The 40612-nt window shown below is 39.6% G+C and carries 39 protein-coding genes, 4 tRNA genes and 2 rRNA genes; 1 reads left to right on the top strand and 44 read right to left on the bottom strand.

All coding sequences use genetic code 11. The features are described from left to right. Nucleotides 1-51 precede the first annotated feature (51 nt). From NXS11_RS10390 to NXS11_RS10180, 43 genes are all read right to left on the bottom strand, one after another. A tRNA-Gly gene (locus NXS11_RS10390) sits at nucleotides 52-126 on the bottom strand. Between the two features lie 15 nt (nucleotides 127-141). Next, nucleotides 142-217: transfer RNA gene (locus tag NXS11_RS10385), tRNA-Lys, on the bottom strand. A gap of 6 nt (nucleotides 218-223) precedes the next feature. Further along, nucleotides 224-299: transfer RNA gene (locus NXS11_RS10380), tRNA-Thr, on the bottom strand. Nucleotides 300-302: 3 nt separating this feature from the next. Further along, nucleotides 303-378: transfer RNA gene (locus NXS11_RS10375), tRNA-Val, on the bottom strand. A gap of 11 nt (nucleotides 379-389) precedes the next feature. Further along, a 5S ribosomal RNA gene (rrf, locus tag NXS11_RS10370) occupies nucleotides 390-504 on the bottom strand. Between the two features lie 285 nt (nucleotides 505-789). Further along, a complete protein-coding gene (gene lysS / locus NXS11_RS10365) occupies nucleotides 790-2277 on the bottom strand; it encodes a lysine--tRNA ligase (RefSeq protein ID WP_259200958.1) in 1488 nt (495 codons plus the stop codon). Between the two features lie 20 nt (nucleotides 2278-2297). Then, the gene (gene dusB, locus NXS11_RS10360; protein WP_259200957.1) at nucleotides 2298-3290 is read right to left on the bottom strand and encodes a tRNA dihydrouridine synthase DusB; all 993 of its coding nucleotides are present in this window, start codon (nucleotides 3288-3290) and stop codon (nucleotides 2298-2300) included. Between the two features lie 47 nt (nucleotides 3291-3337). Next, nucleotides 3338-3817: a 2-amino-4-hydroxy-6-hydroxymethyldihydropteridine diphosphokinase gene (folK, locus tag NXS11_RS10355; RefSeq protein ID WP_259200955.1), complete on the bottom strand. Its 480-nt coding sequence runs from the start codon at nucleotides 3815-3817 to the stop codon at nucleotides 3338-3340. A 1-nt stretch (nucleotide 3818) separates the two neighbouring features. Next, nucleotides 3819-4181 carry a dihydroneopterin aldolase gene (gene folB / locus NXS11_RS10350; protein ID WP_259200953.1) on the bottom strand — a complete coding sequence of 121 codons (363 nt, stop codon included), beginning with the start codon at nucleotides 4179-4181 and terminating at the stop codon, nucleotides 3819-3821. Further along, nucleotides 4171-4962, bottom strand: coding sequence for a dihydropteroate synthase (folP, locus tag NXS11_RS10345; RefSeq protein WP_259200952.1), 792 nt, complete (start codon nucleotides 4960-4962; stop codon nucleotides 4171-4173). Before folP ends, folB begins: the two co-directional genes overlap by 11 nt. 177 nt (nucleotides 4963-5139) lie before the next feature. Beyond that, nucleotides 5140-6069 carry a cysteine synthase A gene (cysK, locus tag NXS11_RS10340; protein WP_103358581.1) on the bottom strand — a complete coding sequence of 310 codons (930 nt, stop codon included), beginning with the start codon at nucleotides 6067-6069 and terminating at the stop codon, nucleotides 5140-5142. A 134-nt stretch (nucleotides 6070-6203) separates the two neighbouring features. Beyond that, nucleotides 6204-7085 carry an Hsp33 family molecular chaperone HslO gene (gene hslO / locus NXS11_RS10335; protein ID WP_259200949.1) on the bottom strand — a complete coding sequence of 294 codons (882 nt, stop codon included), beginning with the start codon at nucleotides 7083-7085 and terminating at the stop codon, nucleotides 6204-6206. Between the two features lie 291 nt (nucleotides 7086-7376). Then, nucleotides 7377-9446, bottom strand: coding sequence for an ATP-dependent zinc metalloprotease FtsH (gene ftsH / locus NXS11_RS10330; protein WP_259200948.1), 2070 nt, complete (start codon nucleotides 9444-9446; stop codon nucleotides 7377-7379). Between the two features lie 324 nt (nucleotides 9447-9770). Further along, entirely contained in the window at nucleotides 9771-10313 is a 543-nt protein-coding gene (gene hpt, locus NXS11_RS10325; RefSeq protein WP_259200947.1) for a hypoxanthine phosphoribosyltransferase, read from the bottom strand. Next, on the bottom strand, nucleotides 10303-11592 hold the full coding sequence (gene tilS / locus NXS11_RS10320) for a tRNA lysidine(34) synthetase TilS (protein ID WP_259200946.1): 1290 nt from the start codon (nucleotides 11590-11592) through the stop codon (nucleotides 10303-10305). The genes hpt and tilS overlap by 11 nt, the downstream gene beginning before the upstream one ends. Nucleotides 11593-11777: 185 nt before the next feature. Next, complete coding sequence (locus tag NXS11_RS10315) at nucleotides 11778-12155, bottom strand: S1 domain-containing RNA-binding protein (RefSeq protein WP_044361565.1); 378 nt, start codon at nucleotides 12153-12155, stop codon at nucleotides 11778-11780. Between the two features lie 276 nt (nucleotides 12156-12431). Further along, entirely contained in the window at nucleotides 12432-12809 is a 378-nt protein-coding gene (locus NXS11_RS10310; RefSeq protein WP_259200944.1) for an FtsB family cell division protein, read from the bottom strand. A 30-nt stretch (nucleotides 12810-12839) separates the two neighbouring features. After that, nucleotides 12840-13094 carry an RNA-binding S4 domain-containing protein gene (locus NXS11_RS10305; protein ID WP_259200943.1) on the bottom strand — a complete coding sequence of 85 codons (255 nt, stop codon included), beginning with the start codon at nucleotides 13092-13094 and terminating at the stop codon, nucleotides 12840-12842. Further along, nucleotides 13084-14268 (bottom strand): MazG nucleotide pyrophosphohydrolase domain-containing protein, encoded by a 1185-nt coding sequence (locus NXS11_RS10300; protein ID WP_259200942.1) that lies wholly within the window; start codon nucleotides 14266-14268, stop codon nucleotides 13084-13086. Before NXS11_RS10300 ends, NXS11_RS10305 begins: the two co-directional genes overlap by 11 nt. Further along, nucleotides 14265-15800 carry a polysaccharide biosynthesis protein gene (locus NXS11_RS10295; protein ID WP_259200941.1) on the bottom strand — a complete coding sequence of 512 codons (1536 nt, stop codon included), beginning with the start codon at nucleotides 15798-15800 and terminating at the stop codon, nucleotides 14265-14267. The genes NXS11_RS10300 and NXS11_RS10295 overlap by 4 nt, the downstream gene beginning before the upstream one ends. Further along, nucleotides 15778-19302, bottom strand: a complete 3525-nt coding sequence (gene mfd / locus NXS11_RS10290; protein WP_259200940.1) for a transcription-repair coupling factor — start codon at nucleotides 19300-19302, stop codon at nucleotides 15778-15780. Before mfd ends, NXS11_RS10295 begins: the two co-directional genes overlap by 23 nt. Further along, complete coding sequence (gene pth, locus NXS11_RS10285) at nucleotides 19299-19871, bottom strand: aminoacyl-tRNA hydrolase (protein ID WP_259200939.1); 573 nt, start codon at nucleotides 19869-19871, stop codon at nucleotides 19299-19301. The genes mfd and pth overlap by 4 nt, the downstream gene beginning before the upstream one ends. Before the next feature lie 556 nt (nucleotides 19872-20427). Beyond that, nucleotides 20428-21075, bottom strand: coding sequence for a 50S ribosomal protein L25/general stress protein Ctc (locus NXS11_RS10280; protein ID WP_259200938.1), 648 nt, complete (start codon nucleotides 21073-21075; stop codon nucleotides 20428-20430). Between the two features lie 139 nt (nucleotides 21076-21214). Beyond that, nucleotides 21215-22180 carry a ribose-phosphate diphosphokinase gene (locus tag NXS11_RS10275; RefSeq protein WP_259200936.1) on the bottom strand — a complete coding sequence of 322 codons (966 nt, stop codon included), beginning with the start codon at nucleotides 22178-22180 and terminating at the stop codon, nucleotides 21215-21217. Nucleotides 22181-22249: 69 nt separating this feature from the next. Beyond that, a complete protein-coding gene (glmU, locus tag NXS11_RS10270) occupies nucleotides 22250-23608 on the bottom strand; it encodes a bifunctional UDP-N-acetylglucosamine diphosphorylase/glucosamine-1-phosphate N-acetyltransferase GlmU (protein WP_259200934.1) in 1359 nt (452 codons plus the stop codon). Between the two features lie 295 nt (nucleotides 23609-23903). Continuing rightward, on the bottom strand, nucleotides 23904-24191 hold the full coding sequence (gene spoVG, locus NXS11_RS10265; RefSeq protein ID WP_259200932.1) for a septation regulator SpoVG: 288 nt from the start codon (nucleotides 24189-24191) through the stop codon (nucleotides 23904-23906). 70 nt (nucleotides 24192-24261) lie between these two features. Continuing rightward, nucleotides 24262-24636, bottom strand: a complete 375-nt coding sequence (locus NXS11_RS10260; protein ID WP_259200931.1) for a RidA family protein — start codon at nucleotides 24634-24636, stop codon at nucleotides 24262-24264. A gap of 18 nt (nucleotides 24637-24654) precedes the next feature. Beyond that, a complete protein-coding gene (gene purR, locus NXS11_RS10255; protein WP_259200930.1) occupies nucleotides 24655-25476 on the bottom strand; it encodes a pur operon repressor in 822 nt (273 codons plus the stop codon). Nucleotides 25477-25503: 27 nt separating this feature from the next. Then, nucleotides 25504-26352: a 4-(cytidine 5'-diphospho)-2-C-methyl-D-erythritol kinase gene (gene ispE, locus NXS11_RS10250; protein ID WP_259200929.1), complete on the bottom strand. Its 849-nt coding sequence runs from the start codon at nucleotides 26350-26352 to the stop codon at nucleotides 25504-25506. 656 nt (nucleotides 26353-27008) lie between these two features. After that, nucleotides 27009-27275 (bottom strand): Veg family protein, encoded by a 267-nt coding sequence (locus NXS11_RS10245; RefSeq protein WP_259200928.1) that lies wholly within the window; start codon nucleotides 27273-27275, stop codon nucleotides 27009-27011. Between the two features lie 100 nt (nucleotides 27276-27375). Then, nucleotides 27376-28266 (bottom strand): 16S rRNA (adenine(1518)-N(6)/adenine(1519)-N(6))-dimethyltransferase RsmA, encoded by an 891-nt coding sequence (rsmA, locus tag NXS11_RS10240; RefSeq protein WP_259200925.1) that lies wholly within the window; start codon nucleotides 28264-28266, stop codon nucleotides 27376-27378. 6 nt (nucleotides 28267-28272) lie between these two features. After that, nucleotides 28273-28812 (bottom strand): ribonuclease M5, encoded by a 540-nt coding sequence (gene rnmV, locus NXS11_RS10235; RefSeq protein ID WP_259200962.1) that lies wholly within the window; start codon nucleotides 28810-28812, stop codon nucleotides 28273-28275. Nucleotides 28813-28825: 13 nt separating this feature from the next. After that, nucleotides 28826-29593, bottom strand: coding sequence for a TatD family hydrolase (locus NXS11_RS10230; RefSeq protein WP_259200923.1), 768 nt, complete (start codon nucleotides 29591-29593; stop codon nucleotides 28826-28828). 78 nt (nucleotides 29594-29671) lie between these two features. Further along, nucleotides 29672-31633 carry a methionine--tRNA ligase gene (gene metG / locus NXS11_RS10225; protein WP_259200919.1) on the bottom strand — a complete coding sequence of 654 codons (1962 nt, stop codon included), beginning with the start codon at nucleotides 31631-31633 and terminating at the stop codon, nucleotides 29672-29674. A 76-nt stretch (nucleotides 31634-31709) separates the two neighbouring features. Continuing rightward, nucleotides 31710-32546 (bottom strand): 16S rRNA (cytidine(1402)-2'-O)-methyltransferase, encoded by an 837-nt coding sequence (gene rsmI, locus NXS11_RS10220; protein WP_259200918.1) that lies wholly within the window; start codon nucleotides 32544-32546, stop codon nucleotides 31710-31712. 1 nt (nucleotide 32547) lies between these two features. Further along, nucleotides 32548-32796, bottom strand: a complete 249-nt coding sequence (locus NXS11_RS10215) for a GIY-YIG nuclease family protein (protein WP_259200916.1) — start codon at nucleotides 32794-32796, stop codon at nucleotides 32548-32550. After that, nucleotides 32789-33514 carry a tRNA1(Val) (adenine(37)-N6)-methyltransferase gene (locus NXS11_RS10210; protein WP_259200915.1) on the bottom strand — a complete coding sequence of 242 codons (726 nt, stop codon included), beginning with the start codon at nucleotides 33512-33514 and terminating at the stop codon, nucleotides 32789-32791. Before NXS11_RS10210 ends, NXS11_RS10215 begins: the two co-directional genes overlap by 8 nt. A 13-nt stretch (nucleotides 33515-33527) precedes the next feature. Continuing rightward, on the bottom strand, nucleotides 33528-33890 hold the full coding sequence (gene yabA, locus NXS11_RS10205; protein ID WP_259200914.1) for a DNA replication initiation control protein YabA: 363 nt from the start codon (nucleotides 33888-33890) through the stop codon (nucleotides 33528-33530). A gap of 13 nt (nucleotides 33891-33903) precedes the next feature. Beyond that, nucleotides 33904-34707 (bottom strand): PSP1 domain-containing protein, encoded by an 804-nt coding sequence (locus tag NXS11_RS10200; RefSeq protein ID WP_259200960.1) that lies wholly within the window; start codon nucleotides 34705-34707, stop codon nucleotides 33904-33906. Between the two features lie 5 nt (nucleotides 34708-34712). After that, nucleotides 34713-35642: a DNA polymerase III delta subunit-related protein gene (locus NXS11_RS10195; RefSeq protein ID WP_259200913.1), complete on the bottom strand. Its 930-nt coding sequence runs from the start codon at nucleotides 35640-35642 to the stop codon at nucleotides 34713-34715. An 89-nt stretch (nucleotides 35643-35731) separates the two neighbouring features. Further along, complete coding sequence (darA, locus tag NXS11_RS10190) at nucleotides 35732-36061, bottom strand: cyclic di-AMP receptor DarA (protein WP_103358552.1); 330 nt, start codon at nucleotides 36059-36061, stop codon at nucleotides 35732-35734. A 69-nt stretch (nucleotides 36062-36130) separates the two neighbouring features. Then, a complete protein-coding gene (gene tmk, locus NXS11_RS10185; RefSeq protein ID WP_259200912.1) occupies nucleotides 36131-36754 on the bottom strand; it encodes a dTMP kinase in 624 nt (207 codons plus the stop codon). A gap of 1 nt (nucleotide 36755) precedes the next feature. Then, nucleotides 36756-38096: an Orn/Lys/Arg family decarboxylase gene (locus NXS11_RS10180; RefSeq protein WP_259200910.1), complete on the bottom strand. Its 1341-nt coding sequence runs from the start codon at nucleotides 38094-38096 to the stop codon at nucleotides 36756-36758. A gap of 306 nt (nucleotides 38097-38402) precedes the next feature. Between NXS11_RS10180 and abc-f the strand changes: the two genes are divergently transcribed. Next, a complete protein-coding gene (gene abc-f, locus NXS11_RS10175; protein ID WP_259200909.1) occupies nucleotides 38403-40016 on the top strand; it encodes a ribosomal protection-like ABC-F family protein in 1614 nt (537 codons plus the stop codon). 476 nt (nucleotides 40017-40492) lie between these two features. Here the strand turns inward: abc-f and rrf (NXS11_RS10170) are convergent. Next, nucleotides 40493-40607: ribosomal RNA gene (gene rrf / locus NXS11_RS10170) — 5S ribosomal RNA — on the bottom strand. Between the last annotated feature and the right edge of the window lie 5 nt (nucleotides 40608-40612).

Genomic DNA, 40612 nt, shown 5'->3' with positions numbered 1-40612 from the left:
CAGGATTTTAAGTCCTGTGCGTCTGCCAGTTCCGCCACCCCGGCAAAATAATGGAGCAGAAGACGGGATTCGAACCCGCGACCCCAACCTTGGCAAGGTTGTATTCTACCGCTGAACTACTTCTGCTCAATAAAATTTATATGGTGAGCCATAGAGGATTTGAACCTCTGACCCTCTGATTAAAAGTCAGATGCTCTACCAACTGAGCTAATGGCTCAATGAATGGTGCCGGCCAGAGGACTTGAACCCCCAACCTACTGATTACAAGTCAGTTGCTCTACCAATTGAGCTAGGCCGGCAAATGGTGGAGAATGACGGGTTCGAACCGCCGACCCTCTGCTTGTAAGGCAGATGCTCTCCCAGCTGAGCTAATTCTCCATTATATAACAGACTGGCAACGTCCTACTCTTGCGGAACGTAAGTCCGACTACCATCGGCGCTAAAGAGCTTAACTTCTGTGTTCGACATGGGAACAGGTGTGACCTCTTCGCTATCATCACCAGACAATTATTTCTGCAGTGCATTTGCGACTACTTTATTTATAATACTAGGTTTGCAATTGGATTTCAACAGTTAATTTTACACTTTGTTGATGTTTTTGTAAACATCCTCTTGTTTTCCTTCGCTTATTTTAGCGACTTTTATATACTAAAACAATTCATTAATATTTGTCAACACTTTCGATAAAGTTTTATCCTTTTTTTAATTATTGTTAACAGCAAAAAAAGAGGCAGTGAACGAATGCTATTACACACTTGTTCACTGCGCCCTCATATTCAATAATCATATTTATTTTTGGCGCATATATGGGAAAAGTAACACGTCACGAATAGATGCAGCATCTGTTAATAGCATAACAAGACGATCGATACCAATACCGAGTCCACCTGTTGGCGGCATACCATATTCTAATGCTTCGATAAAGTCTTCGTCCATTTCGTGCGCTTCGTCATTACCTTGCTCTTTTTCAACGAGTTGTGCTTCAAAACGTTCACGCTGATCAATTGGATCATTTAACTCTGTGAATGCATTGGCATGTTCACGACCTACGATAAATAATTCAAAGCGATCTGTGAAACGTGGGTCTTCTGGATTTTTCTTCGCTAATGGTGAAATTTCAATTGGATGACCATAAATAAATGTCGGTTGAATTAATGTTTCTTCAACTTTTTGCTCAAAGAATTCATTTAAAATATGACCATATTTCATGTGTTTATCAACTTCAATGCCGTGTTCTTTCGCTACTTGGTGTGCTTCTTCATCAGTTGTAATATCAAAGAAGTTTACACCTGTTGCTTCTTTAACAGCATCCACCATATGCAAGCGACGCCATTGTGGCTCTAAGTTAATTGTTTCGCCACCATATTGAATAGATGTCGTACCTAATACTTTACGCGCGATATGTGCGACAAGTTCTTCTGTCAATGACATGATATCTTTGTAGTCTGCATAAGCCTCATATAATTCGATCATTGTGAATTCTGGGTTATGACGTGTTGAGACACCTTCGTTACGGAATACACGACCGATTTCATATACTTTTTCAAGACCACCAACAATTAAACGTTTCAAATGTAATTCAATCGCAATACGCATATAAAGTGTGGCATCGAGCGCATTATGATGTGTGATGAATGGGCGTGCAGCTGCACCACCAGCGATTTGATGCATCATTGGTGTCTCAACTTCTAAGAATCCTTTTTCATTCAAGTAATTGCGCATTTCTTGAAGAATACGGCTACGATTGATAAATGTTTGTGTTGATGTTTCGTTCGTAATTAAATCTAAATAACGTTGACGGTAGCGTTGTTCAATATCTTGAAGACCATGGTGTTTATCTGGTAATGGACGCAATGCCTTAGACAAAAGTTTGAATGATTTCGCTTTGACTGATAGTTCGCCTGTATTTGTTTTGAACATAACACCTTCAATACCAACAATATCTCCTAAGTCAGCCGACTTCCAGATGTCGAATGCTTCGTCACCTACTTGATCTTTTCGTACATAGATTTGTAATTGTCCTGTTAAATCTTTAATGTGTGCAAAACCTGCTTTACCTTTACCACGTTTTGTCATAATACGACCCGCAATAACTGTACGACTCTCATCTTCTTTATCTGCAAGTTCTTCTTTTGAGTACTGATCCCAATCTGCTTTCAAACGCTCTGCTGTCCCTGTGCGTTCAAATTTCTCACCGAATGGATCAATTCCTAAGTCGCGTAATTCTTGTAATTTTTGGCGACGCACCTGCATCTGATCATTCATTTCTTCTGTCATTCTTACCTCTCCTTTTACTCCTAAGCTTCTACTTTTTGTTTGGCAGTCATTTCATCGCGAAAATTCGTCAGTATCTCGGTCATTTCCGCTTCTGTTTCTGCTTGGTTCGACGCTTTACGTGCTTTTCCATTACCTCGCACGCCTTTAAGGTACCATGATGCATGTTTACGCATTTCCATGACACCTACTTTTTCACCTTTTAATTCTACTAAACGACGTAAATGTAATAAAGCAATATCAACTTTTTCATCAATTTGTGGTTCTTCTATTAACTCGCCTGTTTCAAGATAATGTACAGTTCTATAAATCATCCACGGATTACCGAGTGCTTCACGACCAATCATAACTGCGTCTACACCCGTTTCATCCAACATCTTCTGCGCAAGTTCAGGGCTTGTCACATCGCCGTTACCGATAACTGGAATAGACACCGCCTCTTTCACTTGACGAATAATATCCCAATCCGCTTCACCTTCATACATTTGAACACGTGTGCGACCATGAATTGAAATCGCTGCTGCGCCTGCACGTTCTGCTGCCTTAGCATTTTCTACTGCAAAGATATGATCCTCATCCCAGCCGATACGCATTTTACATGTCACCGGTTTACTGACGCGCTCTGTTACAGCTGAAACCATCTCATAAATTTTATTCGGGTCTAACAGCCAACGTGCACCTGCTTCACACTTGATGATTTTCGACACTGGGCAACCCATATTAATATCGATAATATCTGCTGTAGTATGCTTATCAACATATTCTGCCGCCTCAACTAACGTCTCTTTTTCACCACCAAAGATTTGAAGTGATAGTGGACGTTCATTTTCATCTATATATAACATTTTCATCGTTTTTGGGTTATTAAATAAAATTGCTTTGTCGCTTACCATTTCTGCACAAACGAGGCCAGCCCCAAATTCTTTAACTGTAAGTCGAAATGCAGAGTTACAGACGCCTGCCATTGGTGCAAGTACGACTCTGTTCTCAATCTCAACATCTCCAATTTTCCACATAACAGTTATTCCTCCAATCTTTCCATTCTCTCTTGTTGGTGCGCTGTTTATGATTTATATCTTACAACTGTCGCATCCGGCGTCACAAGCGTATGAATCGCTCGACCCGATCGCGGTTCAATCACATCTGACGCAATGTCATTAAGTGGAATCATCACAAATGCGCGTTCTGTCATACGTGGGTGCGGCACCATTAAAGTTTGTGTTTCAATAATACAGTCTGCGTACAATAAAATATCAATGTCAATTGTACGAGGACCCCAGCGTACATCACGAACACGATGTAAGTTCGCTTCTATGGCGAGACCAACTTCTAACAGCTCATGTGGTGTCAGTGATGTTTGAATATGCACACATACATTGAGAAAATCTGGTTGTTCGACATAACCCACTGGCTTTGTTTCATACATTGGCGAGACAGCAATCACTTCAATTTGTGCATGATTCGCTAACTGTGCAAGCGCTGCTTTTAACTGTGCTTCACGATCACCAATGTTCCCACCTAAGCCTAGATATGCGTCTACCATTTTACTTCACCCTTACTATCTCAATACCAACACCGTCATAATATCCGGGTATCGGTGGATTTTTCTTAGTGATTCTAACTTTCGTTTCCATTACACGATTATAGTGTGAATTTATACGCATTGCAATACGTTCAGCAAGATGTTCCAACAAATTCACGGGTTCCCCTTCCATAATTGCTTTGACATCTTCATACACTTCGCCATAGTGTACAGTATCTTCTACTCGATCAGAATGCCCCGCTTCTTTAAGGTCTACTTTCAATTCAATATCGACAGTAAAAATTTGACCAATCTCATTTTCTGCTGATAGTGCACCATGATAAGCATAAAATTGCAGTCCTTGTAAAAATATTTTATCGCTCATTTTCATAACCTCTCAGACTATCCATCGCTTTCGCCAAACGTGCATTCATCAAAACATTATGTACACGCACACCATGTACACCTTTCATAATGCCATATGCCGTTGTAGCTGCAGTTGCTTCATCACGTTCATCTACTTGATTATCGCCACCAAGTATTTCTTTGATAAATCGTTTACGACTTGTCGCTAGCAATACTTTAAAACCTGTTGCGACGAGCGCATCCAACTGCGCCATCACTTCTCGCTCTTCTTCACGTGTTTTCGCAAAACCAATGCCCGGATCCAACCAAATATGTTCTTTTGGAATTCCTGCCAATTCAGCTTTGTTCGCTTGTTTTAATAATGTCACAAGCATTTCATCCATCACAGGTTCATCACGCTGTCCATCACCATTATGCATAAGTATGATTTCAGCATTGTGCGCCGCTACGACTTTAAATATTTGCGGGTCATAAAGTCCTGCCCATTGATCATTAATCATCGTTGCCCCTGCTTGCAATGCTGCCTCTGCTACTTCACTACGATACGTATCGATAGACAATGTTGCTGAAACTCCTCGTAATGCTTCGACAACTGGTATGACGCGTTCAAGTTCTTCCTCTACCGAAATCTCTTCAAAGCCAGGACGTGTAGAAATACCCCCTACATCAATAATATGTGCGCCATCACGAATCATTCGTTCGGCATGTGCAACCGCCTTGTCGACATCATTGTACTGACCGCCATCCGAAAATGAATCGGGCGTGACATTTAAAATCCCCATGATTTGTATCTCTTGCATTTGAACGCTTCCTTTCTAAGTTATGTAAGAAACTTTATTTTATGATTCAATGGACTTATTATAACAAAATTTAGCGTAGACAACTGAAATGTGCGCTTGGATATATCCATTCTTCAAAAGACACAGAAAAAATCCCGCTAATGACAACTATTGCATTAACGGGATGAAAAAGACTATTTAGTCAAAGTTGTACAACGGTGTTGATAGGTAACGTTCACCATTACTTGGCAATACCGTAACAACAGTTTTACCTTTGCCGAGTTCTTTTGCTTTTTGAATTGCCGCATAGATAGCAGCACCCGAAGAAATACCACCTAAGATACCTTCTTCTTTTGCAACACGGCGTGATGTTTCCATCGCTACTTCGTTACCAACTTTGATGACTTCTTCATAAATATCTGTGTTTAATGTACCTGGAACAAAACCAGCCCCTAAACCTTGAAGTTTATGTGGACCTGGTTCACCACCACTTAATACTGGTGAATCTTCTGGTTCAATCGCCACAATTTGAATATCTGGATATTTCTCTTTTAGGACTTTACCTACACCAGATAATGTACCACCCGTTCCAACACCGGCTAAGAATGCGTCGATTGTTTTACCTTCAAACTGTTCAACAAGTTCTGGACCTGTTGTCAATTCGTGAACACGTGGATTGGCAAGGTTCTCGAATTGTTGCGGTTCAAAATAACCATGTTCTTCTTTCAATTCTTTCGCCTTTTTAATCGCACCTTTCATCGCTTCAGACCCAGGTGTTAACACAAGCTCTGCACCGTATGCTTTTAATAAGTTGCGACGCTCTTGACTCATTGTTTCAGGCATTGTGAATACAGCTTTGTATCCTTTGGCAGCACATACAAATGCAAGACCGATACCTGTATTACCACTTGTTGGTTCTACAATCGTATCACCCGGTTTGATTTTACCTTCTTTTTCAGCTTGTTCAATCATTGCCAATGCGATACGGTCTTTCACTGAACCACCTGGATTTTGATATTCTAATTTTACATAGATATCTGCTGCATCTTCACCTGCTTGATGACGTAACTTCACAACAGGTGTTTGACCAATAATTTCAGTTATGTTTTCTACGGGTTTTCTTACCATAATCGATAACCTCACTTTATTATAATCTCACTCAAATGCTTAGTTGTTATATCGGATATCACTAGTGTAACATTGTTCAGACAATTTCAAAAGTAAAAATATCCATAGTTACCAAAAATGATCGTCTCCACTGATTACTTCATTGTTACAAGTAACTCTTGTAGCGCTTCCTCTGAGAAATGATACTTTGTACGACAAAAATGACATTCAGCTTCTGCTCCATGATCTTCGCGAATCATGCTTTCTACCTCAGCTTCACCCAATCCTTTGATTGCTGTTAAAAATTTGTCATGCCCACAGTTACATTCGAATGCAACTGGCACTGTTTCTAAAAATTCTACATGATCTGCACCTAAAATTTCTTTTAACATCTCTTCTGGTGTATATCCTTGGTCAATTAACTTTGATACAGGTGTCATATTATTGATTGCTTCTTCTAACTTTGCAATGGTTTCTTCTTTTGCGCCAGGCATTACTTGAATAATAAAACCACCTGCTGCTTTAATTGTATTATCAGGATTCACAAGCACCCCTACACCTACTGATGACGGCACTTGTTCACTATTCGCAAAGTAGTATGTGAAGTCTTCACCTAATTCACCAGATACAATAGGGCTATTTCCTGTATAATAATCACGCATACCTAAGTCTTTGACCACATTGATTGCTCCGTTCGTTCCGACTGCACGACGAACATCTAATTTCCCTTGATCATTTAGTGGAAAGTGTGTTTGCGGATTTGTTACATAACCACGTACTTTCCCTTTAGCGTTTGCATCTGCCACAATTTTACCAATCGGACCATCACCATTAACTGTCACAGTTAATTTTTGTTCACCTTTTAACATTGCCCCCATCATAACCGTTGCTGTCATTGTACGACCAAGTGCTGCTGAAGTTGTAGGCCATGTATAATGATTTGTTTGTGCTTCTTGTATTGTGTCTGTTGTTCTTGCACTATACGCACGAACTTCTCCACCGTACGCCAGTGCTTTTACGATATAATCTTGCGTCATCTTCTTTATTCTCTCCTTTTAAATATGATGATTGAAGGCTATGAGCCCATAGCTCCCTTTAACATCACTTGACCTAATTTCAAATGATATAGTCCGTGATATCGAACCTTTCATCATCATATTGCTCTATGTTGCATTATCATACTTGCGTGAACAAATAAGTACAACTAAAATGCCTTGCACAATATTGTCTAGTAGATCTAACTTGCTACACATCTACTGATAAACAAAAGACTTCCCCAATAGATGGTGGTATGCCATCTATGAGAAAGCCTCTGTCAATCATCAGTCTTATTGACGTGGTGGTGTTTGATTGTCACCTGGTTGATCTATTTCTGGCGCTTGATCATACGCTGTTGTATCTTCTGCTTCGTCCTCTGTCGATGCTTCATTGCGATCGGACGAACTTGTAGTACGATCTGTCATCTCTTGCTGCTCACGACGAATCTCTTCATAAGATTTACCATATTTTCCGTCGCCGAATTCATCTTCAGAACGGTCGACTACTTTTGCATCATCATAATTCACTTCTGGTAAATGACCTTCATGGAACAATGATTGAATTTGTTCTGCTACCAATGTTTCTTCAGTAAGCAGCGTTTCAGCAATAAGGCGTAGTTGAGATTCATGCTCTAATAGAATTTGTTTACAACGCTCATATTGCTCTTTAATAATACGTTGTACTTCTTTATCAATCTCAAAGGCAATCTGACCTGAGTATTCAGGCTCTCCTGACATATCTTTACCTAAAAAGACTTGTCCGCCACCATGTGAAAATTGTAATGGCCCGAGCTTTTTACTCATACCATATTGCGTAACCATCTCACGCGCAATTTGTGTCGCACGCTCAAAGTCGTTAGAAGCACCTGTAGAAACTTCACCGAAAATCACATCTTCTGCAACACGCCCACCTAATAGTCCACAAATCTTATCCAGTAATTCTGGCTCAGTCATTAAGAAACGATCTTGTTTAGGTAGCATCATTGCATAACCACCCGCTTGACCACGAGGAACAATTGTTACTTTATGCACCACTTCTGCTTCATCTAAGACCATACCAATAACTGTATGACCTGCTTCATGGTGTGCAACGATATTGCGTTCTTTCTCAGAGATGACACGTGATTTTTTCGCAGGACCAGCAATAACACGATCTGTCGCTTCCTCAATATCACGCATGTCGATTTTTTGCTTACCACTACGCGCTGCAATTAATGAGGCTTCATTCAATAAGTTTTCCAAGTCTGCGCCTGAAAAACCTGGTGTTCGTTGCGCAATTGCTTTAAGGTCTACCGTCTCATCTAACGGTTTGTTCTTGGCATGCACATGTAATACCGCTTCACGCCCCTTAACATCCGGACGACCCACTTGAATTTGACGGTCAAAACGACCTGGACGTAAAAGTGCTGGATCCAAAATATCGGGACGGTTCGTCGCTGCAATCATAATGATGTTTTCGTTCTCACCGAAACCATCCATTTCTACTAATAATTGGTTCAATGTTTGTTCACGCTCATCGTGACCGCCACCAACACCGGCACCACGTTGACGTCCAACTGCATCAATCTCATCGATAAAAATAATACATGGGGCGTTTTTCTTCGCATTCTCAAATAAATCACGTACACGACTCGCACCAACACCGACAAACATCTCTACAAAGTCTGAACCACTAATCGAGAAGAATGGTACGCCAGCTTCACCTGCAACAGCACGCGCTAACAATGTCTTACCAGTACCTGGAGGACCTACTAAGAGCACACCTTTAGGAATACGAGAGCCCATTTGTTTAAACTTCTTGTTGTCTTTCAAGAAGTCAACAATCTCTACTAACTCTTGTTTTTCTTCATCTGCACCGGCAACATCTGAGAAGCGGACGCGACCTTTTTGACTGTCGTACATCTTCGCCTTAGACTTACCGAAGTTCATCATACGACCGCCACCGCCACCACCTTGTGCTTGGCTCAAGAAGAAAATGAAAAGTAATGCAATCACTAAGACAGGAATTAATGTTGAGATAATGCTCACGAACACACTCTGTCCTTCTTCTTCTTTCACTGTAAATTCTAATCCGCTTTGTTTTTGAGCTGTATCAGTAATTTTATCTAGCTCTTTATCATTATTAAATAATACCGTTGACGCGTAATCATCGTTATTTTTTAACTTACCGCTCACCTTATACACATTATTGTCTGGTTGAATCTCTAATGACTTAAGGTCACCTTTCTCCAACTTTTGCATAAATTGATTATAAGTAAGTTCTTTTGGGATATTACCATTGCCGTTAATCCATGAAAATAACCCAAAGATGACGACGCCAATCAGCGCTACAAATAGCACGTTACGAAAAGCTTTCTGCATGCGACGTTTCCTCCTACTCCAAATATAAAACTAACAAAAATTTTACCATAATATAAATACATCTTGCTAGTAATTGTACTTACTACCCATTATGTGCAGCAAAATGTAAGTCCTCTTAGTTTTCGACTGTCAAACAACAATCTGAGAACAAAATTGACAACTCATTTTTCTAAAAGGTTGTGATAGCCCCTAAAATTTCACCAAAACATAGCGTTCCTATCAAAAACACGATGTTTTGAACACTGCCAGTGGGGGCGAAAACCTCAAGAAAGTATAGTTCCTTCTTAAAATTTCTCGCTTTAGATGTTGTTTTATATGAATGTCCTAGCTCTGTGTGTATACTTCTGGTTTCAATGTGCCAATATAAGGCAAGTTGCGATATTCTTCCTTGTAATCAAGCCCATAACCTACAACGAACTCATCTGGGATAACTTTACCAACATATTTCGCTTCAATATCTGCTTTACGGCGATTTGGTTTATCGAGTAAAGTCACGATTTCCAATGAATTAACACGACGTGATTGTAGTAACTCCGTGATTGATTTCAATGTTGTTCCAGTTTCAAGAATATCTTCAATAATTAAGACATCTTTGTTCTCGATAGATGTGCTTAAGTCTTTCAAAATCTGTACTTCTCCTGTTGATTCCGTGCCACCATGATAACTAGACACATCCATAAAGTCTATTGCCAATGGCGTATCAATACGCTTAATCAAGTCAGTCATAAACAAAATTGACCCTTTTAAAATACCTACACAAAATAGATTTTTATCCTTGTAATCTTCTGTAAGTATGCGACCAAGACGTGCACAAATCTCCTGAATTTCTTCTTCCGTTAATAAGATTTCTTTCAAATCATTTCTCATTTATGTCATCTCCCAAATATTGAATGTGAATCAATTGTTTATATGTAGTCTGTTGGTAACATGTACCGACCGCTAAAATGTCACCTTTCTCCGTAACAACAATCGGCACTTGTTCTCTTTGTAGTTGTGGTACTTTATGATCTATCATCAAGCGCGTCACTTTTTTATGTTGACCATTGTACAGCGTGATACGATCACCTGCTTGACGTGAACGAATATGAACTGACGTATGCAAATCAAACAGCGCATCCTCAAGTATAATGCGATATGATCCAAATTGATAGCAGCCTGCCATCTCAATTGTTTGTGGTATCAGCGGCATATCTTCATGCGCTGGCACTATGATTAATTTATCATACACAATATCAACATGCCATTCGTTTGTGTGCATTAACGTGCATTGCGCTACATCACTAGATAGTTTCATAAACCAATCTTGGTATGTTCGTTCACTCACAGATACAACTGCTTCAAAATTTCCCAACACTTCATCTAAGACGCACATTTTAACATGTGACAATAAAGCATTGAAGTCCTTTCTTGAAATATACCAATGTTGCGCTTGAAATTGTCTAACATGCTGTTCAAGAAACTGTTGTGCTTGCTGCCCTACTAATATCAATGCTTCATTGTGAAAATCCATCAACTTCTGTAAATGACCTGCTTGCAAATGAGGATTGCGCGTAATCTCAGGCAAAATACGATTGCGAATATCATTACGCACATAATTATTACTTGCATTGCTCTCATCTTCAAAAAAAGGAACATTGTGATGTTGTTGATAGGCTTTGATATGGGCTTTAGTCACAGCAAGGAACGGGCGCACGAGCCGATAAGCCCCTCGTTGTTCTTGTGGTAAAATCCCCAGAGAACTACGATCAATGCGCCCTGTGAATACTCTATAAAAAATCGTTTCTAATTGATCATCGTGATGATGGGCTGTCAGCAAATAGTCTGCCTTCAAATAACGCATCATCTCGTCAAACCACGCATAGCGTAATGCACGCGATTCATGTTGAATACTGCGTCCAGCACTTACTGTTTCTGTCAAATCCAAGTGATGTATAAATAACGGAATATCACGTTGCTTACAATAAGCTTCAAGAAACTGCGCCTCATTATCCGAGGCATCACGTAAACCATGGTGGACATGTAGACAAGTCAGCTGGCGATATGTATGCGCATACTGATCAATAAGCTGATGTAGCAGCACCATACTATCAATCCCCGTTGACACAGCAAGTACGAGATGATCAGACGTCCCCCAAAATTGTTTCATGGCTTAAGCCCCCTTGAATATATTAGCACTGGCATACGAGATGATGAGAGAAGTGTTTTGATACCGAGCAGACCACTCAATATGCGCCAATCTATCACTTACAAGTCATTCTTTTAACTTAACACACAAGTGAAAAAGAGGTTGAGATTCAAAGTTCCCTTCGTTTCTCAACCCCTAGATTGTACTTATCGACGTGAACCTCGGCCACCACGTCTTGACTCTGCTTGACGTTTCACAGAATTAAGTTTATCTTCACTATCTTTTAAGAAGTTAGATAGTTTTTTTTCAAAGTCTTCTGGCTTCTGTGCTGGTTTTTGTCGACGTGGACGCTCTTTTGCTTTTTTAATAGATAAGCTAATCTTACCATCGTCTGCAATAGAGAGTACTTTTACTTCTACTTCGTCACCCATAGATAAGTGATCTTCTACATTCTCCACGTAGTTATCAGCCACTTCACTGATATGCACAAGCCCGCTTTTTCCTTCTGGTAACTCCACGAACGCACCAAATTTTTTGATACCAGTGACTTTACCTTTGACCTTACTTCCTACTTCGATTGCCATTGTTTTAATGAATCCTCCCGAGTTCGATATTTAACTCTATTATACGGTTGTTTGACTATTTTCACAACGACAAAAAACCATTTAATCATTTTCTTTATCGCAAAACATGTGAAGTAGACTTAATGAGGACACTAATGCCTTTAGCAACATGATTCACTATCAACAAGTTTGAGCGATTGATAGAAATATCTAAAGTGAAAGGAATGGTGTAGAAGACAGTAGCTAATTGGCGTGAAAACCTGCTTTTTCAAGCATTTCTACTCTCATACATGATGCTTACTGATTTTGATTTTGTTGTTCTTTAGGTAACTTAAATATCACTTCACCATCATTACTTAAATAGTACTCATCTCGTGCAATCTTCTCGATATATTCTTCATCATTCAAATTGTTAAGGCGTTCTTTTAGTTCAATCTCTTCATCTTGAATTTTTTGATATTTTGCTTCTTGGGCTTGTCGTTCTTGTGAAGCTTGTTGATTGCTATGAATCTGCATACCAACCATTATTAATAATACGATAACGATAGCAAGTAAACCGCCACCAAAAACAGTCATTCGCTTTTTAACGACCTTTTTAAGTTTCGCATGGCGTTGACGTTTGGCATTTGCTTCTGATGTGTACTGATTGCCGATACCTTGCACTTTCTTACTCATATCGCATCACCTCTCTTTAATCCCACATGGCTATATGCGTGCTTCATTAACCAGCTCATACATTCCTTTAGCATTCTCTTTTGTCGCATGTTCATTCAATGCCGTTACTTTGACTGTCACAACTTTTTGACCAAATCGAATGACTAGCTCATCATCTACTTTGACTGTTGTGCCTGCTTTTGCGATTTGACCGTTCACTGACACACGCCCTTGATCACTCAGTTCTTTTGCGAGTGTGCGACGTTTAATCAGACGTGACACTTTTAAATATTTATCAAGTCTCATGGTTACCTCCTTGAACTAAGTATTTTTCTAAAGTTTCTTCCGTAAAGTCCTTATTTTTGACTTCATCATACAGTTTTAAGAAATGACGTGCAAATACTTTCTCGAATTTGACACGTGATTTTTTGCCTTCTGCCGTCTTTTGTGTTTGCCAAATTTTCATGACATCTTCAACATCAGCAGCATGCGTTCCTTCAAATACATGCGGATGGCGACGAATCATTTTGTCCGACAAACTTGTAACAATTTCGCGTATATCCATATAGCCATCTTTTTGACCGATTGCCGCATGCAACAACACTTGTAGTAAAATATCACCCAACTCTTCTATCATATGCCAATCGTCTTCATTATCTATAGCTTCAAATAATTCAAAGGTTTCTTCTAATAAGTAGCGTTTCAACGTTTGGTGCGTCTGTACTTTATCCCATGGACAACCTGTCTCATCATCAACTAGTTGTGCAATAACCTGATTGGCAAAGTCAAAGTCACCATACAATGCATGTTCATCTATAACTGCTGGCACAAAAACACTCGTTAAGTTCGTAAAACGGTCTTCATGGTCCAATTCATACAATGGTACGGTTGTTAGTGTTGCGCCTGATTGATGTGCACCATCGACAATCGTCACTTCAAAGTCATCTGGATAACGTTCCATCAACTGAAGCTTCAATTCTCCCGCCACCATGTCACTATACACTTGCGTAATAATCGTTGCGGTACGTAGATTAAGCGCTGTAACATCCAAAGCCGTCGCATCCAACATCGTAAAACCATCATTCGGATCTACATTCACTGCCGCAAAAATATCATCAATAAAACTGCGCCCACCTTTTAGTTCAACCGTCACACCATAATCAGCTGCTTGCGTCAACAAGTGTTGTGTAGTTGTTTCCGCTACCCGTGGGTGTCCTGGCACTGCATACACGATGTCTTCTTGTTGTGCATGTTCTAATAACTGTGCCGTAATCGCTTCATACACAGACTCGAATGTCTCATATTGTTCATAGATATTGTCAAAAGAGATAATCTCAATATTTTGTAATTCATGAATAACTGGGTGCTCAGCTGTTCTAACGTAAAGTCGCTGATGTTGGGTAATCAAACGATAAATCCCCATTGGCAATTCGTCTAAACCGTAGTTACCTAAACCTATAATTGTTAATCGATGCGTCATCTTTTGTCCCCTCTTTTCAAATGATACATTTTATCACCAAACGGTAAATGTCTCCATTCTTCTTCGTCTAAAATATTCAACTGCACAAGAAGCCAACCAATTGTCACAACACCTACAATGGCAGCGATAAGTAACTCTATCAAACTACCGAATCGAGACATCGTAGGAATTCCCCATTGACAGAGCTGTACTGCCAGAGTCATCACCAACAGGGCACATATGAGTTTGCTATAAAATTGTTTAAAATGCTTAAGCGTATAGCATCGTTTAATACCATAATGCAAAATAAACACCGCAATCATAAGCGATATCACTGTTGACAGGCTGGCTCCTAACATTTCGATATGTGGAATCAATATAATATTAAAAAGCAGTTTGCTGATAAGGCCGATAAGTACCGCACTCAAAATCAAGTGAAATTGCCCATGTATTTCTAACATTGCAATATACATCATCATCAACGACACACAAATAACTGTTAACATATATACGGTAAGTGTTGCAGTCAGTCCATTACTTTCAAAAAAAACACGATTCAAATTCGGCAATAAATTCATCAAACCAATACTGCTCGCACTGCTAATCACAACCGTAATCTTCAGTGAGGCATTCGCATAACTATTCATCTCATTGAACGCACCTCGTCGTTTCGTATCCGTAAGCAGAGGTACAAGAACAAAACAAAAGGTCGTTGTCACAATCAAGCCCATTTGAATAAAAGATGCGCCACGGTCGTAAATCCCTTTTTGCATAATAGCGTCTTTGAATGCATACCCAGCACCTGAGCGCAACATATTAACAATCGTAAAGCTGTCCACGACTTGCCATAAAATAACTAATAAGTGGCTAACCGCAAAAATAATCACTGACACCCCAAATTGGCGCCATGGAATGGATGGAGATGATGCCGCAGCTACATCTTTAAATTGACTGCGCATCCACAAATATAGCGTTGAAATAATAAATCCTGCTGTTGATGCTAAAATTGCTCCAGTCCCTGCAGTATATATCGATATATCTTGATATAGATAACAAAGAATCACTACAGCAATCAAACTGACGCGTATCAATTGTTCAATCACTTGAGAATACGCTGGATAAATCATCTGATGCTTCGCTTGAAAATAACCTCGTAACAATCCTAAGATACCCACAACTAAAAAACTAGCACTCGCTGCATGTAACATCGGCGTGAGATTAGGATCTCCCATCCATCGCGCGACCTGAGCAGCACTCAAAAACAAGATCCCTCCACAAGCGATGCCTATCATTTCTAACGCAAAACATAAACGGCGAAACATCAAACGGCTTGGCTGTTGACCATCCAATATTTGTGTTAAAGCACTTGGAATCGCATTGCTCGATAATACAACGCCCAACGCAACAATAGGATAGATTTGTTGATAAGCATATAATCCTGCGTCTCCTAATATATTTTGATATGGGACACGATAGAGTGCGCTAAGTATTTTGACAACAATCAGTGCGATAGTCAATACGACGACACCATTAAATGCCGCTTCCTTCTTCATCTTCCAACCTCAAACTTTCTGCCAATATCTTAGCTAAGAACTTTAATGACTCAAACCATTGTGCATCTTTTGTAAGCGTCACTTTCATACATCTATCTTTAACGCCTAAAACCATACTACGTCCTAGTGGCTCTGATTGACGGAATAACTCTTCACCATTGATACGGTTCGTTCCTGCTTCAGTCAATAATATCTCAATCGCTTTACCTGTATCTTTGACATGTTGTACACCTACTTGCAATAAGTATACTTTAATTTCAACAGAATCTAGCAAATTCGCTACTTCTTTCGGATACTCATTAAAACGATCTAATAATTCATCTTTAATATCCATCAATTGATCATGTGTTTCCGTTGCGCGTAATTTTTTATAGATTTCAATTTTAGCTTGTTCATCTTGAATATATGATGCAGGTAAATAAGCATCTAGACGTATATCCATTTCTAATTCTAGTGCAGGTGTCTCTACTTTCAAACCACGTTTTTCGCTGACTGCTTCCTCTAACATTTGCGCATAAAGGTCATAACCAACAGAATCAATAAAGCCATGCTGTTGCTTACCTAGCAAGTTTCCAGCACCACGAATATTTAAATCTCGCATCGCAATCTTAAAACCACTTCCTAGCTCTGTGAATTCTTTAATCGCTTGCAGACGTTCTTCTGCCGTTTCGGACAATACTTTATTCTGTGGGTGCATAAAATACGCGTAACCAATACGACTCGAGCGCCCTACACGTCCACGCAATTGATACAACTGACTCAAACCAAAACGATCTGCTTCTTCAATAATCAACGTGTTGGCATTAGGAACATCCACACCCGTTTCGATAATCGTTGTCGTTAGTAAAATATCATATGCACCATTAATAAAGTTAAGCATTGTATCTTCTAATTCGCGTTCTGGCAATCGACCGTGTGCAACACCGATCTCAGCTTCTGGCATCAACATGCGCAGTTGTTCACGCTTTTCATAAATCGATTGTACCTTATTGTATAAATAAAACACTTGCCCGCCTCTAGCCAACTCACGTTCTAAAGCTTCTTTAATAAAGTTTGCATTTTGTTCAATGACATATGTTTGAACAGGAAAACGATTCTCTGGTGGTGTCTCAATTACTGACAAGTCACGTACTCCTAACATACTCATATGCAAAGTCCTCGGAATAGGAGTCGCAGTTAGTGTCAGCACGTCTACATTTGCTTTGAGAGATTTAATCCGCTCTTTGTGACGCACCCCAAAGCGCTGTTCTTCGTCGACAATAAGCAATCCTAAGTTTTTGTATTCAATCGTCTTACTTAATAGTTTGTGCGTGCCGACAACAATATCAACATATCCAGATTTCAAGCCATCTTTAGTCTCTCGAATTTTCTTAGGCGTTCTGAAACGACTCATCAAATGTATCTCTACAGGGAAGTCACGCATGCGTTCAATTAGCGTCTCATAATGCTGCTGTGCCAAAATCGTCGTCGGTACAAGAAATGCAACTTGCTTACCTGACATAACAGCTTTGAATGCTGCTCGAACTGCTACTTCTGTTTTGCCATAGCCAACATCACCACAGAGTAAGCGATCCATTGGCCGTGCACTTTCCATATCAGCTTTGATTTCTCGAACAGACTTGTCTTGGTCTTCTGTCAATTCGTATGGAAAATCCATCTCGAATGCATGTTGCTCTTCAGTATCAGGTGCAAACTGATAACCAACCGATTGCTCGCGTTCTTTGTATAACGTAATTAATTCGTCAGCTATATCTTCAACATTTTTTTGGACTTTCGCTTTAACTTTCTTCCAATCACTGCCACCTAATTTGTATAGTTTAGGCGTTTTATCCTCTGAGCTGACATATTTTTGAACTTGATCCATCTGATCGACAGGCACATACAACAAATCTGTCCCTTGGTATTGAAGTTTCATATAATCTCGGTGGACATCCCCTACTTTTAACGTTTCAACACCTTTATAACGCCCTACACCATGATGTACATGCACCACATAGTCACCTGCGTTTAATTCTTGATACGACTTAATCTTTTCAGCATTCGTCATTGTTTTATGACGTTTTTTCACTGCTTTTTTACGCTTTGACTTGAACAATTCTCGTTCTGTGATAACAACGAGCGACATGTATGGCAATTCAAACCCTTCTGTCAGGCTTCCTTCGACAATCGCTGCATGTCCCGGTAACATCGCCTCGACATTTGGCTCTAATAATGTCGGTATATGCATTTCGCTCAACATGGCTTGAATTCTCTCTTTTTTCGTTGGTGTTTCCGCTATCATCACAATGCGATAACCCTGACGCATAAAGCGCTGTAACTCAGATGTCATAATATCGTACTGCCCATAATATTGTTGGACAGGCTTACAAGAAAACTTAAAAATCTCATCCAATTTTACAGTCATAGATGTTGTGAACAATGTGAAATAAGTAATATTACGTTGACGAATTAACAGATCAAACGCATCGTTCTCCATAAAACGTTGCCCAATAAATCCTTTGCCGCTTTCTACCAGATTTTGTAAAAATTCGGTCGTCTCACTCATTAAAGTATCTTCGGTTTCTTTTACCCTTTGATACTCATCTACGAGCACAATGGCATTATCTTTAAAGTAATCAATAATCGTCTCGGATTGCTCATACATAAACGCAATCAAACGTCTCAATACTTGTGGATCGAAACGTTCATCATCTGTAATATGAAAGGCATCATACGTATCTTTAAGGTCTTGACGTACCGCTTTATCAATTTTGGGACGCGTCTCTTTGTAAGCTGCCGTTAACCGTTCAATAGTCTGTTTTCTAACCGTTTCCGTCATTATAAAATCATGCGCTGTTGTAATCTCCAGCGATGTAATATTCTTTAAGGAACGTTGTGACTCTATGTCGAACAAACGCATCGAATCAATTTCTGTATCAAATAATTCAATACGTACAGGTTCACCTAACAATGGATAGATATCAATAATACCACCACGTACAGAAAAATCCCCAATATTCGTAGCAACCGCTTCTCGACGATACCCCATATTAATAAGCTGAGTTAAAAACTCATCAAGCACAATGTCATCGCCAACATTCAACACCATTTGATGCGACTGCCATAGCGCTTTCGGTGTCAATAGTTTCTTCAAAGCATTCAATGGGACGACAAATAAGCCTCGACGCTCATGAGCAAGAGCTGTCAAGGTGCGTACACGTTCACTCATAAATTCTGGACTCTGTGTAGAGAACTCTTCCGTCATTATATCTTGTACTGGATATTTGTACACCTCATCATCTGAAACAAACTGCAACAAATCCGCTTCTAGCTTGTCCGCCTGATATAAATTGTTCGTTATCAACAATACTTGGCGATGACTAGACTGATACATTTCTGCAATCATAGCTGCCTTTGCAGAAGCCGTCAGACCTGTCACTAATAAGTTATGATTACCTACTTGTTCCGCAAGTGATTGGAATCTCGTGTCTCTCTGTATGATTTCGTTAATGATAGGTTTCACTGAATTTCACCATTATAGTGTGTCATAACATTCTCAAATGTCTCATTGTTCACAAATGCTTCAACTGCTGCCGCAACATGTTCGATAACTGGTTGCATCGTTCTCATCTCTGCATCTGAAAACTTCTGCAACACATAATCTGGAACAGACATGCCGTTGGTTGGTCTATCAATACCAATACGAATACGCTTGAAATCACTTGTGCCCAGTTTGCTGATAATCGACTTCATGCCATTGTGACCGCCTGCGCTTCCTTTTTGTCTCAGTCGCACATGCCCTTGTGGTAAGTCCATATCATCATAAAGAACTAACAAATCTTCAACAGCAATATTGTAGTAATCCATCAGTGGCACCACTGATTCGCCTGACAAATTCATCAATGTTAAAGGTTCAATTAGCATTACCTTTTCACCATTCATGCGTTCAATGGTGTATGCACCACGAAACTTCTGTTTATCTAGTTCTATCTGGTGCTGATTTAGTAAATAATCGATGACTTCAAATCCAATATTGTGTCTTGTACGCTCATAGCGTTTACCAATGTTTCCTAAACCCACAATACATTTCATCTTTGTTCCTCCGTTATTTTTATTACACAATTTATTAATTATATTAACACTTCTAAAGATTAAGCGTGAAACAAGATGCGAACCTCTCGACAGAACTATGGATAGGCTTAACAATATCGTTTGGCTCTGCTCAATGCTTAACCGCTTTTGTCACATCTCCATCACTTTCAGACGCTTAATCCAAAATTTCATCTATATTCGTTGACACATTACATCCTAATATTTATCCTATGTCACCAAGACATCACCATGCTTTACGTGTCTCACACTTTATTATACATAGATGCCTTTTATATCGTAACACAATCTCTCTCGTTCCGCTCTTATGAAAATCACTCATTTTTATCTCTCTTGAAATATCTAGTTCTACATTTTTTGTGATGGAATCGCATAATGAACCACTCCGCTTTTTTCTTTCAAGAATACAAAAAGCCCACAGAAGCGCACTATTTCAACTTAGCTGGAACTATAATAGGTACCCTTCCTCCCACAGAATCTGAACAGCAAAAAAAGCACTACCCATTGAGAAAATGGATAATGCTTTCGGAAGTGAAGATTATTCTTCTTCAGCTTCTTCTTTTTCTTCACCAACAACTTCAGGCTCTTCAGGTGTTTCGTCGCCTTCCATTGCTTCAACTTCTTCTTCAGTTGGCTCTTCAGTAGGTGCAACCACTGATACAACTGCTTCTTCGGCTTCGTTTTCGATAGTGAAGTCACCTGATACTTTAATGTCTTGTACGCTTAAAGTATCACCAATGTTTAATTCACTGATATCTACTTCGATGCTTTCAGGGATGTTGTCTGGTGTAGCAGTAACGCTTAAGTCGAACAATGGTTGTTCAACTACGCCGCCTTCGTTAGCACCTGGTGCTTCACCGATTAAATGAACTGGTACGTCAACTGTACGTTCTTCTGTCATGTTGATTGCTAAGAAGTCGATGTGTGTGATTTGGTTTTTAAGAGGATCAAATTGGTAATCAGATACCATAACTTTGATTTCTTTTGAACCTACACCTAAAACGATAACACCGTTACGTCCTACTTCACGAATCACTTTGATGAATTCTACTTCATCAACTTTAACTGATACGTTTTTAGTACCGTAACCGTATACTACTGCAGGAACTTTACCTGCTTCACGGATTTTACGTAAATCACCGCGAGTTTGTTTACCTTGACGAATAATAGACTTTAATGAAGTCATATTCATTTTCCACCTTTCTAACGCACGTCACTCGTGCCGCATTTGCCCATCAGCAAGTTCGCTGCTTGCAAATGTGTATTTGTCCGTTATGACACGAACAGAAATATTTTACACAAATTCTATAGATAAGTCAACACACTTAGTCAAATAACACACTCACTGATTCACGTTCATACACACGAACAATCGCTTGTGCAAGTAATTCCGCAACAGAAAGTTCTTTAATGTTACTTGGTTTTTGCTCATCTTTCAATAGAATTGAGTTTGTAACGATTAATTCTTTAATTGCTGAGTTTTCAATACGCTCTTTTGCCGGACCTGACAATACTGGATGTGTACAACATGCATATACTTCTGTTGCACCTTTATCTTTTAACGCTTGTGCAGCTAATGTAATCGTACCTGCTGTGTCGATGATGTCATCAATAATAATCGCTGTACGTCCTTCAATTTGACCCACAATATTCATAACTTCTGCCACATTCGGTTTTGGACGACGCTTATCAATGATAGCAATTGGTGTTTTCAAAATATCAGCTAGCTTACGTGCACGTGTTACACCACCATGGTCTGGAGATACGACAACACATTTCTCTGGATCAATATCTTTATTGTTTAAGAAATAATCCGCCAAAATCGGTACACCCATCAAGTGATCAATCGGAATATCAAAGAAACCTTGAATTTGTGGTGCATGTAAATCTAATGCAATCATGCGATCCGCACCAGCTGTTTCAAATAAGTCTGCCACAAGCTTCGCAGTAATCGGTTCACGACTGCGTGCTTTACGGTCTTGACGTGCGTAGCCGTAGTAAGGAACGACAATTGAAATATTTGCTGCAGATGCGCGCTTACACGCATCAATCATGATTAATAATTCCATCAAGTGAACGTTCACTGGATTTGAAGTAGGTTGAATAATAAAAACGTCACACCCACGAATACTTTCTTCAATGTTGATTTGGATTTCACCATCACTAAAGCGTTTGACCGTACATTTACCAAGTTCTACCCCCACATGGTCTGCAACTTCTTGTGCGAGTGGCTCATTACCTTTCAATGAGAAAATCTTCAGAGACGAATTTTTATATTCGGTGTTTAACATTATAAATCCTCCAATAATTGTTTTGATCACTAATATGTTATAAAACCTTATTACCCGTTATGCTTCATTTTATTCTTTGTCAAAATAGCCTTCTTTTGTTACCTGTCTTGCACGTCCCAGCGCTAAGCTTTTGTTCGGAACATCATCTGTAATCGTTGAACCAGCTGCTACAAGCGTGCCGTCACCAATTGAAATCGGTGCCACTAGATTGGCATTACAACCAACAAAAACATCTTTACCGATGATTGTTTTAAACTTGTTAACCCCATCATAGTTCACTGTAATTGCACCACAACCAATATTCGTACGCGCACCAACTTCTGCATCGCCAATATAGCTTAAATGCGATACTTTTGCACCATCATCTATGCGTGCCTTTTTGACTTCAACAAAGTTACCAATTTTTGTTTCTTTGCCAAGATCTGCACCTGGTCGTAACTGTGCAAATGGTCCAATATTTGAGTGCGCTCCTACAATCGCTTCATTAATCACAGACTGCTTGATTGTTGCACCATCATGAATCTGACTCTCATGTATTTCTGAATATTGACCAATCCGCACATCGCTGCCAATCACTGTGTTACCTGTAATCTTCACACCCGGTTCAATAATTGTATCCATACCAATTGTAACATCCGGACCGATGTATGTAGTATTTGGATCAATGATTGTAACACCTTCTCGCATATGATGTTCGTTCATACGTACACGATATGCTTGTTCCGCACGACTTAACGCCACACGATCATTCACGCCCATAATTTCATCAAAATCATCTGTATGATACACACCAATATGCCCTTGTTGCTGTAGTATCAATGTCAGTACTTGTGGTAAATAGTACTCACCCTGTGCGTTGTTATTATCTACCTTGTCTAACAATGCAAACAATGTCGCATTGTCAAACGCAAAAATCCCCGAGCTGATTTCGTGAATCTTTTTTTGTGCTTCTGTTGCATCTTTCTCTTCAACGATCTCAATAAGCGCACCTTGATTATCCCTTACGATACGTCCATAGCCATAAGGTTGTGATGCTGTCGCTGATAAAACGGTTGCCTGTGCCTGTGATGCTTCATGGTGTGCAATTAATTCCGACAATGTTTCAGCCGTAATCAATGGTGTATCACCACAAACGACCAGTGTTGTCCCTTGTGCATCTGCTAAATGCTCTGCTGCTTGTTTCACTGCATGTGCAGTTCCTAACTGTGCTTCTTGAAAGCTATATTGTGATATTGTGCCAAGTGTCGCTTTGACTTGCTCTGCACCGTGACCAACAATTGTCACAATATGCTTCACACCAGATTGCTGTACTTGATTGATTACATGTTCAATCATTGCCTTTCCTGCGACCTTATGAAGCACTTTGTATTGCTTTGATTTCATCCGCGTCCCTTTGCCAGCTGCTAAAACAATTGCGTGTTTCTGCATGGTAATGAACCTCCAGTATCTTTTGCACTTCTCTATAATTATAATTTAATGGTGCACATACTTTCAAGGCGTAATAAAAGAAACACCTTACCAATGATATAATTCGGAAATCTTACATAAAAATTCCAAATTTTTTATCAGCTGTTCCATTTCTCTAAGCTAGGCAATCTCAATAAATCTATATGTATAAGCATGCAAAAAAGGCTAAGATAGGACCCCAATGGTCTATGTCTTAGCCTCTTTTGTAGACAACAGCACATCTATCATGTGTTTGTTCGTCTACATTACAGTGTTATTATTCTTCTGTTGGTTCTTGCGCTGGAAGTACTTCATCTGTTTCTTCGTATACTTTCATTACAGCATCTTGAATCGCTTGTCTCATCTCTGAGTTGATTGGATGCGCAATATCACAGAATTCGCCATCAGCTGTGCGCTTGCTTGGCATTGCGACGAATAGGCCAGAATTACCTTCAATCACACGTAAATCGTGGATAACAAAAGCATCTTCAAGCGTGATTGAAACTAACGCCTTCATTCTTCCTTCCGTTTGTATTTTTCTAAGTCTAACATCTGTCACTTTCATAAGTGCGCCCCCCATAGTTTTGTATATAATTTTTTGTAGAAGTTGACTGTATCGAGTATTGAGCCTCTTGCTATTTAACCTCTGCAATCAATTCAATTTCAATCTTGACGTCTTTCGGTAAACGTGCAACTTCAACCGCACTTCTTGCAGGTTTATGTGCATCAAAGTATGAACCATAAACCTCATTCACCTTTTGGAAGTTCTCCATATCTGACAAAAAGATTAAAGCTTTGACAACATGATCTAAGTCTGACCCTGCCGCTTCAAGTACAACTTTCAAGTTTTCAATTACTTGTTTTGTTTGCTCTACAATGCAATCACTCACAATCTCACCCTCTAAGTTCAAAGGGATTTGACCTGACGTGTAGACTAAACCGTTGACAATCGCAGCGTGTGAGTAAGGTCCAACAGCTGCTGGAGCTTTTTGAGTGTTAATTAATTTCATATTATCGACTACTCCTTTTTAGAATTTGGATAAACTATTTCCTGGTTCTACCTCAAAGTCTTGATTGTATTCATCGACATCAGATAGGCGGACAAGAGATGTGTAATCCTCAATCAGTCGTTGTTTTACTTCTTTGGACTCCACAAGTACTGATACCCCTTTTACCTGTGCTTTAAACTCTGCCATCAAATTCATTACACCATTAATGGAACCACCTGCACGCATAAAATCATCCACAACAAGCACTTTAGAGTGTTCTTTCAATGTTCGTTTAGACAATACCATCGTCTCAATCTTTCTAGATGAGCCTGAAACATAGTTGATTGACACTGTCGAACCTTCAGTCACCTTGTTGTCTTTTCGTATCACAACAACCGGCAAATTCAATACACTAGCAACCGCATGTGCCAAAGAAATACCTTTTGTTGCAATGGTCACAATCGCATCTAACTCTTCCTCCATATAGATAGTTGCGATAAGTTTGCCTACCTTTTTCAAGAGTGTAGGGTTACCCATTAAATCAGATAAAAAGAGATAACCACCCGGTAGCAGTCTATCCTTCTCCTGCAATAATGTTGTGACTTCTTGAATAACCGCTTCCGCCTCTTCACGTTGCATCTGCGGTCGATATCTGACGCCACCACTCGCACCTGCAACAGTCTCAATAGATCCAAGACCTTCTTTGACAACTGTATCCTTAATGATTTGGACATCTTCGCTAATCGATGACTTTGCTTGCTTAAACTTCTCAACAAAGTATGTCAGCGGTACGAGTTTATTAGGATTGCTAATTAAATATTGAGTCATGTAAACAATTCGTTCACTTCTTTTATATCGCACCTTGTTCATTCATCCTTTCTCTGTATATTAGCCAAGTGTTCTAACAAGGTAAACATCCTTACAACAACCACTCACAGCATTATAAATGTGTCGCGCTTGACGCTCTCTCTGTGCTAAGCCATACACTGTTGGACCGCTACCACTCATGAGTGCACCATCAGCCCCACTGTTTAACATGTTTCTTTTTATCTTCTCTATCTCCGGTTGCAGTCGCATAGATACTGGCTCAAGGCGATTAGATAAACTTTGACACATCTGCATATAGTCCTCTTGCTCAATAGCCGTCAAACAAGCCTGTGTATGTACATCAAATGGTTGACTAAGATCTAATCCTCCATATACTTCAGGTGTCGACAAGCCCATATGTGGCTTAGCAATGACCACCCAAGCTGACGGCGGACGCTTCAACAGCTCAATTTGCTCACCACGTCCTTTACATAAGGCAGTCGTGCCATAAACACAAAACGGGATATCCGAACCAATTTCAGCAGATAATTTACTAAGTTCGTCTAATGAAAGACCTAAGTCAAACAAGCGATTAAGCCCACGCATCGTTGCGGCGGCATCGCTCGAACCTCCTGCAAGACCAGCAGCAACTGGTATATGCTTATCTAAAGTAATCTTCACACCTTGCTTAATCCCATAAGTTTCTTTCATAAGCTGTGCTGCACGATATGCCAAATTACGTTCATCTGATGGTACGAACGTCTCATCTACATTCAACACAATCTTATTATCACGGCGCTTCTGAAAAGACAAACGATCATTTAAATCAATGGTTGTCATAATCATCTCGACCTCGTGATAGCCATCATGTCGTTTAAACAAAGTGTCTAATGTCAAGTTAATCTTAGCTGATGCTGTTTCATAAATCATCGCAATTTTTCCTCTTTCAAGTTGGTATTAAAGTGATTTTACCATAATTGCCTTAATAACTCGAAAAGATTTTTCAGGATATCAAAAGTGCATTCAAAGTTTTACAAAAATATTACATAACTCTTATATTCGTATGATACCCCCATTCAACAATGAAAACAACCGGCAATACGAAAGTTCTTTTAATATTGCATAAAAGTTTATCACAATAGTAGGGATTGAAACAGGTATCTCATTTTTCTAAAAAGATTCCGTTGTCCCACCCTAGTAAGACTGAAACGAGGTTATAAAAAGATGGTTAGGCGTTGCGCATAATTCGAGCACTGTGCAAAATCGATATTTTATTGCATCAAACTTAAACAGTAACTGATTGATATGCAATAACACTTTCAACTTGACGCATATCGGTTCTATATCCTTTTATGGTGATATTGCATGATGAACTGATTCTGCCCTTTTTCAAGCATGCAAAAACGCACAATCACATTGGACTGTACGCTCAATAAAGTAACTATTTCAACTTAACTAAACTGCATTCTAAATAAAACTATGTATCTATCTTTACACCACAAAAGCTGGACAGCCCAAATAAAACCACCCAATCCCATGATTGAATGGCTCCTTATACGATATTCATTCTGTTACGCACAGTTTATTTATCTCGCGCTTACTTCTTGATATGTGTCCTCATCAACAAATGAGACATGTACGTTTTGTGTTAGCACATCCGCATATGTATAAGACACGCGTTCAAAGTTGTGTTTATCTGGATCCAATTCAACAATGAACACAGATGGATATGTTTCAGTTAATACACCACAGCGTTCAATTGTTTTCTTACGTCCCCCATTAGCTTTCAGTACAATACGATTCCCTAACTGACAATCAAGTCGATTTTTGATGTCTCCAATAGATTTTAGCATATTGCTCCACCTCGCTATGGGTGTATTATAACACAAAAATAAGCGATAAGTCAATATAAATTCTTAATTTTATCAAGGTGTATTTGGAATGTCAATTATTTTAAATCTTTAAATTCGAGAAACTTTTCAACTCGTCATATAATCGTGCATATTCATGTATTGACACAGTCTCTCCACGTCGTTTGGGATCTATTTGCCCGCGTTCAAGCCATGCCACAATATCTTCTTTATATTGTTTCCCATCAATAAAAAGATTTTGATAATTGTTAAGTATCGTTTTACGTCTTTGTGCAAATGCACCTTTAGTCATTTTGAAAAACAATTCCGTATTATCAATTGGCACAAGTGGTACGGGTCTTTTCGTTAACTTTACAACAATTGAATCGACATTAGGTGGTGGCATAAAAACTGTCTTAGGTACTGTCATGACTGTTTTGGTTTCTGTATAATACTGCGTCACAATGGACAAAGAACCATACGCTTTCGTACCAACCTGAGCATTCAAACGTTCTCCGACTTCTTTTTGCATCATGACCACATAACCATCAATTGGCAAGTTTTGTTCTAATAAAGATAGCAAAATAGGTGTTGTGATGTAATATGGGAGATTGGCAACAACCATAATCTTATCGCAACCTTGAAGATGCGTCGCAATCTCCTGTGCAACATCCGCCTTCAAAATATCTTGATTGATAACTGTAACATTGTTATATGGTGATAGCGTGTCATCTAAGACTGGGATTAAACGCTGGTCGATTTCAAACGCTAATACACGTTTCGCATGCTTAGCCAATTGTTGTGTCAACGAGCCCATACCTGGTCCAATTTCAATGACACCGGTATGTTCATCAATCCCAGAGGCGTCAATAATCTTATGGATAATATTTACATCTATTAAAAAGTTTTGTCCTAAACTTTTCTTAAAACTAAAACCATACTGATTGAGCAACGCTTTCGTTCTTGAGGGCGTCGCAATATCTTTTTCGTACATATCTGTTTACTCCTCTATATCCAATGCGCGCCTCACATCTTCTTCTGTATAGCCAAACGCATTGAGCTTCTTTAATAATTGTTTCCCATTCGAATGACCGATATGCAGACGTCTTCCGAGTATGTCACGTCGTCGTCTCGCATCTGGACCAATGATTAACCCTAAATCAATCAGTACCGCTTTATCAATGGTTTCTTGTCCTTCTGATAAAGGGGTTGCGACATGCATCAATGCTTCTCTAATGTCTTCTAATGATGCATGTTCTACACCGATTTTACCACGTTTACTTTTAGCTGCTTCGCGATCGATAAACGCATGTTTGACACCCGGAATCGCATTACGAATCGTTGTGCGAATTTTATCACCCGGGAAATCAGGATCAGTTAAGACGATGACACCTCTTGTTTCATGCGCTTGGCGTATCACATCTAATACATCTTGGTTGATTGCACTGCCGTTCGTCTCAATCGTCTCACATGATACCGCACTTTTTACACGCGCTGTATCATCACGTCCTTCAACGACAATGAATTCATTGATTTTCACACTGACACCTTCTTTATAAATTAAATAAACGTTCCGCATTCGCAGTTGTTTGTTTTGCTACTTCTTCATAAGTGATGCCGCGTAATTCCGCAATCTGTTCAGCAACCAACGTCACACGTGCTGGCTCATTGCGTTTGCCACGATAAGGATGTGGTGTTAAATAAGGGGCATCTGTCTCAACCAATAAGCGATCTAGTGGAACATGTTTGGCCACTTCTTTTGGTTGTTTGGCATTTTTAAACGTTACAGGGCCACCAAGTGAGATATGGAAATTCAATTTGTTAATAACTACATCAGCAATTTCAGGTGAGCCACTAAAGCTATGCATAATCCCACCAACTTCTTCTGCATGCTCTTCTATTAAGATATCAATACAGTCTTGTGTCGCTTCACGATTATGGATGACGATAGGTAACTTCACACGTTTCGCCAATGCGATTTGTTGACGGAACACTTCCTTTTGGACATCTTTCGGTGATTTATCCCAATGATAGTCCAAGCCCATCTCACCAATACCAATCACTTTAGGATGTTGTGACAGTTCCTCAATCCATGCAAGGCGTTCTTCTGTAAAATCAATTGCGTCAACTGGATGCCAGCCAATAATCGCATAAATAAAATCATAGTCTTCAATTAGCTGCATCGCACGCTCAATCGTCTTCGTATCGAATCCCACAACGAACATGCGATCCACACCCGCTTCAAGCGCGCGGTCGATGACTTCTTGCAAATCTTCATCGTATTGATCTGCATTCAAATGAACATGTGTATCAATTAACATATATCTTCCTCCTATATGATCCTTCTTATAGAAAAGAGGTGAGTGCTTCAAAGCATGACCTCACCTCTTAATACATCATTATTTAATCACCGCACCGTTTGGCACAGCATTTGGTAAGCTAATCAATGTTAGCACACCGTCTTTTTCGGCTGATAAAATCATACCTTCAGATTTTTGACCCATTAACTTCGCTGGTTTTAAGTTTGTAACGACTGCTACTTTTTTACCAATGATATCTTCTGGTTGATAGAACTTCGCAATACCAGAAATGATTTGGCGTTGTTCATTATCCAAATCCACTTGAATTTTCAATAGCTTGTCTGATTTCTTAACCTTTTCAGCATCAATAATCGTCGCTGCTTTAATCTCTACCTTATCAAATGATTTTATATCAATTTGTTCCTTGCTTGATATAGGCTCTGGTTGCGCTGGCTGCATAGATGTCTTAATATAATCCACTTCTGCTTCCACATCCAAGCGTGGGAAAATCGGCGTTGGCTTACCAGTCACTGTAATAGGTGCTGTCAATTGACCGTATGTTGATAGGCTGGCCAACTCAAATAACGTCTCATTATTAATGTTAAGTTGCTCAAAAATCTGCTTCGGCGCATGCGTTAAGAATGGACGTAACAACACCGCCGCAAAGCGAATATTTTCAACTAAATGTGCCATTACATTACCAAGCATTTCTTGTTGTTCTGGATCTTTCGCTAATATCCATGGTGTTGTTTCATCAATATATTTATTCGTACGACTGATGAGCTTCCAAACTGTCGATAACGCAACTGAGACCTGTAAGTCATCCATATTCTCATGATACGCTTTCACTGTATCCAAAGCCATTTGTTCCATCTCTGCATCCAACTCATGTTGTGGACCTGCATACGCTGGCAACTCGCCATCAAAGTATTTGTTAATCATTGAGATTGTACGATTCACAAGATTACCTAAATCATTCGCCAAGTCGTAGTTTGTACGCTCAACAAATGCTTCCGGCGTAAAAACACCATCTGAGCCGAATGGTAATTCGCGCATTAAGTAATAACGTGTCGCATCCAAACCGTAACGATCGATGAGGACGTTTGGATCTACAACGTTACCTTTAGACTTACTCATTTTACCGTCTTTCATCAAGATCCAACCATGCGCAAAGACTTTCTTCGGTAATGGTAAATCAAGCGCCATTAAGATAATCGGCCAAATAATAGAGTGGAAACGGACAATTTCTTTTGCCATTAAATGAATATCTGCTGGCCAATAACGACGGAATAATTCATCGTCATCTGTTAAATAACCGAGCGCTGAAATATAGTTAACCAGTGCGTCTAACCATACATAAACGACATGTTTTGGATCTGATGGCACTTTGACACCCCAGTCGAATGACGTACGTGACACCGCTAAGTCCGCCAAACCTGGCTTAATGAAGTTATTAATCATCTCATTTTTACGAGAAGGTGGTTGGATAAATTCAGGATGTTCATCATAAAAAGCAAGCAAACGATCTGTATAGTTAGATAGCTTGAAGAAATAACTTTCCTCTTTCACAAGCTCTACTTCATGCCCTGAATCTGGGCTCTTACCACCGACAATTTTGCCATTTTCATATACCGGTTCAACGAGTTGCGTTTCTGTATAATATGTCTCATCTGGTACAGAATACCAACCTTCATACTCGCCAAGATAAATATCACCTTGCGCAAGTAATTTTTCAAAAATCTTTTCAACAACAACTTTATGACGTTGCTCAGTTGTACGAATAAAGTCATCATTGGAAATATCTAACTTTTCCCAAAGAGCTTTAATCTCCTTGATCATGCCATCCAAATAGTCAATTTCAGACTTCCCAGCTTTTTGTGCTTTTTCTTGAATTTTTTGACCGTGCTCGTCCGTACCCGTTAAATAACGTACATCATATCCTTGCATGCGTTTATAGCGTGCGATCACATCTCCAGCTACCGTAGAATAGGCATGTCCAATATGCAAGTTCCCGCTCGGATAATAAATCGGTGTCGTAATATAAAATGTCTCTTTCACCATCAACGCTCCTCCTCATTTCTTATCTTATCTAATATATCGAAATTCACTTGTATTTTCAATAAGCGACCCCGCAGTCTTATGCATCAATCCCATGATAAATGTTATATACTGCTTTAGAAGCCATTTCACGTTCCTGTGCTACTTGCTTAATCGCCTGTTTCGGTTTCATCTGTTGCTGGATATAGTGGTCTACATGCTCAACGATAGATAAGCCCTCAAACCATGATGTTGTTGCTTGGGGTTTGGCACCTTCAATCAAGACGACAAATTCACCCTTGAGCGGAATCGTATCTTCAAGTTGGGTAATAAGTTCTGTCACCTTTCTTGTCTCTATCTGTTCGAACTTTTTCGTCAGCTCCCTACCGAGCCCTACGCATCGATTCGGATCCACCTCTGCAATTGCCTCTAATGTATCCTTTACACGAAATGGGGATTCATACAAAATAAGCGTGCTCTCTTGAAACATGCGTACTTGTAACACTTCTAACTTTTCGCGTGCTTTTCGTGGTAAAAAACCTAAAAAAGTATACGTAAACGATGGCAGACCACTCGCCATGAGAGCAGTCAAACCCGCATTAGCACCAGGAATCGGTACAACATGTATTCCCGCTTGTCGTGCACTTACCACCAATTCATAACCAGGATCCGAAATAAGCGGTAACCCTGCATCAGATACAAGCGCAATATCCCGTCCTTCTTCCAGTAACTCAATTAACGATTCTGTCATCTGTCCTTTGTTGTGTTCATGGTAAGACTTTAACGGGGTCTCAATATTAAAATGATGACATAGTTTTTTCGTCACACGTGTATCTTCACATGCGATGATATCAACTTCTTGTAAGGTGCGAATCGCACGAAATGTCATATCTTCCAAGTTTCCAATGGGCGTTCCCACTAAATATAAATGCGCCATGCTATCGCTCCTCAATTAACGCTATCTTTTGTTGGCGTGTTAATTTTTTTATGGCATGTTCACGTTTCAATGCTTCTGACTTTGTCTCATACATTTCATAATGTTTTAGACGTACCGGACGTCTTGTTTTTGTATATTTTGCACCTTTACCTTCATTATGCTTGTTGATGCGTGCTGTCAGATCCGTCGTGTAACCTGTGTAGAGTGTATGATCAGCACATTCTAAAATATACGTGTAATGATCAGCCATAATATACACCTCTCATTTCTGATGTGTACTGATTGGATGCATCATACATATAAAATGGGGGTGCAATATGTAGGCCTTGCTTGCCACCTTTACGTGCTTCAACAACTATTGTTTGTGCTTCTTTGCCAGGCTTACTGTAAATCATATGCAGTTGCTTTGGCTCAAGTTGGTAACGACGCATAGAAGTCATCAAATCCAACATCCGCTCCGCTCTATGTACCATGACAATACGCCCCCCTTGCTTTAATGCATGATTCGCTACACGCAAACAATCATCCAACGTACAATAAATTTCATGTCGTGCAATCTTATGTGCTTCCAACTGATGTTGGTGTACTTGATTCGCTTTAAAATAGGGGGGGTTACACGTTACCAAATCAAACTGCGCTGGCTTAAAAAGCTGTGGTATCTCATTGATATCCATTTCCTCAATCGTAATGCGAGCGTCCAAGCCATTGGCAGCAACACTGCGCCGCGCCATATTTACCAACTGTGACTGAATCTCGATACCTGTGATATCATTCTGACCTTTTACTGATAACAGCAATGGAATCACGCCATTACCCGTACACATATCTAATATACGATCACGTTTACGAACTTGCGTAAAGTGCCCTAACAACAATGCGTCTGTAGAAAAAGAAAAGACCGCATCATTTTGAATAATGCGTAGGTCTTCTTTCAGCAAATAATCGAACCTTTCATTCACCTCTAACATAACAACCCACCCATCACAACTTGTTATTCAAAATATCCATGCAAAAGATACAATCTTGCCCATTTCTATGCTTACCAAACACATCATGACAAATATGAAAACCTTCACGATAAAGTGTCGCAAAATATTCTCTACTCTGTAATTGTTTTTTTTGTGGTGTTTTTTTCTCTTCTTGTGTCTGTGATATGCGTTGAACTGGTGTTGTTTCCAGCTCTTGGTTCATCAACGTCTTCAAATTATCATTCTCTATCTGCAAAGCGACATTCTCTTCAACTAAAGCGACAGTGAGAGACTTAAGTTCTTGCATATCTTCATGGATACGACTTACATTATTTTCTAGTTGCATTAAACGATTAAAAAGCTCATTTCGATCCACTTATGCGCCCTCCTTACTTTAGTATCTCTAATTCTTCCATATGATATTCCATCAACTGATTATCACATTCTAAGCGCACTTGCATCGTCACATCAATAATATTAAGTGCTACAACTTCGCCAATACCTTCTGGCGTCTCAATAGATTCACCGATATCCGGCATACTTGCACGTGCCGCTTCATAGAAATCATTTTCATACTTCAAGCAGCACATCAAACGACCGCACGCACCTGAAATTTTCGTAGGATTCAATGATAAATTTTGATCTTTCGCCATTTTAATCGACACCGGTTCAAAGTCGCCTAAAAATGTCGCACAACATAGCGATCGACCACATGGGCCAATGCCTCCTAATAATTTTGCTTCATCGCGCACACCAATTTGTCGTAATTCAATACGTGTTTTTAATTTTTGCGCTAACATACGCACTAGCTTTCGAAAATCAATTCGCTCATCTGCTGTAAAGTTAAAAATAACCTTAGCACGATCCAACGTGTATTCACAGTTGACAAGTCTCATATCTAACGCTAATGTTTGCACAAATTCTTTACACAGTTCAAAAGCTTCTTCCGCTCGCTGTTCATTATCTTGATAAGCCACCATATCCGTTTCTGTAGCGATGCGTAAAACTGGTTTTAAAGGAAGAACCACATCCGCTTCATCTACCATTTTCGGGGCATACTTAACAATTCCCAGCTCTATACCACGATTGGATTCCACCACAACATACTGCCCTTCTACTAATGTATGCGTTTCTGGTGAATAGTATTCTAATGTATTTGCCTTTTCAAAGTATATTCCAGCGACAAGATACACACGCGTCACCCTTTCATTTTGATAACAATTTGTTCAAATACCAACGCTGGGCTTACATTTTGCATCAATTTTTTATGCGCCTCAGTAATGGTTTCAATGATATGCGTCAACTGATGATAATTTAACTTCGTCGTAAGCGCTTGGTAATCCCCTTGTAATTCTGTAAAAATAATTTTGTCATTCATTCCAATCTTCATATACAGTAAATCTTGAAAATATGCATTGACTGCTGACAGTGTCACTTGCTGCAATTGCCTATTCTTAGCATGTTTTAACAATTCTATCACACCAATCAATGCCATATCTCGCTGTTTTATAAGCTTATCACACCACTGTAGAATCACTTGTCTCAATGGTGCGAGTTCATAGTCTTCTGCCAGCTGTGTTGCCACTTCCACCTGTGTTGTATACGTGCTCATCAACGCTGCAATCGGTCTTGTAAAATCTCCATGCTCCACTAAATATGTTACAAAGTCCTCACGCTGCATAGGTTTAAAATACACATGTTGACAGCGTGAATGAATCGTATCAAGAATTTGTTCTGGTTTTGTCGACAAGAGTATAGCTACCGTATTAGTCGGTGGCTCTTCCAAAAACTTCAAAATGCTATTTTCCCCTTGCACCGTCAATTTTTCAAAATCTTGAATGACATATACTTTATACTTACTCTCAATTGGCAATCGATTCATATGATGTACCAATTGCTCGATTTGCTCTTTTTTTATATTGGCATCATCTGTTCGAACATAATGAAAATCCGGATGATTGCGCATTTCTACCTTCATACGGCACTGTTCATTATCTTGACATAATATGAGTTGTGCAAATGCTAACGCCGTTGACGACATTGCTTCCGCATCATTACCTTCAAACAAGTACGCATGTGATAACTTTCCATTACGATATGCTGCCGTCAATCGTTCTATTTCCGTCATTGTGCACAAACCTCCTTCAAATCAAAAAAGGTTGAGACAGGCTGCTATCCTAAGACGTGCATACACTGCCACAACCTTCAGTATCATGTTTAAAATTGATGAAAGGCATCTACCGGCATCACAAAGACTGTTGCACCGCCTACTTCTACCTCAACAGGATATGGAATATAGGAGTCTGCGCTTCCGCCCATCGGTGTAATTGGAGAAACGAGTTGTTCTCTGTTACCACAAGTTTTGTTAATAACATCTAATATTTCATCGACTCGTTCATCATCTACACCGCATAAAAATGTTGTATTTCCTGCACGTAAAAAGCCACCAGTCGTCGCTAATTTTGTCGCACGAAAATTATTTTCAACGAGTTGATCTGAAAGTTCTTGGCTGTCTTGATCTTGAACAATCGCTATAATCATTTTCATTTTTGTCACACCTCTTATCCAGTATTATATCATATCTTAGTAATGGTCTATACCGACATCTGCCTAATTTTACAATGATTTTTTCTCGATTTGTTGTCGTATAATCGTGACCACATCTGCCACAACGTTCTCAATACTTCTACTAGCATCAACCACTTGATAACGCTCAGGATGGTGCGCAATCAAGTGTTTATATCCTGCTATCACACGTTCATGAAATGCATGATCTTCCTTATCTAAACGATTTTGTTCACGTTGGTTCGCAGCAATACGCTCTCGTCCCAACGCTGCCGGTATATCCAAATAAATCGTCATATCTGGATAATGTCCTTCAATCGCAAAGTCATTGATTCGTGCCACGCCTTCTATACCAATCTCACGCGCATACCCTTGATACGCAAGCGAACTGTCAATGAAACGATCACATAACACAATATGGTTAGATGCCAATGCAGGCAACACTTTCTGTACAAGGTGCTCTCGTCGTGCCGCCGCAAACAATAACGCTTCTGTTCGTCCATCCATTGCATCACCTTCCAACAAAATGTTACGAATTGCCTCAGCCGTTTCTACGCCACCCGGTTCACGCGTTGTAATCACATTATGATCCTTTTTCAATTCTGCTGCTACTGCGCTTAACACCGTTGTTTTTCCAGACCCCTCAGGTCCTTCAAACGTAATAAATAATCCCATGTTAGTCATCCTTCACTTTTATTTTACCTTCTTGTAACCCTTCAACTCTGAGCTGATTATCATCCCATTTTGACATTAATTTTATCATAGATGCCGTTACCTTTTCGCCCTTAATCATAGTCGGAATACCAGGCGGATATAAGACGAGATGTTGGGCTAACACTTTGCCATGCGCCTCAGCAAATGGTATCCAATAATCGCCCTCAACTTGTATAGGTTCATAGCGTCCAGAGCCAGTATACAGCGCTTGTGGTTCGGCCGATATATCATACTGTTGTGCTGTCAAATCTAGCACTTTAATACGCGCTATCAACTGATCAAAAGGATATGTGTCTCCTACATGCCATAGCGGAAGCACCCACAATACATGATGCGTATCCGCTAACTCTACATAAATCCCTGTACTTTCCATCACTTTTTGTAACACATACCCCGTCATATTCGGATGATACACCAATAACTTCAATGGATCGTCTAGCTCTTTCACGAACAAACCACATATATGCAACGTATCCAATAATTGCGCACGTCGCTCAAAAAACAATGTACTATCGTATGTATTATAAAATTCGGCTGCTGCCTCTAAACTTGCCATTAACAAATACGATGGGCTAGATGACTGGAAAGTTTGTAGTAAACGAATCACGTCATCACGTTGTGGTGCATCTTTATGGATAAAGAGCACCGAACTCATCGTTAAGCTTGGTAATGTCTTATGAAATGACTGTACCACATAATCCGCCCCAACATTCAACGCAGATATTGGAAAACCCTCCAAATCGAAATGTGCACCATGTGCCTCATCTACCAAAATTGGACATCCTTGTGCATGAAATTGCTCGACTGTATGTTTAATATCGAACGTCTGTCCATAATAATTCGGATATGTTACAACACCTAGCTTGGACGACACTTGTGACAAACTTGTCGTATCAGGTGTCACATATTGATATGTTGATTCACTTGTTTCAGTTGGTAAAATAACCGCTTGCTGTACACCTAAATCAAGTGCGTGAAATACCGATTTATGGACATTACGAGCTAATACGACATCTCCCGATAAAGGTTGAAAGGCATGAATAACTGCCAATATGCCACTTGTCGTACCATTAACAAGATAGAACGCTTCATAATCCGAATGTCTTGCAACACTTGCCATACTTTCTTTAAGTACTGCTTCGGGCTGATGCAAATCATCGAAACCTGTAATCTCCGTCACGTCAAATTGTGGTTGCACGAATGTCAAATCACCAATCGTTCCATTTTTATGACCCGGTACATGCATCGAAATTGGCTGTGTCCCTGACCAATCACACAACTTACGCCATAATACACGCTGCATCTTTCCCACCTCCGTTTCTTATCTATTTTACATGATAGCACAAGTAAAATGTGGTCAGCGTAGTGAAATCATGAGCAATTTTGAAAATATCACACTTTTTAGATACAATAGAAATAACTTACATTCAAGGAGGTGTCCATATGTTTCTTACAGCTTACTGTTGCAGATTTTTACAGATCATTCGCAACAAATTTGCGACTGTTTTTTCAAAATTGGTGGAGTCTGTCTTTTTTGAACAAAACAATCACGCTGTAAGGAACTGACACCTTTCATGCTTCTTTGCAGCTACAATGGAGGAAGCAAAACATGAACATTTTAAATACATCTGCTTTATCAAAACATTTTTTAGACCACATATTATTCGATCAAGTTAAATTAACCCTCAATACCGGTGATATCGTAGGTCTTGTAGGAAGAAATGGTGAAGGTAAAACAACTTTACTCAAGCTACTTGCAGGAATCGAATCGCCTTCTTCAGGTACAATCAGTTGGAAAAAGAACATCGGGATTGGCTATTTAGCTCAAACAGCTAACATCAATGACAATACGTGTATATACACATACCTAGAAACTGCTTTTCAAAAACTGCATCATATCTCTCAACAGCTCGATACATTGACACAACAAATGGTAGTGGATACCGAGAATTTAGACGCTTATATGACACATTATGGCAAGCTACAATCGTACTATGAATCACATGGTGGTTATGAGATAGATGCAAAAATACGCCGTGTCGCACATGGATTAAACATCACATCGCTACTAGAAACAACATGGGGTGCGTTATCTGGTGGCGAGCGTACCAAAGTATGCCTGGCAAAACTATTACTCCAGCCAACTGAACTCCTATTGCTAGACGAGCCAACCAACCACTTGGATATCCAATCCATTGAGTGGCTCGCACAACATATCAAGCACTATACAGGTGCCGTTGTTATCGTGTCACATGATCGTTTCTTTTTAGATGAAGTTACAAATCAAATTGTAGAAATAGATCAGCAACAGCTACATCACTATCATGGTAACTACTCGTACTTCGTTGATGAAAGAGAAAAACGCATTTTAGCCGCATTCGAAGCATACAAAACACAACAAAAGAAGATAAAACAAATGCAAAAGGCGATAACGCAACTGAGAACATGGGCCAGCCAAGCCAAACCACCCAACGCTTCTATGTTCCGACGTGCGAAAAGTATGGAAAAAGCACTCAATCGTATTAAAAGGTTAGAGAAACCAACACTTAACCACAAGCAAATGGCACTTAATCTGACAGACAATCCACATGGTGCAAATAAAGTTATTCAAATAGAAGGTGTTTCAAAAACATACGACACCTTATTGTTCAAAGACGTTAATATGTTAGTTAGAAGGAATGAACATGTCGCCATTGTAGGTGAAAATGGAATAGGTAAATCAACATTACTCAAAATAATTTTAGGCGACGTCATACCTGATGAAGGACGGGTTCAAATAGCGCAACACCTGAAAATTGGGTATCTCTCACAACATGTCTTTGATAAAGAAGCAAATGATACCATACTTAATGTCTTTAGAAAAGATATCCATGTTACAGAGGAAAAAGCACGTCACATACTCGCACAATTCATGTTTTACGGCAATGATGTCTTTAAAAAGATACAGGATTTAAGCGGTGGCGAAAAGGTACGTCTGCGATGGGCACAAATCATTAACAGCGATCACCATATATTGATACTGGACGAGCCAACCAATCACTTAGACATTGACGCTAAAGAGACCATTGAAGACGCCTTATTGGATTTTAAGGGCACTATCATAACCGTCTCTCATGACAGATACTTTCTCAATAAGCTGTTTCACACCACTTATTTATTAGAAAATCAAACATTAACAAAATGCTATGGCCATTATGATGACATAAAAAAGCATTTATCTTAAAAAGAGAATGACAGAAAACTAGGCAGTCATACAGGTGCCTCATTGGCAAAGGCTGACTGGCGTAAAACAGACTATAAAAGTGTATATTCGTGCCAGTCAGCCGCTATCATATAGATAAAATCCCAAACTTAAATAAAGATTCCACATCATTCGCGGTGGGATGGCATGATAAACCATTCCGCTTTTTTCTTTGAACAAGTTTTCCGTACTTCTAACCATTCTTCACGGGGGCATTACTACGAAATCTTAGCATACGCATGAGGTGTCTGTAGTGCTCCCAAAATGAATTCGAGTGAGCCACCTTGGCAAGTGAGCAAGCAAGAAACGATGGTATTCAAAAAGCGCACATTCGCAATGGACTGTACGCTCAATAAAGACAGCTATTCCAACTCAGCTGGAATTACAATATCTTTCTACCACTCATTTATATGAAAACACAAAAAAAGAGAAGTCGAAATGACCTCTCTCGTTAAATTACCTGGCACCGTCCTACTCTTGCGGAACGTAAGTCCGACTACCATCGGCGCTAAAGAGCTTAACTTCTGTGTTCGGCATGGGAACAGGTGTGACCTCTTTGCCATAGGCACCAGATAAAG

It is taken from the genome of Staphylococcus americanisciuri, from assembly GCF_024814435.1.
In the GTDB taxonomy this organism is placed as follows: domain Bacteria; phylum Bacillota; class Bacilli; order Staphylococcales; family Staphylococcaceae; genus Staphylococcus; species Staphylococcus americanisciuri.
This window is presented reverse-complemented; position numbering and strand designations above follow the sequence as displayed.

Excerpts from the sequence above, each read along its gene's own strand:
- NXS11_RS10300 (WP_259200942.1), bottom strand. The coding sequence starts at position 14,268 with ATGACGCATCGATTAACAATTATAGGTTTAGGTAACTACGGTTTAGAC.
- hpt (WP_259200947.1), bottom strand. The coding sequence starts at position 10,313 with ATGAGAAATGATTTGAAAGAAATCTTATTAACGGAAGAAGAAATTCAG.
- NXS11_RS10280 (WP_259200938.1), bottom strand. The coding sequence starts at position 21,075 with ATGACTTCATTAAAGTCTATTATTCGTCAAGGTAAACAAACTCGCGGT.
- NXS11_RS10315 (WP_044361565.1), bottom strand. The coding sequence starts at position 12,155 with ATGGCAATCGAAGTAGGAAGTAAGGTCAAAGGTAAAGTCACTGGTATC.
- NXS11_RS10230 (WP_259200923.1), bottom strand. The coding sequence starts at position 29,593 with ATGTTAATTGATACACATGTTCATTTGAATGCAGATCAATACGATGAA.
- tmk (WP_259200912.1), bottom strand. The coding sequence starts at position 36,754 with ATGGGATTATTTATTACGTTTGAAGGACCTGAGGGGTCTGGAAAAACA.
- abc-f (WP_259200909.1), top strand. The coding sequence starts at position 38,403 with ATGAACATTTTAAATACATCTGCTTTATCAAAACATTTTTTAGACCAC.
- NXS11_RS10245 (WP_259200928.1), bottom strand. The coding sequence starts at position 27,275 with ATGCTAAAATCTATTGGAGACATCAAAAATCGACTTGATTGTCAGTTA.
- NXS11_RS10180 (WP_259200910.1), bottom strand. The coding sequence starts at position 38,096 with ATGCAGCGTGTATTATGGCGTAAGTTGTGTGATTGGTCAGGGACACAG.
- darA (WP_103358552.1), bottom strand. The coding sequence starts at position 36,061 with ATGAAAATGATTATAGCGATTGTTCAAGATCAAGACAGCCAAGAACTT.
- folB (WP_259200953.1), bottom strand. The coding sequence starts at position 4,181 with ATGAGCGATAAAATATTTTTACAAGGACTGCAATTTTATGCTTATCAT.
- NXS11_RS10260 (WP_259200931.1), bottom strand. The coding sequence starts at position 24,636 with ATGAAATTAATTAACACTCAAAAAGCTCCAGCAGCTGTTGGACCTTAC.
- glmU (WP_259200934.1), bottom strand. The coding sequence starts at position 23,608 with ATGCAGAAACACGCAATTGTTTTAGCAGCTGGCAAAGGGACGCGGATG.
- NXS11_RS10295 (WP_259200941.1), bottom strand. The coding sequence starts at position 15,800 with ATGAAGAAGGAAGCGGCATTTAATGGTGTCGTCGTATTGACTATCGCA.
- NXS11_RS10215 (WP_259200916.1), bottom strand. The coding sequence starts at position 32,796 with ATGGCTGATCATTACACGTATATTTTAGAATGTGCTGATCATACACTC.
- dusB (WP_259200957.1), bottom strand. The coding sequence starts at position 3,290 with ATGTGGAAAATTGGAGATGTTGAGATTGAGAACAGAGTCGTACTTGCA.
- metG (WP_259200919.1), bottom strand. The coding sequence starts at position 31,633 with ATGGTGAAAGAGACATTTTATATTACGACACCGATTTATTATCCGAGC.
- NXS11_RS10210 (WP_259200915.1), bottom strand. The coding sequence starts at position 33,514 with ATGTTAGAGGTGAATGAAAGGTTCGATTATTTGCTGAAAGAAGACCTA.
- tilS (WP_259200946.1), bottom strand. The coding sequence starts at position 11,592 with ATGAAACAATTTTGGGGGACGTCTGATCATCTCGTACTTGCTGTGTCA.
- cysK (WP_103358581.1), bottom strand. The coding sequence starts at position 6,069 with ATGGTAAGAAAACCCGTAGAAAACATAACTGAAATTATTGGTCAAACA.
- spoVG (WP_259200932.1), bottom strand. The coding sequence starts at position 24,191 with ATGAAAGTGACAGATGTTAGACTTAGAAAAATACAAACGGAAGGAAGA.
- NXS11_RS10275 (WP_259200936.1), bottom strand. The coding sequence starts at position 22,180 with ATGTTAAACACCGAATATAAAAATTCGTCTCTGAAGATTTTCTCATTG.
- folK (WP_259200955.1), bottom strand. The coding sequence starts at position 3,817 with ATGGTAGACGCATATCTAGGCTTAGGTGGGAACATTGGTGATCGTGAA.
- rsmA (WP_259200925.1), bottom strand. The coding sequence starts at position 28,266 with ATGTACGAAAAAGATATTGCGACGCCCTCAAGAACGAAAGCGTTGCTC.
- rsmI (WP_259200918.1), bottom strand. The coding sequence starts at position 32,546 with ATGGCGCATTTATATTTAGTGGGAACGCCCATTGGAAACTTGGAAGAT.
- lysS (WP_259200958.1), bottom strand. The coding sequence starts at position 2,277 with ATGACAGAAGAAATGAATGATCAGATGCAGGTGCGTCGCCAAAAATTA.
- ftsH (WP_259200948.1), bottom strand. The coding sequence starts at position 9,446 with ATGCAGAAAGCTTTTCGTAACGTGCTATTTGTAGCGCTGATTGGCGTC.
- hslO (WP_259200949.1), bottom strand. The coding sequence starts at position 7,085 with ATGACGCAAGATTATATCGTAAAAGCACTGGCGTACGGTGGAGAAGTT.
- folP (WP_259200952.1), bottom strand. The coding sequence starts at position 4,962 with ATGCAAGAGATACAAATCATGGGGATTTTAAATGTCACGCCCGATTCA.
- pth (WP_259200939.1), bottom strand. The coding sequence starts at position 19,871 with ATGAAATGTATTGTGGGTTTAGGAAACATTGGTAAACGCTATGAGCGT.
- NXS11_RS10305 (WP_259200943.1), bottom strand. The coding sequence starts at position 13,094 with ATGAGACTTGATAAATATTTAAAAGTGTCACGTCTGATTAAACGTCGC.
- ispE (WP_259200929.1), bottom strand. The coding sequence starts at position 26,352 with ATGATTTATGAAACAGCATCAGCTAAGATTAACTTGACATTAGACACT.
- NXS11_RS10310 (WP_259200944.1), bottom strand. The coding sequence starts at position 12,809 with ATGAGTAAGAAAGTGCAAGGTATCGGCAATCAGTACACATCAGAAGCA.
- NXS11_RS10195 (WP_259200913.1), bottom strand. The coding sequence starts at position 35,642 with ATGACGGAAATAGAACGATTGACGGCAGCATATCGTAATGGAAAGTTA.